Below are 48184 nucleotides of genomic sequence, written 5' to 3'. Positions count from 1 at the left end.
GCCACGAACCGCATTGTGGGGCGCGTCACAGCTTCACAGATTGCTTCGGCATCAATGGCGTCAGACTTGCCGCGTTTCCGGATGCGCCGCAGAGGCGTGGAGCTGAAACTGCATCTTGGCGATCCGCCTTCTGAGATCGATCAGACACTTGTCCGCAACATCATCAAGGCGCGCCGGTGGTTGGCGATGATTGTAGCGGGCAGAACGTTTTCTGAGATTGCTGAAGAAGAGGGTACGTCCAAACGCCGCGTTCAGGATGTGGTTGATCTCGCAATGCTGGCGCCTGACATTCTGGATGCCATCGTTGCAGGCGAGCAACCTGACGGCCTGACCACGGATCACTTGATCAAGTCCGGCTTCCCAGCGATCTGGCCAGAACAGCGCCAGCAGTTCGCTGCGCTCTGATCGACAGACTTTCCAAACACACCAAACTCGTACCGTCGGAATCGCGAACTGAGACTGCGGCCGGAAATCGGCTATTGTTGCGCTCACCTTCGCGTCTCAACCGAAATCTTCAAAAATTAAGACTCTGAAAACACACCACAATCTGCGCCTAATTATTCAGTGTGTGATTTAATGGAAAATCATGGCTGAGCAAGTCGGACAATAATCTAAGGCACACAGTCTGCCAACTGGTCTCAGATTGAATATTGGGCTGCCAAGCCGGATACATCAATTTACATCAATGCGTGTCAAACTCGTACCGTGGAAAGTTCAAACAGAGACTAACGGCTATTTCAGGCCAGATCTGAGCATGAATCGCAGTCTCTGTTCCAGATCTGCAAAACTAACCGGCGGAATAGTCGCGCGAATACTGAGAGATCATTTTTTAGTTTTAATTACAAGGGCTTGCTGGCTGGGGTGGTAGGATTCGAACCTACGATACACGGTACCAAAAACCGCTGCCTTACCACTTGGCTACACCCCAACGGTGAGCGGCTGTCTACGATTGTTGCTGGCGGGGTTCAAGAGGTTTTTGGGCAAAAAATTAGCCCTGAGAAAAAATAACTTTGTAGCAGGTATCATCGCGTTTCCAGCAAAACGGCTCCGCTGCGATGACCGGCTTGGACAAGGTCGTGGGCTTTTGCGCAGTCTCCCAGCGGTAGGATGTCCTGAATGGGGCAATTCAAGGCGTCATCCGTGAGTGCTGTGTGCAACCGCTTGATCGCTGCGGCGCGGTGTTGGTGGGGCAGAAGGTAGATCAGAACGAACTCCAGCGTGACCGCTTTGAACATCAATGGATAGAAGGGCAGTGTTGGGGTCATATCTTTGGCCGAACCGAAGGCATTGATGCGGCCGTTTTCGGAAATGACGGCTATGTTGGTTTCAACGTTCTGGCCGAACTCGACATCGACGATGCAATCTATCAGCTGGCCGTTGTTTGCATCAAGGATGTGTTCAGCCAGATCGGCGTCGGCATAGTCGATCACCGTGTCGGCGCCTGCTGCTTTCACCCTGTCAAAATCGCGAGGGTTTGCGGTGCTGATGACCTTGGCGCCACCCCATTTTGCCAGTTGAACGGCTAGGTAGCCCACGGTTCCTGCACCACCGTGTATCAGCACGGCTTGGTCTGAGATTTCTCCGCCCGAGAACACCGCATGGCTGGCGGTCAGCCCGGGGATACCCAACACAGCGCCGGTTTGAAACGAGACAGAATCGGGCAGTGGCACCGCCTGATCTGCGGGCAGGGTGATCTGAGTGGCCGCTGTCCCAAAGGGGCGCTGCCACTGGCCGTTCCAGACCCAGACCCGCTGGCCAATGCGCGCGGTGGGCACGCCGTCCCCGACCGCGGAAATGACACCAGCCCCGTCGCTATGGGGCACGATCTTAGGAAAGGGCGGTTTGGTCACGCCCGGTCTGGCCCCGGCGCGGGCCTTGATGTCGGACGGGTTCACCCCGGAATAAGCCAGATCGACTGTGACATCTCCGGGCTGCGGTACCTCGGACGGCAGGTCTTCAAGCATAAGCACGTCTGCGGCTGGTCCGAAGGCGGAGTAGGTAATGGCTTTCACGGTGATTCCTCTGACTTTGGGGGTAGCTTAGCCGCACCGGATTAGAGTTCCAGAGGATTTCCCCAGATGAGTGCCTGCCTAAACCAGTTGGAAACAGCCCGGCTATTCCCGGATCTCTGCCGGATCAACGCCCCACAGGTTCGACTTCAGCGTCCAGCCGCGATAGCCGCCTGCCGAGATTCGGCACCAGTCCAGCGAACAGCTGCCAAGGCGCGCGACCACCCCGGTTTCGAAATGGGCGTTGATCGGGGCGCTGGGGTCGGGCCGGGCATATATGGGCAACATTTCGGATTCGATTAGCACCGTGCGTACCCCAGACAGCAGCGCATAGTGAACCCAGCCACCTGCACCATCGCGGTCCTGAACCTTGCGCCAGTTGCCATATTCTGCGGTGATTTGCAGGGGCATCCCGCGTCGTTTGAAGACCCAGTCAATGCGGTGGGTCAGCGACGGACCCCGGCGTACATTGCCTTCGGCTGCTTTCATCGAGACATAGCGCGGCAGGGGCAGGTTCGTCACCCTGCCGCGATTGTCCTCTGCGGCGGCCACAATGGGGCCGAGCGCTACGAGGAACGCGGCTAGGATCGCCAAACAACGGCGTTTCACCGGTAGAGGACCACTCACTGACTGCCTGCTCTTGTGCCTGTTGATCTGCTTTCGAAAAAAGGTCGACTCAATGCGTTACGGGTTCTTGTGCCCCGCCTTATCCTGAGCCACGATGCCACGGAGCGCGCGCGATTGCAAAGCAGTGGGAGGGCCGAAGTGTCAAGAGAACGTCTGAGTGTTGTTGTAACGCGACGGTTGCCTGAGGCGGTCGAGACCCGGCTGAGTGAGTTGTTCGATGTCCGTTTGCGCGATGACGATACGCCCATGACCCGGGATGATCTTGTGGCAGCCGTGAAAGAAGCGGATGTGTTAGTGCCGACCGTAACCGACACGATCGATGGCGGCGTGTTGGGGCAGGCGGGGGATCAGCTGCGCCTGATTGCGAATTATGGTGCGGGTGTCGACAATATTGATGTGGCGACTGCGCGTCAGCGCGGCATCCTGGTATCGAACACGCCAGGTGTTCTGACCGATGACACGGCAGACATGACGATGGCCCTTATTCTGGCGGTCACACGGCGCATTCCCGAAGGTTTGGGTGTGATGCAGCAAGGGGATTGGACCGGCTGGGCGCCAACGGCCCTTCTGGGCGGTCGGATCGGTGGTCGGCGTCTGGGTATCCTGGGCATGGGCCGGATCGGGCAGGCGGTTGCACGCCGCGCCAGTGCCTTTGGGATGCAGGTGCATTATCACAATCGCCGCCGCCTACGGCCCGAGACCGAACAGGCGCTGGAGGCGACGTATTGGGAAAGCCTGGACCAGATGGTGGCGCGGATGGATGTGATCTCGGTCAACTGCCCGTCGACCCCGTCAACCTTTCACCTGATGAACGCACGGCGGTTGAAGCTGATGAAACCCTCGGCCGTGATCGTGAATACCTCTCGTGGTGAAGTGGTCGATGAAAACGCCCTGACCCGTATGATCCGCGCGGGCGAGATCGCTGGGGCCGGGCTGGATGTCTATGAGAACGGTACCGATGTGAACCCGCGCTTACGGCAATTGCCGAATGTCGTTTTGCTGCCGCATATGGGTTCGGCCACACTGGAAGGACGGATTGAGATGGGCGAAAAGGTCATCGTCAACATCAAGACGTTTGAAGACGGGCACCGCCCGCCAGATCAGGTTGTTCCCGCGATGCTATGAGGTTTTGGAGGTAGACCAGTGACCGAGATTAATACTGCCGGTTGCAGCTGTGCCGCTGTACGGGTCACTACCATGGGCCCGCCGCTTCGGGTTGGTCTATGTCACTGCCTTGACTGCCGAAAGCATCATGGCGCTTTGTTCTATGCTGCCGCCATTTTCCTTCGGGAAAACGTGAAAATCAGCGGAGAAACCCGCAGCTATGAAGGGCGTTACTTTTGCCCGGTCTGTGGTTCTCCTGTGTTCGCCAGAACAGATGACGAGGTCGAAGTGCACCTGGGCAGTTTTGATGAGATTGATCGATTTGAACCAAGCTATGAATGTTGGGTCAACCGCCGCGAAAGTTGGTTGCCAGCGTTGGATGGCTTGGAGCAGTACGAACGGGATCGGGTCTGGATTGATGGGAGCTGATGCGGCGGAACTCTGCCATTGGTGCGTGCGACCTCAACCTTTAGTTGCGGCTTGCTGATCGCACGTACAGTGTTGAAAGAAATAGTGGAATTGGAGGATAAGATGCGTTTCAAACGAGTTTCAGGTTTCGTCGTTTCAGCGTTTGCATTTGCTGCGCCCGTTTTTGCGCAGGAAACGGCGGATGCGGTTGCACCCGAGGGCGCGACCGATGGGCAGGTTCAGGCCCTGACCGAGGAAGTCATCGCAGCCGTCGAGGCGAAATTGGCTGGCGTTCCGGTACAGTCCAAGAACTGGATGGTTGCTGCGGCCAATCCACTGGCGGTCGAGGCCGGGGCTAAGGTTCTGCGCGCCGGAGGATCAGCCGCGGATGCCATGGTTGCGGTGCAGGTTGTTCTGGGACTGGTCGAGCCGCAATCATCCGGTCTGGGCGGCGGGGCCTTCTTGGTCTGGTACGATGCGGCCTCGGGTCAGATGACCACTTTGGACGGGCGCGAAACTGCGCCGCTGGCAGCAACGCCAACACTGTTTCAGGATGAAAACGGTGAGCCTCTCAAATTCTTTGATGCAGTTGTCGGCGGGTTGTCTGTAGGCACACCTGGAACGCCCGCGTTGCTGGAAGAGGCGCATCGCCGCTGGGGGCGGTCATCCTGGCCCGGGCTGTTTACCGATGGCATCCGATTGGCGGACGAAGGGTTTCTGGTCTCCCCACGCTTGGCCGCGCTGGTTGCCAACGACGCCGAGCGTTTGTCGCGCTTCCCTGCAACGGCGGAGTATTTCCTTCCGGGTGGTGAACCGTTGCAGCAAGGTCATCGGCTGATGAATCCCGACTATGCCGAAACGCTGCGGGTGCTGGCCGCTGACGGGGCTGCAGGGTTCTATGGCGGTGATATTGCGGCAGGGATTGTGAACACGGTTCGAACTGCCCCGGGGAATCCGGGTGTTTTGTCAGGCACCGATCTGGCGCTCTATCAAGTGATCGAGCGTGAACCCGTTTGCGCCACATATCGCTCTTACGAGGTGTGTGGCATGGGGCCGCCATCCTCTGGCGCTCTGACCGTTGGGCAAATCCTGGGCATGCTGGACAGCTATGATCTGGCGGCGATGGGGCCGGACAGCGTTGAAGCCTGGCGGCTGATCGGCGAAGCCTCGCGCCTCGCCTTTGCGGATCGGGGTCGGTACATGGCCGACAGCGATTTTGTCCCGATGCCAACCGAAGGTCTGGTTGATCCAGCCTATCTGGCTGAACGCGCCGATCTGCTGAATGCCGATAGTGCGTTGATCGAGGTTGCTCCGGGGAACCCGGCGTTTGATCATGCGTCGAACTGGGCGGATGATGTTTCGCTGGAATTGCCCTCGACCTCGCATATCTCGATTGTGGATAGCTATGGCAATGTTCTGTCGATGACCACGACCATCGAAAACGGCTTTGGCTCGCGCTTGATGACCAACGGTTTCCTGCTCAATAACGAACTGACGGATTTCTCGTTCAGAACCCATACCAACGGTGTTCCCATCGCTAACCGGTTAGAGCCCGGCAAGCGTCCGCGCTCATCTATGAGCCCCACCATCGTGATGCAGGATGGTGCTCCGGTTCTGGCAATCGGATCACCAGGCGGCAGTCGGATCATCGGCTATGTGGCCAAGTCGATTATCGCCTGGGCGGATTGGGGAATGGATGTGCAACAGGCTGTGTCTCTGCCACATCTGGTCAACCGGTTTGGCACGTATGATGTTGAGTTGGGCACCGCAGCCGAGGGCTATGTGGACGCACTGACAACGCTGGGGTTTGAGGTGAACCCACGTGATCTGACCTCGGGGCTGCATGCCATTGAGATATCAGAGCAACTGAACGGTGGTGCGGATCCACGGCGCGAAGGGATTGCGCTGGGCGAATAAGCTCGGGGCTTGTACGGATCATTCGGGCCTTCTAGTCATAGCTAGAAGGCCCGAATGCCTTTTGACGAACAGGGGTTGGATATGGTGCAGGCGAGTGCTTTGCCACGCAACGAAGCTGGCATTGAAACCGCAGTTGGAGTTCTGAAACAACGATTTGGCGACCGGTTGCAAACCGGGGCCGCGATCCGCGAACAGCATGGTCACACCACGACCTGGATTGCCAACCAAAGCCCGGATGCGGTCGTCTTTCCCACCTCGACGGCCGAAGTGTCCGAAATTGTCACTATTTGCGCGACGCATAAAGTGCCCGTGATCCCCTTCGGCACCGGCACCTCGCTGGAAGGTCACGTGAATGCGCCTGCAGGAGGGGTTTGCGTCGACCTGATGCAGATGAACAAGGTGTTTGCCGTCAACGCTGGTGATCTGGATTGCGTTGTTCAGCCGGGCGTAACCCGTGAAGACCTGAATACGCATCTGCGTGATCAGGGCCTGTTTTTCCCAATAGATCCGGGGGCCAATGCCTCGCTTGGCGGTATGGCCGCAACACGCGCCTCAGGCACCAATGCGGTGCGCTATGGCACGATGCGGGACAATGTGCTGAGCCTTGAGGCGGTCATGCCCGATGGGCAGGTGATCCGAACCGGCAATCGCGCCAAAAAATCATCCGCAGGCTACGATCTGGCCCGATTGCTGATCGGCGCGGAAGGGACGTTGGGCATCATCACCGAACTCACCCTGCGTCTCCACGGCATCCCCGAGGCGATCAGCTCGGCCCGCTGTTCCTTTCCAAGCGTTGATGCCGCCTGCCAGGCCGTAATGATGACCATCCAATACGGCATCCCGGTTGCGCGGATCGAACTGCTGGACGAGATGTCCGTGCGCGCAGCCAATGCCTATTCCGGCCTGAACCTGCCTGAAACACCCCTGCTGTTGCTCGAATTCCATGGCTCAGAAAACGGGACTGCCGAACAGGCGGCGACCTTCGGGGACATCGCAGGCGAATTTGGAGGCGTGGACTTTGCGGCAACGTCCACCACCGAAGAACGCAACAAGCTATGGCAAGCGCGGCATGATATGTACTGGGCCTGCTTGCAATTGCGCCCTGGTGCACAAGGCATATCAACAGATGTGTGTGTTCCAATCTCTCGGCTGGCCGAAGCGGTTGGCGCAGCACAGGACAAGGCGGCAGAACTTGGTCTGATCGCCCCGATTGTTGGCCATGTTGGGGATGGGAACTTCCACACCCTTCCTCTGATCGACATGGACAATCAGACTGAAGTTGCCAATGCCGATCAATTTGTCAGCTGGCTGAACGATCTGGCGATTTCGATGGACGGCACCTGCACCGGCGAACACGGGATCGGGCAGGGCAAACGTTCCTATCTGGTCAAGGAACTTGGGGCTGCAACGCAGTATATGACGGCGATCAAAGCTGCGCTGGATCCAGACGACATCATGAACCCCGGAAAGATTGTTCCGGGCAGGTTAGTGCAGTGACGCCCGGTTGGTGACTCAGCCGCAGCGGCTGATGGCCGTTTTTCGACCTTGAATTGATCTGCGGGTCGTTTTTTTCTTATCACCGGTCGGATGAATGTCGCGCTGTCCCCCTGAACTGCGCCATATGGTGTCAACTGAATTCAAGGGGAGACGCCCGGTTATGAAAACCCAAGTCAAAGCACTGGTTGTTGGCGGCGGCGCCGTTGGGACCTCGATTGCCTATCACCTGGCCAAGGCGGGCTGGGACGATGTGATGTTGATTGAACGGGATGAGCTGACCTCCGGCTCGACTTGGCACGCGGCTGGCCTGCTGCCTCTGTTCAACATGTCCTACGCGACGACCCACATCCACAAATACTCGGTTGATTTCTACAAGACGCTTGAAGAAGAAACCGGCCTGAACGCAGGCTTCGCGGTGGTCGGCAATCTGCGCATGGCACAGACGCAGGAGCGTATGGATGAATACATGCTCTATGCATCCACGGCTGAAACCTGTGATGTCGCCTATGAATGGTTGACCCCCGAACAGATCAAAGAACGCTGGCCGCTGATCGAGACCAATGACCTAAAAGGTGCGATTTACCACACCGAAGACGGCTACATTAACCCTGCTGACGTCACTCAGGCGATGGCCAAAGGGGCCCGTCAGCGCGGCGTGGACATCGTGCGCAAGATGCAGGCCGACGCCTTCCACTGGAACGGCACCCACTGGGAAGTCACGTGCACCAAAATGGTTGAGAAGGGCGGTAACCTCATTCCTTCGGACGGGCAGGTGGTTATCACCGCTGAGCATGTCGTGACCGCATCGGGCAACCACGCGCAACGCACCGCCAAGATGCTGGGCATCAAGATGCCCGCGATCCCGGTCGAGCATACCTTCATCGTCATGGACAAAGACCCCGAACTGGTCAAATGGCGTGAAGCGGGCAACCCGGAGCACCCCGTTGTCCGTGACGCCGACAATGAATCCTACGCGCGCGAAGAACGCGGCGGCTGGATTCTGGGTATCTACGAACATGGCGCGCCTGCGCAGTTTGAACACGGCGTTCCGGACAGCTTCCGAGCCGATCTGTTCCCGCTGGATCTGGACCGGATCGCGGATCAGTACATGGCAATGGCGGAACGCGTGCCGTCCTGCGCCGAGTCCGGTCTGAAAGACGATTTCAACGGCCCGATCTGCTACACACCTGATGGCAACCCGCTGGTCGGTCCCGCTCCGGGCCTGCGCAATATGTGGCTAGCCGAGGGTTTCTCGTTCGGCATCACCGCAGCAGGCGGCACTGGTTATTATCTGGCGCAAATGATGGTCGATGGCGAAGCTGAGATCGACATGGCCTCGCTGGACCCCAAACGCTACAGCAGCAACTGGATGACCACCGAGTTCGCGGCTCGCAAGAACGAAGAGTGTTATGAGCACGTCTACATCCTGCACCACCCCGATGAAGAGCGTGAAGCTTGCCGTCCCCTGCGGACTGTTCCGGTTTATGATCGCCAGAAGGCCCGCGGTGCTCAGTTCGGCTGGGTGAATGGCTGGGAACGTCCGAACTATTTTGGCCCGCTGGATGTACCGGACAACTTCGACAAGGAAAACCGCTCGTTCCGTCGCGGTGGTTGGTGGCAATACGCTGTCGAAGAAGCCAAGGCGATCCGCGAAGGCGTGGGCCTGATCGATGCGTCGGCCTTCACCAAGCATGTCGTCAAAGGCCCCGGTGCCACCCAGTTCCTGGATTGGTTTACCTGCAATAAACTGCCCAAGGTCGGTCGTATCAACCTGACCTACGCACTGACCTCGCACGGCACCACCCGCACCGAATACACCATCGTCCGCAATGGTGAGAACAACTACTACATCGTTTCGGCCGGTGCCTGGACCGAGTACGACGCCGACTATCTGCGCAAGGCGGCCGAGGACAAGATGGAGGAGTTCGGTTACATCGAGATCCAAGACGTGACCACCCAGTGGGGCGTCTTCGCCATCGCCGGGCCCAAGTCTCGTGACGTTCTGAAAGAGGTCATCAAAGACGCCGATCCGGAAACCGCTCTGTCCAACAAGCGCTTCCCCTGGCTGTCGGCCCGTCAGATCGAACTGGGCATGTGCCCGGTTAACGCGATCCGCGTGGCCTATACCGGTGAGTTGGGTTGGGAACTGCACCACCCAATTGAGATGCAGAACTACCTGTTCGACCTGCTGGAAAAAGCCGGTGAGAAGTACGGTATGAAGCTGGTTGGCGCCCGCGCCCAAAACTGGCTGCGGCAGGAGAAATCCTATCGTGCGTTTGGTACCGAACTGGGCCGCGATGCAACCCCGCTGGAAGCTGATCTGCCGCGCTTTGTCGACCTGTCGAAAGACTTCTACGGCAAGGCCAAGTTGGAAGAGACCGGTGTGCGCGTGAAATGCTGCACCCTGCTGATCGACGGACCGGACGATGCCGATCCGTGGGGCCGCGAGGCGCTGTACACACCGGAAGGTGAGCGTGTGGGTCGTCTGACCTCGGGTGGCTACTCGGTCGCCTTCGAGAAATCTATCGGTATGGGCTATGTGAAGCCTGATCTGGCGGTCGAAGGTACCAAGCTGCAGGTCAAAATTCAGGACAAGCTTTGGGATGCGGTCGTCACCTGCGACAGCCCCTATGACCCGAAGAACGAAACCATCCGCAAGGACGGCTGAGCGGACGCAGAAAAATGGGTCGCCTTTAGCGCCCCATGCCTCCGGCGGAGGTATTTTCAAACAGAAGAAGCGGGGGGTAGGGCCAAGATCCAGCCCCCCTTTGTTTTTCTCAGGGGGGCCTTCTCCTGTTGCGGTCATCGGCGCCTCCGCCTGTACCGCAGAGCGAGCTTCACCGATCGGGGTTAACGATCCGTTACTTCTTCTGTTCAAAAATACCTCCGCCGGAGGCAAGCCTGCATCAGCAGGTTTTCAAAGTGATCAGCTAGATCACTTGGCCAGTGCCCGAGAGATGAAAGCAAGGTTGTTGGCCGGCATCTGTGTCACTTCAATAAGGTCCAGGCCATTCGCTGCAAACAAGCGCTTGATATCGGAATCATTTTTATACCCAACCTCGGGATCCTGCTGAATAAGCGCGTCGTGAAACCGCAGGTCGCCATCACTTGTCAAAACCCCATCCCGCATGAAAGGGCCGTAGAGAATAAATCTGCCCCCTGATGAAAGCGTCTTGGCTGTCTCTGAGACAAGCGTGACGGTTTCTTCCCAACTGATCAGATGTAGAAGGTTGATCAAAACGATCAGGTCTTTGGGCTCAACTTGCTCATGCCATCCAAAGGCGGCGGCGTCCAAATATAGGGCGGGCTGAATGTTCGGGTGATCGGTTGCATAAGCATCTATACTCTTACGCCGATCCGCGTCGATCTCTGTCGGCTGCCAAGACAGCTGGGGAAGCTCCTGCGCAAAAGCGCAAATATGTTGGCCGGTCCCGCTGGCGATTTCCATGGCCTGCCCCTGAGACGGTGCCCAATGCGCAATCAAGCGACACAGGACCGCCGCATTTCGGCTGGCAGCGGGTGCAACCAGTTTGCCATCGGCAGAAGGCTCGGCGACGCTGGCATTGAGGGGCGGTATACGTTTGCTCATTCGCGCAGCCGACCCGGTGTTAGCATGTCGATTACCGTCGGCGCCAACACGGGTCGGTTTCCGACAACCAGATCGGTAACAAGCTGAGACGCGCCAGGTGCGCTTTGGAAGCCATATCCGCCTTGGCCGGCACACCAGATGAAAGACCGATCTTGCGGATCAGGACCCAAGACCAAAGTTCCATCCGGTGAAAAACTACGCAGACCGGCCCAGTTTGTTTCAACCCGCGTTACGGGTTCGCTGACCATCTCTTCATAGCGGGCCAAGCCTTCGGCCAGCACCATATCGTCGGCATAGGCATCATGCGGGGCAACCAGGTCGGCATCCGCCGGAGACACAAGCAACTTCCCCGCATCCGGTTTGGCATACCAGGTCTCGCCTGCGCCAATCATCATTGGCCAGGCTGAAACATCATGCCCGCCCGGCGCCGGTATACGCGCCATTGACCGGCGGCGAGGTTGCAGGCCGATTGATTCCATTCCCGCCAGCAATGCGATCTCATCCGCCCAGGCGCCGGCTGCGTTGATCACGTGCCGTGCTTCAAATACATCTTGCGCTTCGACCTGCCAGTTGATGGTTTTGGCAATGGCGGTCACCCGGGATTTGGTGTGAACGCGGCCGCCATTCTTGCGAATGGTGCGAGCAAAATCCTGCAGGAGGCGGTCAGTGTCGATGTCAAAGGCGTCGTGGCTGATCCCGGCATAGGCCAGACGTTTTGGATGCAGGATCGGGATCAGGCTGCGCGCATGCTCAACCGATATCTCTTGCATATCCAGGCTGTTGAGGTCTGCCTTGAACATATCGTGCTGATCAGTGCCTGCGACCAGCATCAAGCCGCGTTTTTGCAGATAGCCGCCTTCCTTTAGAAACTGACTGCCTGCCTGGTTTAACGCGACCACGGATGGAGGGCCGTAGTTTTCCTCGAACAAAGCTGCGGATCGACCCGAGGCGTGATAGCCCAGCCCATCTTCGGCTTCGAGCACGGTAACCGACCCGTGCGCGGACAGCCTTGCACCCGCGCTCAGCCCGGCGATCCCGCCGCCGATGACAAGGAAATCGATCATTCTTTGCTTCCTGACAAAGGTGGGGCAATTGCGGGCTTGGGGGAATTCATGGGCGCTCCTTAAGTTCCAACGCGTCTCGTTGTCAGTTCCATTGACTATAAGCAGCCTTGAATTTGTGCTTCAACCCGGTCAAAGAAGTATCAAAATGAAAAGGAGGGCACAGTGACTGCAGCGGATCTTCATCCAATGGCCACAGGACATATCCCCCGATATGTCGTCGCAGCTGACGGGAGCGATTATCTGTTCTCAGCCATGGTCGTGTTCTTTGTGATTATCGTGGTTCTGATTGGTGTGGGGTATCTGACTCTGCATTCGGTTCCGGAAAAAATGGCGCATGAAAACAACCACCCTCAGTTCCAGTTGGTGGGAATTTTGGCGCTGCTTGCCCTTTTCACACATAATGGATTGTTCTGGATTGCGGCCATATTGGTCGCAGGGTTCCAGTTCCCGGATTTTGCAACGCCGATGAAGAATATCGCGGATGCCATTCGATCTTTGGGGCGGTCACCGGTGCCGGACGTTGTGCCCGAGGCAGTGCAATCCGAAACACCCGTCGCAGAACCCACAGAAACGCAGGAGCAGTAGGCAATGATCGAAACAATGCTCTGCGCGCTGATCACGGTGCTGCCTGACTACCTGTTCCGCCGCTTTGTGCAAGGCAAACGCATTGGGCATGAAATCACCCTTTTCACCATGTGGTATGAACTGCGCTGGGGTTTGACCACTTGCGCGATTCTGGCCCTGACGGTGATTACCACGCTATTCTACTTTCATCCGGCCAGTTCCAGTGCCGCTTCCTACTTCCGGACGGTTACCATTCTGCCGCAACTCGGCGGTCGTGTGGCCGAAGTCTATGTGCGCAACAACGAACAGGTGACTGCGGGTCAGCCGATATTCCGGATTGAGGATTTCACACAGCAAGCGCAGGTTCAGTCGGCGCATGCTCAGGTGGCTCAGGTGCAGGCCTCGTTGAAAGTGGCCGAAACCGATCTGGCCGAAGCCGATGCAGGTATCGCCGGGGCCCGCGCGGCGCTGGCGCAATCGCTGGAAGACCTTGAGCGCAACACCACGCTGCGCGACCAGGGCTCTAGCGCGGTTCGATTGGCCGAGATTGAGCGGCTGGAAAACCTTGTAGCCGAACGCGAAGCACAGGTGACGGCTGCGGAATCTAAACGGGCAGCGGTTGTTCAACAAATCGAAGAACTGATCCCGGCCCAGTTGGCCAGCGCAAATGCGCAGCTGGATGCTGCGATGACTGAACTGGATAAGACAGTGATCAACGCCGGTGTCACCGGACGGGTCGAACAGTTTGGGTTGCAGGTGGGGGACTATGTCAGCCCTCTTTTGCGGCCTGCCGGTATTCTGGTGCCGTCGAATTCAGGGCATGACCGGTTTCAGGCAGCATTCAACCAGCTTTCCGCACAGGTTATCAAACCCGGCATGATCGGAGAGCTGGGATGCATGACCAAACCCTTTACCGTGATTCCCATGGTTGTGGTCGAGGTTCAGGATGTCATCCCATCTGGTCAGATCAGACCGTCGGACGAGCTGCGCGATGTGCAAAACAACAAGGTTCCGGGATCCATGTTAGTCTATATGGAGCCGCTTTACAAAGGCATGGCCGACGACATTCCGCCGGGCAGCAACTGTCTGGCGAATGTCTACACGGACAATCATGAGCGGCTTGAGCATGAGGATCTTGGGTTCTGGGAAGGCGCTTTTTTGCATGTCGTCGATACGATTGGTGTGGTGCATGCGGCCGGGCTTCGCTTGCGATTGATCCTGATGCCGGTCAATACTCTGGTTCTGACTGGGCACTAAGCCTGATCCGGCCCCGGTCGTTGCTCCGGGGCTGGCTCGCCTTTGATGCGATGGGCGAACCGATTTGACGGCTGATATGCGCGACGTAAAAAATCTGTCCGTCAAACTTCCACTTCGCGCTTGACGCGCCCAGACGCATGTCCTAACCAGCGAAAACCACGAGCGGGTATAGCTTAATGGTAAAGCCCCTGCCTTCCAAGCAGGCTATGTCGGTTCGATTCCGTCTACCCGCTCCAGTTGTTTCCCTTATGATTTCTGCGTCAAATGGCCCTGAGCGGCTGGCATTTTGGACGCATGCGCTTGACCCCGGATGCCACTGCCGCCAAGAAGCAGATACCCAGAATTGTTTCAGGAAACACAGGCCCGACATGGCAAGACAGACTGCGACCGGTCAGACACCATCATCACCTCCCGGGGCCAGTGAAGAGCGTGCCACCTCGAAAAAGCTTAGCGTTCTGAGGGCGCTTTGGCCCTTTATGCGCCCTTACGGCGCGCTGATGTTTGGTGCAACGCTTGCATTATGTCTGACCGCAGGGATGACGCTCACCTTGCCGTTGGCCGTGCGCCGCGTGGTCGACAATTTCCGCATACAAGATGGGGAACTGCTGGATTGGTACTTTCTTGCGGCGCTGGGCATCGCTGGTGTTTTGGCGGTAGGCACGGGCATTCGGTATGCGCTGGTCACGCGGCTGGGCGAACGCGTGGTGGCCGATATTCGCAAAGCCGTGTTTGACCGGGTCATCGGCATGAGCCCTGCGTTTTATGAACGTATTTTGACTGGCGAAGTGCTCAGCCGGATCACGACGGACACGACCCTGATCCAATCGGTTTTGGGTTCATCCGTTTCGATCGCGCTGCGCAATATGTTGATGTTTGTGGGTGGTTTAGCGCTGATGCTGCTGACGTCTGCCAAGCTGACGGCGCTTGTCCTGTTGTTGATCCCTGTGGTGATCGTGCCGATCCTGGTGCTGGGCCGTCGCTTGCGCGCGATCAGCCGTGAAAATCAGGACTGGATCGCAGCGTCCTCTGGCAATGCGGGTGAGGCACTAGGCGCGGTGCAAACGGTTCAGGCCTTTACCCATGAACGGGCAAGCCGAGAGCAGTTTGGGGAGATGACGGAAACCTCCTACATCGTTTCACTGCGCCGCATTCAAACCCGTGCGATCCTGACCGTGATTGTCATTTTTCTGGTCTTCTCTGGCATCGTAGGCGTGCTTTGGATGGGGGCCAATGATGTCCGCAACGGGGTGATGACCGAAGGGGTGTTGATCCAGTTCGTGATCTATTCGGTGATCATGGCAGGATCTGTTGCCGCGCTGTCCGAAATCTGGAGCGAGCTGCAACGCGCCGCCGGCGCAACCGAGCGGCTGGTTGAGTTGCTTAATGCAGAAGATACGGTCCTCGATCCTGCGCAGGCCAAAGTGCTGTTACAACCGGTTCGTGGTGAAATTCGGTTTCAGGATGTCACTTTCCGCTATCCTGCGCGGCCCGATGTGGTGGCGCTGGACAGCTTGTCCCTGCAGGTGAACCCCGGCGAAACCGTTGCCTTTGTTGGCCCCTCCGGGGCTGGCAAGACAACCGTCATTCAGATGATCCAGCGGTTCTATGATCCGAATTCCGGGCGTGTCCTGCTGGACGGGGAAGACCTGACTGATCTGGATCGGACGGATTTCCGCCGCCACATTGCCCTAGTCCCGCAGGATCCGGTGATCTTTGCCGCCTCAGCGCGCGAGAACATCCGGTTCGGCCGCCTTGATGCCTCGGACGCCGAGGTCGAAGCAGCCGCGCGCGCCGCCGCTGCGCATGAGTTCATTGCTGCACTGCCCGAAGGCTATGACAGTTTTGTAGGCGAGCGTGGCGTGATGCTGTCGGGGGGGCAAAAACAACGTATTGCCATCGCGCGGGCCATTCTGCGGGATGCGCCGGTGTTGCTGCTGGACGAGGCGACCTCGGCCCTGGATGCGGAAAGCGAACGGGCGGTGCAGGGGGCGGTTGACCAGATGCGTGCGGGCCGGACGACCCTGATTGTGGCGCATCGTCTGGCTACAGTGAAGAAGGCAGACCGGATTGTCGTGATGGACGCGGGCCGCATTGTTGCGCAGGGCACGCATGACGATCTGGTGGCGCAAGATGGGCTATATGCCCGCTTGGCGCGTCTGCAATTCACTGATGGGCTTGCCGCAGAATAGGGTGACGCAGGGGCAGATCAGTTTCCGCCGCAGCGTCATTCTACATTTTCAACTTTTCCGTCGCTAAGCCCTTGCTTGTGTCAGCAGGGTTGTGATCCCATCTATGTGAGGATCAAAACCACGTGTGACACGTGGGAGAATACAAGACGGGGAGGAGCCACATGGCCTTTGTAGGGCGTGAAGACAAACTGCGTATCGAACAGGAAATGGCGTGGGAGGATCGTGATCTGCCGGTCACCTTCCATCAACTGTTGTCTCGGACAGCCGAGAAGTTCCCCAATCACAACGCGATCAGTTTCCAATTGTTTTCCGGTCCGACAGACAAGGCCGAAACGCTGACATGGTCTGATCTGCTGGGGCAGGTCAATCAGGCGGCGAACCTGTTCCGCTCGCTTGGCGTGGGCGAAAACGACGTGGTCGCCTATGTGTTGCCCAACTGTAACGAGACTTTGGTCACCATGATGGGCGGTGCGGTTGCAGGGATCGTAAATCCGATCAACCCACTGTTGGAGCCCGAACAGATCGCCGCGATCTTGCGGGAAACCGAAGCCAAGGTTGTGGTGACACTGCGTTCCTTCCCAAAGACGGATGTGGCGCAAAAGGTGGAAGAGGCTGTGCGCCATGCGCCCAAGGTTCATACGATCCTTGAGATTGACCTGAACCGCTATCTGACCCCTCCGAAATCATGGATTGTTCCGCTGCTGCGTCCAAAAATGGGCGACAAGGAAAAGCTGGCCCATGCGGATTACAAGAATTTCAATAAGGAGCTGGCGAAACAGCCCAAGACGCTGAGTTTTGCAGACAGCACCGAAGATCGCGTCGCGTGCTATTTTCACACTGGCGGCACGACCGGAATGCCGAAAGTCGCGCAGCATAAGTATTCGGGCCTCATCTATAACGGCTGGCTAGGGCATACGCTGCTGTTTGATGAAAATGACGTCATCATGTGCCCGCTGCCGATGTTCCACGTCTTCGCGGTGCATGTGATCATGATGGCGGCGGTCTCATCCGGGGCGCATGTGATCTTCCCGACGCCGCAAGGGTATCGTGGAGATGGTGTTTTCGACAATTTCTGGAAGCTTATCGAACGCTGGAAAGTCAGTTTCATCATCACCGTGCCCACGGCGATTTCTGCGAAAATGCAGCGCCCGGTGGATGCGGATATCTCCAGCGTCAAAACCGCCTTTTCGGGGTCAGCGCCGCTGCCGGTTGAATTGTTCCGCCGTTTCGAAGAAGCAACGGGTGTGACCATCGTCGAAGGCTATGGACTGACCGAAGCGACCTGCCTGGTCTCGTGCAATCCGGTTGATGGTGAGAAAAAGATCGGCTCCATCGGCATCCCTTTCCCATACACGGATGTCAAAATCCTGATGGATGGACCAGATGGCCCCAAGGAATGCGCCGCTGATGAAATCGGAGAGATCTGCATCTCGAACCCGGGTGTCTTTCCGGGCAACACCTATACAGAGGCCGACAAGAACGAAAACCTGTATCACTTCGAAAAATATTTGCGCACGGGTGATCTGGGCCGTTTTGACGAAGACGGGTATCTGTGGATCACCGGCCGCGCGAAGGATTTGATAATTCGCGGCGGACACAACATCGACCCGGCTGAAATCGAAGAAGCCCTGCTGGGGCATGAGGCCGTGGCCTTTGCCGGAGCCATCGGGCAGCCAGATGCTCATTCGGGCGAATTGCCCTGCGCCTTCGTCGAACTGGTCGATGGCGCGTCGGTCACCGAGGAGGCATTGCTGGAGTTCTGCAAGGTCCACGTGCACGAACGTGCCGCACAGCCCAAACATATGACCATCCTTTCGGAACTGCCCAAAACTGCGGTTGGCAAAGTCTTCAAGCCGGACCTGCGCAAAAACGCGATCACGCGGGTCTACAATGGTGCGTTGGAAGAGGCTGGAGTGGCCGCTCGGGTCGTTTCGGTCATTGATGACAAGAAACGCGGCCTTGTTGCACAGCTTGACGCGAACGGCTCATCAGAAGACGATGTCAGCAAGGTGCTGGGATCATTCACCCGGCCATGGGAGTGGGCTGCCTGACCGGGAGGTAATATGGATTATGAACGTCTGATCGATGAAGAAACATGGGCGTTCATAAGACGCACGGCAGAAAGCTATCCCGACAACGCGGTTGATCTGTCGATCGAGGATCAACGCAAGGTCTATGATGCGATGTGTCAGACCTTTCGCCAGCCGCGCCCGAATGGAGTTGAAACTCAGGACCGGTCCGCCAATGGCGTGCCGGTCCGCGTTTATACAGCGGGCGATCCGACCCGCGTGGTCATCTATTTTCATGGCGGTGGCTTTGTCGTCGGCGGGCTGGACAGCCATGATGATGTCTGCGCCGAAATCTGCGTCCAAACCGGGTATCGCGTTGTTTCAGTGGACTACCGGCTATGCCCGGAATATGTGCACCCTGCGCAGTTTCAGGACAGTGTGGCGGCGGTCGAGTGGGCGGTTGCCGAATTCGGCGTTCCCATTGTGTTGGCTGGTGACAGTGCCGGTGGCAATCTGGCTGCGGCGGTTGCCCATCATATGAGAGGCCGACCAGCTGAAGTGTTGGGGCAGGTTCTGATCTATCCGGGCTTGGGTGGGGACAGCTCTGCCGGATCCTATTTGGAGCACGCGCAGGCGCCGCTGCTGACCCGCGATGAGATATTGTTCTACGAAAAGGTGCGATGCGGTGGGGCCGCGCCCAAAGTCGATCCAACCTTTGCGCCGCTTCAAGACACCGATTTCTCGGACCTGCCTCCGACGGTTGTGATCACTGCCGATTGCGATCCGTTGCGCGATGATGGGTCTACCTATTGCAAGCTGATTGCTCAGGCAGGCGGTCACGCCCATTGGATCAACGAAGCGGGTTTGGTGCACGGCTATCTGCGCGCCCGCAACAGCGTGAAACGGGCGGCTGACAGTTTCGAACGTATCTCCGTGGCCATCGAAGCATTGGGGCAGAGTATTTGGCCCTATGGTTAGGCCGTGATCACTTCAGGAATGGCTCACCCTTCATTGTGTCCGCAATCGGTGCGCCCATCCGGGTCAGGATTGTGGGGGCCAGTTGCAACTGGTCAATCACCGCATCGGCCTGCGGGCCGTCGGCATCGCCGAAGTAATACAGGGCCGTTTCCTGCTGCAAAGCGCCCCGCCCACCGTGGTGGCCGCGTTCATCCTGTCCGTGATCGGCTGTGACGATGACCTCATATCCCAACTGTCGCCAACGGGGGATGAATGGGGCCAGCATTTCATCGGCGACAAAACAGGCATGGTCCATCTCCTGGCAATCGTGAAAAAACCGATGGCCCATACTGTCCAGGGTGCAGGTATGCAGGATGCCGTAATCCAGACCAAAGCGCAGGCACAAGTTTGTCAGGGTGGCAAACAGATCAACGTCCGAAGGCGTCATTTGGTTGTCCTTGCCATAGCCCGTCATCGTGTGGAACCGGCCGTGGTTGATGGTTTTGCTGTCCGGTTCATCGTACTCCACGTCGCGGACATAGTCGAACGGGTGCCGGTTGAAGAACTGAGACCAGTAGCTGTGTGTAACCGCCCCGGTGACACCACCAGCCTCGCGCACCTGACTGAACACATCTTTGTGGCTGAGGCGGAACACATTCCCATTGCCGGTGCACCCATGCTCCTGCGGCGTGACGCCCGTATGGATTGATGCATAGCAACTGGCCGAGATTGATGGCAGCACAGCCTGCAGTTTCCAAACGCGCGCCTCTCCGCTATCCACCCAACCTTCGAGATTGCCGAACAGGCGGCGGAAATTGCGCCAGGGGACGCCGTCCAGAATGATCAAAAGAAGTTTGCGGTCCATCAGCCTACCTATCTGATTTTGTGTTGCGCCGACCTTAGAGGAATCGTTGTTTCAGGGCCGTTCATTCGCGCCCCAAATATCAAGATCCCGACACCTGTTGTGAACCAAGGCGCCGGGATTTGGAAACTTCATCGAACTGTCACAACGTGATCAGTGCCCCGCGCTCTCCATCTTGCGATGGGCTACGACCTCTTCCAGCCAGCCAAGATGCATCTCTGGCACCGAACTGAGCAGCAGATCGGTATAGTCATCGAAGGGTGGGCTCAGCACTTGGCTTTTTGGTCCGTAGCGCACAACACGGCCCTGATACATCACCGCGATACTGTCGCTGATCGCACGGACCGTTGCCAGATCGTGGGTGATGAACAGATAGGCCACATCCTCGATTTTCTGCAAATCCAATAGCAGCTTGAGGATGCCGTCTGCGACCAGCGGGTCCAGCGCCGAGGTGACCTCATCACAGATGATCATCTTGGGCTTTGCCGCCAGCGAGCGCGCGATACACACACGCTGTTTCTGACCGCCCGACAGTTCAGCCGGGTAGCGGTCGATGAACTTCTCGCCCAGCTCGATCTCATCCAGCAGCTCAACCACGCGCTTGCGCTTTTCCGCACCGCGCATGTTGAAGTAGAACTCCAGCGGGCGACCAATGATAGTGCCAACGGTCTGGCGTGGGTTCATTGCCACGTCAGCCATCTGGTAGATCATCTGCAACTCGCGCAGGTCCTCACGCATGCGGCCTTTGAGGTCCGCAGACAGTTTGCGCCCGTTGAACGTGATCTCACCATCGCGCGGCGGCAGCAGCCCAGTGATCACACGGGCCAGCGTCGATTTACCCGAACCGGATTCACCCACAACCGCCAGTGTCTGCCCTGGATGAAGCTCGACATTGACGTTGTGCAGCACATCGAAATTCAGCCCCTTGTAGCGTGCGGTGATCCCGTCGACGCTGAGTACCGGTTCCGATGTCGGCTGTTTCTCTTCGTGCTCGATGGACCGGACCGAGACCAGGGCCTTGGTATAGTCCTCTTGCGGGTTGTTGATGATCTGATCGGTGGTGCCATATTCGACCGTATTGCCCATGCGCAAAACCATGATGTCGTCGCTCACCTGCGCCACAACGGCTAGGTCATGCGTGATGTAAAGCGCAGCAACACCGGTATCTGCGATGGCTTCCTTGATGGCCATCAGGACGTCGATCTGAGTTGTCACGTCCAGCGCCGTGGTCGGTTCATCAAACACCACCAGATCAGGTTCGGGACACAGCGCCAGCGCGGTCATGCAGCGTTGGAGCTGACCACCCGACACTTGGTGCGGGTAGCGTTCTCCGATGTTGTCCGGATCGGGCAGCCCCAATTTGGCAAACAGTTCGCGCGCACGGGCCTCGGCCTCTTTGCGGCTGAACTTCTTGTGCTCAACAGCTGCCTCGACAACCTGATCCATGATCTTCTTGGCCGGGTTAAAGGACGCGGCGGCGGATTGCGAGACATAGCTGACCTCGCCACCCCGCAGATTGCGAATATCGCCCAGAGCGGACTGCATGATATCGCGCCCGTTGACCCAGACCTCACCGCCGGTGATCTTCACACCGCCCCGGCCATAGGCCATTGAGGCCAGACCGATGGTGGATTTACCGGCCCCGGATTCGCCGATCAGCCCCAGCACCTTGCCGCGTTCAAGGTCAAAGCTGACCCCGTGCACGATTTCGATGTCATGGGGCTTTTCGCCCGGCGGATAGACGGTCGCGCCGATCTTGAGGTCGCGGACCTTGAGAAGGGTATCACTCATCCCCGGCCTCCTTTCAGCGATGTGGTGCGGTTCAGGACCCAGTCAGCAACAAGGTTGACCGAGATGGCGAGGGTCGCGATGGCAACTGCCGGATAAAGTGCCGCGCCGATACCATAGACGATGCCGTCCTTGTTTTCCTTCACGATGCCGCCCCAATCCGCCAGAGGCGGCTGCACGCCCAAGCCCAGGAATGATAGGGTCGAGATAAACAGAACCATGAAGATGAACCGCAGGCCGAATTCGGCCACCAACGGTGACAAGGCGTTGGGCAGGATTTCCCGGAAGATAACCCAGCCACGGCCTTCGCCACGCAGTTTGGCGGCCTCGACATAGTCCATCACGTTGATGTCCACGGCGACGGATCGGGACAGGCGATACGGGCGCGTCGCGTCCAGCAGACCCATTACCAGGATCAGGATCGGTACAGTCACCGGAACGATTGCCAGGATAACCAGCGCAAGGATCAGCGTCGGGATCGACATGACCAGATCAACCGCTCGGCTGAGCACCTGATCGGCCCACCCACCCAGCACAGCCGCCAAAAGGCCCAGAGAGGTCCCGGTGACAAAGCTGAGGATGGTGGCCGCCGCTGCGATAAAGATCGTCGTGCGTCCGCCATAGATCATGCGGGTCAGCAGATCGCGCCCGATATTGTCGGTGCCCAGCAGATGCTCGGCGCTGGACGGCTCCCATACGTCGCCAACCACTTCGGCCATGCCATAGGGGGCGATCAGCGGGGCTGCAAAGGCGATGAAAAAGTACATCCCGGTGAAGAACAGACCGATCATTGCCGAAATAGGAATATTCTTCATCATTTCGGATGCCTCAGTCTTGGGTTGGCCAGGATTGACACAATGTCCGCCACCATGTTCAGCCCGATATAGACGGCGGCAAAGACCACGCCGCAGGCCAGAACAACCGGTACGTCACGCTTGGTCACCGAATCCACCAGGTATTGACCCATGCCGGGATAGACAAACACCACTTCGACTACGACAACGCCGACGACCAGATAGGCGAGGTTCAGCATCACAACGTTGACGATGGGTGAGATTGCATTCGGAAAGGCATGGCGTGCGATAACCTGAAAACTCGAAAGACCTTTCAACTCGGCCGTCTCAATATATGCGGATTGCATTAGGTTCAGGATTGCCGCGCGGGTCATCCGCATCATCTGTGCCAGCACGACCAGTGTCAGGACAAAGGCGGGCAGCGCGATTGCGTTCAGTTTCTCTCCGAACGACATGGAATCGTTGATCATGGCCAGAGATGAGAACCAGCCCAGCTTCACGGACACGAAATAGATCACCACATAGCCGATCAGGAATTCCGGAATCGAAACCGTTGTCAGCGTGATGGCAGAGATCAGCTTGTCCGGCCAGCGATTGCGGTAACGCACGGCCAGCAGACCCAGAAAGATAGCAAGAGGTACGGAGACGATGGCGGCCGCACAGGCCAGAAACAAGGTATTGCCCAACCGTTTGCCGATGCTTTCAGCAATGTCGAGCTTGTTGGTCAGGGACTGACCGAGATCACCCTGCACAATACCACCCAGCCATTCGGCATAGCGGGTCAGGGCTGGGCGGTTCAGGCCCATTTCTTCGCGCAGATTCTCCAGCGCTTCGGGAGTTGCGGATTGTCCAAGGACCGCTTGTGCCGCGTCCCCAGGAAGAGCTTCGGTGAGGCCGAAAATCAGAGCCGATGCACCGAAGAGAAGCAGGAGTCCCAGCGCGAGGCGCTGGGAAACCAGTTTGATGATAGGATGCATGATCCGTGGCCCGAGTTACGCGAACCACATCTTGCGGGATACCTGACCATTCATCAGTTCGCCGTTTGGATCGGCCTCCCAACCAGCCAGAACATTGCTCGAGGCATCGACAAAGTTGTTGAACATGGGGCAGATCAGACCACCCTGATCACGCACCATCTGGCCCATTTGACTGTAGATGCCTTTCCGTTTTTCCGGATCCAGTTCAGCCCGGGCTGCAAACAGCATGTCGTCGAACGCCGGCACTTTGAATCGGGTGTCGTTCCAGTCGGCGGTCGACAAATACGCGGTCGCATACATCTGATCCTGGACCGGACGGCCACCCCAATATGAGGCACAGAAAGGCTGGACGTTCCAGACCTCGGACCAGTAACCATCGTTTGGCTCGCGCTTGATTTCCAGCGGAATACCGGCCTGTGCGGCGGTTTGCTGGAACAGGGCAGCAGCGTCCACAGCACCCGGGAAGGCACCATCGGCGACACGCAGTATGATGGGTGAGCCATCATGCCCTGACTTCTTGTAATGCTCAGCCGCTTTTTCAAGGCTGAATTCGCGCTGGGCGATCGCTTCATCAAACAGCGGATAGGCTGCGTTGACAGGCATGTCGTTCCCGACCGAGCCATAGCCGCGCAGTACTTTATCTACCAGTTCCTGGCGGTTGATTGCGTATTTCAATGCAGTACGCAGCTCGTTTTCATCGAACGGCGCCGTGTCACAATGCATGATGAATACATAGTGTCCACGACCGGGCGTCGCCTGAACCGTTAAGTTGGGCGCGCGCCCCAGCAAGTCGGCGACTTTCGGTTCGATCCGGTTGGCGAGTTGCACCTGACCACTTTGCAATGCTGCAGTACGGGCTGTAGCGTCGTTGATTACAACATTTTCCACGCTGTCGAAATAGCCATCGTCATTCCAGTAATTGGCAAATTTTGTGAACAAGTGACGCACACCGGGCTCATCAACTTCTACCTGATATGGGCCGGTACCGATGCCTGCTGCAGGGTTGTCCATGCCGCCATCGGGTTGGACGATCAGGTGATAATCCGCCATTAGATACGGCAGATCGGCGTTTGGTTCGGTTAGCGTAACCTGGAAGTTTTCGCCGTCGGCCTTCATAGACTCAATGCCCCGCATGACGCCAAGAGCCCCGGACTGCGAGTCTTCGTTCGAGTGGCGTTCCATGGTCTTTAGCACGTCGTCGCTGGTCATGGTTTTGCCGTTGTGGAACTCGACACCCTGACGCAGTTTGAAGGTCCAAACCTTGGCATCAGCGCTGCCTTCTACGCTTTCGGCCAGACGAGGCTCGATTGTGCCGTCAGGAGCAACCTCAACAAGCGTGTCGCCAAAATGACGGCCATTCATATAGGGAACCGAGCTTGCATAAGTAGCAGGATCAAGCGAGTTCGTGGATTCACCACCCTGAAGGCCGAGTTTCAGATCCCCACCTTTCTTCGGGCTGGCGGCACGCGCAGCATCTGCGAACATCGTGCTGGCAACAGCGGCCGACACGCCCAGAGCGGCAGCTTTGCCCATGAATTCACGGCGCGTGAGTTTTCCCGCGGTGACCTGGCCTGCCATATGGGTTAGTTGTTCTTTCATCTGTAATCTCTCCCAGTTGAGTGAATATTGCCCTTCAAGGGCTTGTTATTGACGCATGAGTCAACGTTGGCGCATTTGGGGCAGCCCGACAAGTTCAAAAATCTCACTTGGGCGTGTGAGGTCCGGCGCGTTGTTTCTTTGGTTTTGGCCATTCGAACACGTATCATCCGTGCCGTTCGGCTTAGCTGAACCAAGGATGACGCATGAAATACATAAGTTAGCATGAGAAACGCCAAATCAGTCGCGGATTGCGACAATAAGGTCCATTACATTTGTGCCGGTTGGTCCTGTCACCAATAGGGCGTCGGCCTGTTCCAGGTAGGTGCCACTATCTGCTGAGGTCAGGGCGTCTTGGGCGCGATCTGTCCAGGTCGCTCCGGTCACCACACCGCCTGCCGCGTTGGTTGGACCATCGGTACCGTCTGTTCCGCCCACAACAACAGTCAGCCCATCCAGCCCGGCGATTTCTTTGGCCAGCGCAAGGGCAAGGGCCTGATTGCGCCCCCCCCGACCGGGGGATTCTGGCAAAACAACAGTAGGCTCACCACCGAACACCATTGCACCGCTTTCCATACCGCGAAGTTTCGAACCCACATGGGCCGCAATGGTCAGATAATCATCATGCAGAGCTTCCTCATTTGCGAGCAACCGTAAGCCTGCTGATTGTGCGGCCTTCGCCGCAGCAGCCCGGGCATGAGCGTTTGAGGCGATGATGCGGATGGTTGCGTCGAACTCATAGGCCGGGGGCAGGGCGCCGATGCCTGACCCGATCACATTCAAATCGTCGCCGGGCACATCCGAAATCGCCAGCACTGTGGCCTTCGCGCCGTTGAAGTGAGACAGCAGCCCACCCCCTTTGACCCGCGACAATTTCCGCCGTTCAGCGTTCATCGCCACGATATCCAACCCTTGAGCCAGCAGTTGGCGGTTCAGAGCGGCAAGGTCTTCAAGTGATTTTCCCGGCACCAGATCTTCAGCCAGCGACGACGCGCCCCCCGACACCAGAAGCAATAGATGAGAACCGGGTTTCATCGCCTCAACCGCTTCGCGCAAGGCGCGGCCACCGTTCAGGCTGCGTTGATCCGGCACAGGATGCGAGGCTTCGATCACCTCGACATCTACTGGCAGATCGCGCCCATGATCATCTTTGGTGACGACAAGTGTCGGCACGCCGCCAAACTGGTCCAATGCCGCACGCGCCATTGCAGCGGCGGGTTTGCCAACGGCAAGGATGCGATCTGGTCGCGCGATACCGGGCAGGGCAGTCTTGGTGGCTGTGAAGCCATCAACCGCTGCGACACCTGACTTCCAAAACTCGATTGCTTGTTCAGTGCGCATCATCAGTTTTCCATCCAGATCGTAACCGGGCCGTCATTGACCAGTTCTACCGCCATATCCGCGCCAAACTGCCCGGTCTCGACGGCAACGCCGTGCGACGACAGGTATCGGGCGAAGGCAAGATACAGTCGCTCACCATCCTCGGGTGGGGCGGCGTTGGCAAAGCCCGGGCGATTGCCGCGCGATGTATCGGCGGCCAGCGTGAACTGACTAACCACCAAAGCGGACCCACCAGTATCAAGGATCGAGCGGTTCATTTTGCCCGCCTCATCCCTAAAGATACGCAGCTTGGCGATCTTTGCTGCCAACTTTTCCGCATGATCTTGGGTATCGCCCTGCATGGCGCAGACCAGAATCATCAGCCCCGGACCGGATTGTCCGACAACCGCACCGCCCACTGAGACGCGGGCCCGTGAAATGCGTTGTAGAAGCGCGCGCAAAGCGTCCTCCCCCGTTTTTCAGTGGGTTTAACCGCGCCAATCGACAATGTCACTCAAAGCTGCACGATCAGTCCGAAAACTGTTGGCCGGGTGGTCTGTGTCGGAATATCCGAATGAGAGCGCACACAGGATCAGGCGATCTTCGGGGATATCGAAATAGCGATGCAGGAACGGCGCGTAAGCGGCAACGGCTGCCTGAGGAATACTAGCAATTCCAAGCGCTTCGGCTGCCAGCGTGAAAGCAGTGACAAACCCGCCGCAATCCATTGCGCCATAGGAGCCAAGCTCGGCCGGGCTGGACAGGATCGCGCAATGGGGTGCGCCGAACAGCGAATAGTTTTCCATCATTTGACGGACGGATCCTTCCCGGTCGCCACGTTCGACGCCAACCGCCTCATAAAGAGCCCAACCGCAGGCGCGGCGACGATCCTGATAAGGGCCTGAATACGAGGCCGGGAAGGGAAGATCGGGGGCGGGCGATCCTGTCGCGACCTCGTTTTGCAAGGCATGCCGGAAGCGGTCTGTCTCCTCACCGCGCGTGATCACCAAATGCCAGGGCTGCGCATTGCACCAGCTGGGCACGCGTAAGGCGCTGGCTACGATCTGCTCTATGTGCTCCGTAGGGACTGGGTTCGGGCGAAAGGCCCGGCAGGAATGTCGCTGCTCGAGCAAATTATTCAAAGCGGACAATGTCATAAACGTGTTCTCCCTGCAGAGTTGCGGCCGAAGATGACTGCAGCCCTGAGAAGGCGCAAGGGGGATCCTACTGCTGACCCGTTGCCACCAGATACCCAACACCAGCCGCGACGATCAGGCCCAAACCAACGGCAATCGCAATCTTGACCGCAGACCAGGGCCGTTCGCCCTGTACCCGTCCGGTGCGCCCGTTGACGACAAAACGATAGGTTTCACCCCGGTATTTATAGGCGGCCATCCAGACCGGCAGCAGGATATGCTTGAAAGTCACATCCCTGACATCAGTGTCAACCGAATGGATACGCTGGCGGTCACCGCCGATGTCAAAACGCACATCCCGTTCGATCACCCGCGACATATGTTGGCGCGCTTCGGCGTACCCATCTCGCAATTCAACCGTGTAGGCCTCGGCCCGGAATCCGGCCAGATATTCGGGTTGATACGGCTCCAGGGCGGGTAGGTCCCAGGGCTCTAACGCATCGGTGTAGGTCTTGGGTAGGGAATGAGACGCCAGCACCAGAACATCGTCAAAGAACCGCGCAACCCGCCCGGATTTCGGAGTCCAGCGGACCTTTGGCACCTGTTGCTGAACCCGTTTTCCATCGCGCATAACAGTGCGGGTTTCATAATAGACCACGCCCCGTTCACCGCGATAGTTGGACTTAGTATCCGCATCGAAGGTCCAGTAGGGCACATAAATACCCTGCATCTTGCGTCCTTTGCGGGCGTATTCCTGTAACCCGTTCGGCGCAAACCACAGCTTGCCCAGCCAATCATTCATGGCCTTCTGGGCGGTACGTTCATCCAACGCAAAGGGGAGCACACCCTTTGGTTTAATATGGCGGTTCACTCCGGTATCCGTGACCACGGGTGTCGCGCAGAACGGGCACTCGGCGGCATGGGTGTTCGGATCAAACTCGACCTGAGCAGCGCAGTTGGAACAGGTCAGAACCCGCGTTTCTTCGATCTCGCTGTCCGGCAGCCGATCCGCAATCGCGGCGTCAAAGTCCAGCTCACGCAGGCTTGCGCCGCCCCACGGCCCCGAGCCAATCGGCTCGGAATGCCCGCAGTGATCACAGGTTAACGTGCCATCGCCCGGACTGAACCGATAATCCGCGCCACATTGGGCGCAGGGGAAGCGGTGTTCTTCGGTCATTCGTTCGTCTCAACAACGGAATGGGTACCTGGCCCGATCTGCCAGCGCACTACAAGAGCAATGAGTATGCAGGCTAAGATAAATAGTCCTGAGTTCTGCGCTAAAATCCACCATCCATAGGATGTCAGGATACCGTCAACGGATTGAACCGATCCGATGCCCCCGCGTGTAGAATCGAAATTCGGGTTCTTTGATTGGAGCCATCCCAGAAACCGTCCGACCGAGATGCTCAAGGTCACTAGGCCAAAGCCGATACATGTGCCCCACTTGGCCGCACGCATATAGCTAATGCGCCGACGCATCACCGCGCGCAAAGCGGGGGACACAAAAAGCCATGCCACGAGGAAGGCGAACGGGACACCAAGTAGAACAAACAACATCAACCAAGATTTCAGCGATGCGTCGAAACCATTTGTGCGGACAGTCAAACCAAATGGCAGACAAATAACAATGATCCATCCAAGAAATGCACTCAGATTGACTGCTCGTCGTATATCTCGTTGTGAGTATGGGGCTGGTTCAGCTTCAACCACCATAGTTTATGCGCCCGGTGGAGGTGGCGGCAAAATGGTAAACAACTGCGCCAGTTCCTGAACCTCTCCGGCTTTCTTCCAGCCGTCCTGCCCGGCGGTCCAGACATGAGTGTCGCGCGTCAACTCGCCTTCGGCGGCCATGCGTCCCATCTTGGCCTTGGAAAACGGCCCGCTTGTCTGACCATCCAATGCAATATGCCACACATGCTCAACCGGGGGTGGGGGTGGCGGGGCCATCTGTGCCGCCGGTTGTGGGGCAGCGGGGGCGGACGATCCCCACGGGCCGCTCGGCTGGCCCGCTGCCATGTTTGCCATTTGCTGCGCCATAGCCATACCCATGCCCATGCCAAGACCAGCGCCCATGCCGCCGCCCTGACCGGGATTATGGGCCGCTGCCGTCATAGCCTCGGCTGCCGAATACTGGGTGAATTTACCCAGATCACCAGCCAACCCCATCGAGGTCCGCTTGTCCAACGCGGCTTCAACGGCAGGCGGCAGAGAGATGTTCTCAATGTAGAACTCAGGCATTTCCAACCCGTAGCTGTCCAGCACCGGAGACACTTCAGCCGCGATCAGCTTGCCCAGATCGGCGGTATTGGCGGCCATGTCCAGCACCGGTATGCCCGATCCTGCGATCACACGGCTGAATTCCTGCACGATGATGTTGCGGATCTGAAAGCTGATTTCATCCATGGTGAATTCACCATCGGTGCCGACGATCTCGACCAGAAACTTCGCCGGGTCCTTAACCCGCACCGTATAGGTGCCATAAGCCCGGATGCGCGTTGGCCCAAACTCGGGGTCGCGCAGCATGATCGGGTTTTTCGTACCCCACTTCAGGTCGTTGAACCGCGTTGTGTTGACGAAATAGACCTCGGACTTGAACGGAGATTGAAAGCCGTGATCCCAATGCTGAAGCGTTGTCAGGATCGGCATGTTGTTGGTTTCAAGCATGTAAAGGCCCGGCGTGAACACATCGGCCAATTGCCCCTCGTGCACAAACACGGCCGCTTGTCCTTCGCGCACGGTCAGCTTGGCACCGTATTTAATCTCGTGCCCCTCACGCTCGAACCGCCAGACCATCGTGTCGCGGGTGTCATCCACCCAATGGATGACATCAATGAACTCTCCGGTCAGAAAATCGAAAATTCCCATTTGGGGTCTCCTGTCTTTTTGGGGGTCAGAGCGGCTGACCCATCAGTTCACGCGCAATGATCCGCACCACGGGGCGGGCCTGATCGACCGACACACCGGGCTTGAGGCGCGGATCGTAAAGCATTTGCAGCAGTTTCTCATCATGACTTGTCAGCAGTGCGAATTCGTCATCGTCATTAAAGATCGACGGGCGCGCGGCGGGGCTGTCATTTGACAGGCCCAGACCTTGCGCAATCTCTTCATGGATACAACTGAGTCGCACCAGATCGGGCAGCTCGGACCGTATCAGGGTAACCGCCCGCACATATTTGTTCGGCGATGACGTATTCGCCGAAGCAAAGACGAAACAATCGAAATTCGAACGCGGGTTCGCCACCAGATCAAGCGAGGCTTGACTGATATTCGGGATCAATTGCCTGAGGCGTGACACCACATAGGCGCTGTCATCCTTGCCCGCGAAGAATACGTGGAAATTGGGCTTGCGGGTGACGATCGAAATCGAATGCCCGGTGAGCCGCGCCAGTCGCGCCGAATAAGATTGCACGTCTGCGGCATCTTTCTGGCGTGTGGCTGGCAGGATCGACGGTCCAAACTCGGTCTGGATGCGAACGGGGCCAACCCAACGGCTGAGCTGCCCGTCGGTCTGGCGCGATCCGATTGAAATACTGTGGTTTGGGTATTCGCTGTAGAATGCGATCGCCTCGAAGTTACGTTCCAGATCCCCTGCATCATACGGCGTATCGGGGCCACCCCCATCAGTTCGCAACAAGCCGCGTGCCAACAAGTCGCGCTCGATACGTTCATAGAAACGCGCAAGATCCTGACTGGCGGCAGACGGCGGAACATAGGCATTGGCTGCCGGCGGCGGGGGCACTGGGCGTGGTTCCGGCGCGGCCGAGGGCGCAAGAGTCTCTTCACACCCGACCAGTGCCAGCAGCGCAGCGACCCCGAGGCCCAGCTTCATATGGCTCAAAGGCCGCACTCCTGCCTGCCTTATCCTGGAACGGCCGTTCCGGCGTTGTCGCCGGTTCCATCGCGCCGGGCTTTGGCAGCAGCGAGCGTGTCGCGCAGTTCGGCTTCCATCTTTTTAAGCTCTTCCTCGGCTGCCGCGCGCTTGGCTTTGCCTTCATCGGCAATAGCAAGGCTTTCATTGATCGTTCCGATCAGATCGGCATTGGCCTGTTTGACGGCCTCGATATCAAAGACACCACGCTCCATCTCTTGGCGGATCATCTTGTTGCTTTCGCGCAGATTGGCGGCGTTTGCGGTCAGAAGTTCGTTGGTCAGATCATTGGCGTCCCGTACAGCAGCTGCAGCTTCGGCGCTGCGTTGAATGGTGACGGCCTGTGCCAACTGGGTTTCCCAGAGGGGGACGGTGTTCACCAAGGTCGAGTTGATCTTGGTGACCAGCGATTTGTCGTTCTCCTGAACCAAGCGGATCGATGGCAGCGACTGCATTGTCACCTGTCGGGTCAGTTTCAGGTCATGTACCCGGCGTTCAAGATCGTCCCGCGCGGCGCGCAGATCACGAAGTTCCTGTGCCTTCATCACCTGTTCTTCCTCGGGCGCGGCCTGAACCTCGGCTTCCTTTTCAGGAATGTCTTGACTATCAAGTTCGGTCAGCTTTTCTTCGCCCGCAGCGATGTAAAGCGCCAGTTCATCATAGAAATTCAGCGTCTTTTCATACAGCAGGTCCAGTGATTTGATGTCTTTGAGCAGCGTATGTTCGTGGCCCAGCAGATTGTCCGTAATGCGGTCGATCTGGCTTTGAACCTCTTCGTATTGTGCGGTGAATTTGGCAAAAGGCGCGGCCTTGCCCAGCAGTTTTTCCCACCAGCTGCGTTCGCGTCGAACATCAAGCTCGCTGACCGAGAAGCCCCGGATTGTGGTCACGATGTTGCGCAGGCTGTCCCCGGCGGGGCCCACATCCTTGTTGCGCACATCGGCCAGCATGGCCTGGCTGATTTCCTGCAACTCGGCCTGTGCGGATGATCCGAAGGACACGATCGAGTTGGTGTCATCCATATCGATTTCGCCCATGCGTCTGCGAATCTCAGCGCCGACCGGTTCGTCGGCCTCTTCCAGCGAAACAAGCTCGGTCTTTGGTTCCGGCAGGGCCACGGCTGTGACTTCCTGTACCAGGGTTTCGGCCTCGACCGCCTTGCTCTTGATCTCTTCGGACATGGGGATGTTCCTCGCTTACTGTGTGGCCGGTCAGTCCAACCGGACGCCTTCGCGCTGCAGCCTGTCGCGCAACACGTCAATTTCGACCGTCAGATCACTGCGGTCATCCAATAGCATTTTGCGCGTGCGCGCGGCGAAATTCTGTTCCAGATCATCCAGCAGAGCCGAATAGTCGGCCAGGGCCTGTCCGTCCCGCGTGCGGGCATAGACATCGGCAAACTTCACAGTCGCGTCGCGGGCACCTTGTAGATACACGGTCAGGTATTTGCGGGCACCAGCCAGATCGCGCGGGTCTGCTTCGACCGTGCGGAACAGATCGCGGGCGGTGTCCTGAAACCGTTCGACGCGGGCCTCGATCCGGCGATCACCGGCGCGTTTGATCGCATCGGTCATCTGGGTCAGGTGCTTTTCGGCATCATCAACCACGCGGGCCACGCGGTCTTGCTGAAATGTGTCGATGCCTTCCATGCCTTTGTTCTTCAGCGGATCAAAGCCAAAGGAGACTGAATGCAATACAGTGGCCGCCGTGCCGAATAACACGGGTGCCAGCAGGCTGGCATGGCCAACGGCCTCGGCATCCAGATACTCGCTCCGATAAGCAGCCAGCGCGGTGCCAAGACCGGTCAGTATGCTGGCAAAGATCTTGCGCGGAAAGGCGGGCCGGCGGGCGGTTTTGCGTGCGTTATAGGCGGCTTCAGCCCGCAGTCCTTCACGCAGGAAAAAAGCAGCAGCGGTCAACATACCGGCCGCCACAAGACCCATGGTCATGCCAATTGCACCGTCATTCAGCGACAAAAAGACCAATGGGATTGCGGGAATGAACAGAACGTTGGCACGCGCACCCGCAGGTTCGACACGCGCGCCATCAAATTGGCCGCGCGGCGGTGGAGCATCTGGTTCAGACCCGCCCTGCGGGCTATATTTGCCACCAAACCGTTTGGCCATGGCTACAGCCCTCCCAGCAGCCCGGTGCAGACGCCGAACAACAGCACCAGCAGGGCCGCATAGGCCAGTTTTTGCACTCCGCTCCCGGACATTCAGCCCCCCAAATCGCAGCGTTCCCGGAAAATCTAGGGGATACGCAGGCTTGGCGCTAGGGGGAAGGTTGCTAAACCCGCATCACTTGCGGGGTTTCTTGCCGATTGCAGGCCGTTTGCGTTGCGGGCGAGCAGCGCGTTTGGCGGTGCCCTCGGGTTTAGCACCCCCATCCAGCCCCAGTTGGTCACGCATAACACGGCGGCGGACCTCTTCAACCTGGCCGGGTTTCAGGTCACCCAGCTGAAAGGGGCCATAAGAGACGCGGAGCAGGCGGTTTACAGTGAAACCGATATCCTCGATTGCGCGGCGAATCTCTCGGTTCTTGCCTTCGCGCAGACCGATGGTCAGCCAGGCATTCGCACCTTGCTGGCGATCCAGCGACACGGTCATGGGCTGGAACCGCTCTCCGTCGATCACAAGCCCCTTGCGTAGGGGGGCAAAATCTTCTTCCTTGGGGCGTCCGTTGACCCGCACGCGGTATTTGCGCAGCCACCCGGTTGAAGGCAGTTCCAGCTTGCGCTTGATGCCGCCGTCATTGGTCAGCAGCAGCAGGCCTTCCGAGTTCAGGTCCAGTCGCCCAACGGACATCACACGCGGCATATCCTCGGGCAGTTCATCAAAGATCGTCGCGCGGCCTTTTTCGTCCTTCGTCGTTGTCACCAGGCCGGTCGGCTTGTGATAGAGCCACAGGCGGGAAGGTTCGGGTTCAGAAACCGGTTTGCCGTCGACAATAATCTTGTCTTTGGCGGTCACATTCAGGGCGGGACTGTCGATCACCTTGCCATTGACCGCAACGCGGCCTGCTTCGATCATGCGTTCAGCCTCGCGCCGCGAGGCGACGCCTGCACGGGCCAGCACTTTGGCGATCCGGTCGCCGGGAGGGGGGGTATTTTTCATGGTCCGGCCATACCTCATCGCGTTCGCTTGCGAAAGGCAGGTTTCTGAGGCAGTCAGGGGCATGGTGTTCAAATCACATATGGACATGGCGCTGGACGAGGCGCGCGCAGCCGCCGAACGGGGCGAGGTTCCGGTTGGGGCCGTCATCGTCTCGCTTGATGGCCAGGTTGTTGCGAGGGCAGGCAACCGAACGCGAGAGTTGAACGACCCGACTGCCCATGCCGAAATACTGGCCTTGCGCGCAGCCTGCGCCGAATCTGGGTCAGAACGGCTGTCAGGGCATGATCTTTATGTCACGCTGGAACCCTGCGCCATGTGTGCTGCCGCATTGGCCGCGGCCCGTATCCGGCGCATTTATTATGGCGCGTCCGATCCGAAATCAGGTGGCGTTGCCCACGGTGCGCGCATATTTTCGCATCCGCAGGCCCATCACCAGCCCGAAATCTATGACGGCATCGCCGCTGAAGAGGCTGCCGAATTGCTGAGAAGCTTCTTCGCGGCTCAACGCGGCTAAGGCTTCACCACCATCTCGCGCGGGATATCAGCCAGTGATTGCCCGCCATTTGGGGTCACGACAAAACTTTCGGTAATCGCCAAACCCCAATCTGGTGTCCATAGACCTGGCATCAAGTGAAACGTCATGTTTTCCTTCAGTTCCGTTGTATCGCCGGGTCGTAGACTCATGGTGCGTTCGCCCCAATCCGGCGGATAGCTGAGCCCGATGGGATAGCCGGTGCGGTTGCCCTTCTCATATCCGGCACGGGCAAAGCTGTCATAGACACAGGCGGCGATTTCCTCGCATGTGGCACCGGGGCGTGCGGCGGACAAAGTGGTATCGATTGCGGTCAGAACCGCCGCTTCGGCCCTGCGAATATCGTCTGGCGGGTTACCCAGAAACAGGCTACGGCTGGCCGGGCAATGGTAACGGCGATAGCAGCCAGAGATTTCGAAATAGGTTGCCTCGCCACGTGCCAAAGGCCTGTCGTTCCAGGTGATATGCGAGGCCGAGGCTTCGCGACCCGACGGCGCAATTGGCACAATCGCGGGGTAGTCCCCAGCCAAACCGGGCAGCCCGGCAATGCCTGCCGCTTGAACTTCGGCAACCAGTTGGTGTTTGGGTAGACCTTCGCGAAACGCCGCGCGTAGTACTTCGTGCATATGCGCCGTCAACTGACCTGCCTTGCGCATCATCGAGATTTCGGCGTCACTTTTGACCGCGCGCTGCCAGTTCACAAGGCTGGTGGCGTCGATCAGTTCGCCAAAGGCGCGTTCAAGAATGCAGTGGCTGGCGGCCGAGTAGTAGTAGTTGTCCATCTCAACCCCCAGCCCGGTGGTCCACCCCCGTTCGCGCAGCGCTAGAACAAGCGCGTCGACTGGATGGTGTTCGGGATGCTGCACATGTTCTTCGGGCCAGTCCAACAGATCAGCCGGGTCCAGCCATGTGGTCTGGGCTGCCCCCGCCTTGTCCTGTGTGCGTCCCCACCAAAGGGGCGCACCTTTTGCAGGCAGAACCACCATTTGGGGCACATAAAAGCTCCACCCGTCATAGCCAGTCAGCCAAGCCATGTTCGATGGATCAGTGATCAGCAAGGTCTCAATCCCGCGCTGCGCCATCGCTGCGCGGGTCTTGGTCAAACGGTCCGCATATTCCTGCGCGCTGAAATCTGAGGCCGGCATCAGAGAACGATCGCCTGCATAACCTCGGGTTCGATCACATCGACCCCGGGCAACCCGTCCACAAGCACTTGCGCGGATTGTTCCAGGATCGGGAAGGTCTTGTAGTGGCAGGGGATCACCGTCTTGAAGTTGAAATACCGCTTGGCGGCGTAAGCGGTCGCCTTCATGTCCATTGTAAAATGCCCTCCTGCCGACATGATACCGATATCGGGTTTGTAGTAATCGCCCATCCAGTCCATGTCCGCCATGATGTCTGTATCGCCCGAAACATAAAGCATGTGTCCTTCAGCGGCGATCATAAAGCCAACCTCGCTGCCGCCGGTCCGCAGGCCGTCAGGCGTGGAGAACGTGGAACTGTGCGAGGCGGGAACCATGGTGACCTTTACCCCGTTCAGGTTGACGGTTCCGCCTTTGTTGAACCCGATGGTTTCGATCCCTTCGGCTTCGGCCCAATAGCCCATCAAATCATACTGGCCGACCACCGGGGCGTTCAGGTGTTTGGCCAGGGGCAACACGTCCGCCACATGGTCGAAATGCGTGTGGGTCAGCAGGATATGCGTCGCCCCGTCCAGAGCGGCATCGTGTTGATCCTCAGCCAAGATCGGGTTGCCCGTTAGCCAAGGATCGATCAGCAGCACCTGACCGCCGATTTCGATGCGAAAACTACCATGTCCCAACCAAATGATGTTCATGCTAAAATCCTCCAATGATGCCTATTGGCATCAGCCTAGCATCCGCTATGTAAAATTCTATGGATTGGATGCAGGAAATCGACAGCTATTGTGAAAGACTGTCAGCCGCTTATTGGGCCGAGCCGATCAATGCGATCACCAATGCGGCCTTTCTGATCTCGGCCTTTATCATGTGGCGGCGGGTGCGCGGCCAGGACATGCCGCTTGCTATGGGGCTGATTCTGGTGCTTGGGGTTATCGGGGTCGGCAGCTATTTGTTTCATACCCATGCGCAGGTCTGGGCGGCCGTTGCCGATGTCACGCCGATCCTGCTGTTCATCTTGATCTATATCTTTGCCGTAAACAAAAACATTTGGCACATGCCATGGGGATATGCGCTGGGCGGGACCATTCTGTTTGTCCCCTACGCAGCGGCGACGATCCCTGTGTTCCGGTGGGTGCCCGGTCTTGGCAGTTCTGCAGCTTATGCGCCGGTGCCCATGTTGATCCTGATCTACGCGTATCTTTTGCGCGACCGGCAACCACAGTTTGCCAGAGATATGACAATTGGCGCATGCATTCTGATCCTATCGATTACGTTCCGCTCTTTGGATCAGCCGGTCTGTTCACAATTCCCGACAGGTACGCATTTTATGTGGCATATCCTGAACGCCACCATGCTCGGCTGGATGATTGAGGCCTATCGCAGGGTTTTGATCCGCATGCGAGCGGGCGCCATCAAATACCCTGCGCTTTGATAACGGCTGCAATGCGCTGACCGATGATCCGGCTGGATTTGCGCGATGGGTGAATCAGGTCAAATGAGAAATATGAGGCATCGCCGGGCTGCGCCACATCCTGGGATGAGACGAAAGTGATGCCCTCATCCCGCTGCGCCAGTTTGGCAATACGAGCCTCAAACTCATCCCCTTCGGCTTTGCAATGTTCGATCGGGGTGATCAAATTGGGGCTGCGCAGGTAACCGACATAAACCACGCGGGTGCCGGTCGCCCGAATCTGGCGCAGGAACTGCGGGATTTGACCATGCTGACCATCAGCAGAGATCATGTTATCCAGCACCCCATCACAGCGTGTGCATCCGCACCCCAGCATCAGGTCGTTACCGCCGCCATTTACAACAGCCCAGGACCAGTCCCCTTCGACATATTGTGCCTGAACTCCGGATTCAGGTTCGCCATCCGGGTCAAATTGTGTTTGCAGCCAAGCCGCAGACACCGTGCGGTCAACGACCGGGGCACCAATCGTTTCTTCGATAACATCGGGGATTGATGAGCCCGAGGGAGAGTTCCACGCCATCAGCGAATCGCCGACGGCGATGATTTTGGCGTCAGGTTTGCTGGCAGGCATTTCCTGGCATCCGACCAAAGAAAACAGGACGCCGATGACAAGACACAGATTTCTGGACATTTCTGACCCGGAGTTTGAATTTCGCCAGGGACTATTGGGCCCCCATTTGGTTAACGCACCATTAATCAGACTAGAAACATCGAAATGCCCGTATCAAACCTGAAAAGCGGCGGCCAGATGCTCGGGCAGGTCAAACTCAACTAAAACCCGGGCGCGCCCTTCGGGTGACATTTTGCGCGCGGTCTTTTCGACAATGCTCTGGATTTTGTCCGGGGAGTGCTTGCCTGCGAATGGCTGGAAGTACCATTTTAGAAAGACAAAGCATATCACATCTTCCAGTGCCTGCACTTCGGCATCGCGTTTGATGCCCTGCTTGCGCAACATGCGGCCTGCGGCGTCAACCTCTGCTTCGCCGTACCCGCCTTGGGTCATCAGAGCCATCACCACATCCGCATGGTGTGCACCTTGCGCCTTGCGCCAGGCCAGATATCCGGCGCGACCCTCTGGATATTCGCTTCGGGCCAGTTTCCAGCGTTCGATATGCTGACCGCGCGCTGCAATCTGAAGCGCGTCCGAGGCGTCAGGAAACAGCCGCTCCATCTCGGCACTCATGCGTTTGCCATACAGCAAAGCTTCGGGCTGGCCATCTTTGATATTGGGATCATGTGCATTGGCCGCGTCAATGGCATCCAGAACCGCTTGTTTGCGCGCGCTCATGTTTTACTCCGTTGGCTTTTGCGGATCTTGGCGATCCACACCGTGTTGATAAGCCACCGTAGCGAGATGCCACAATATATGCAGCACCCAATTCTGTCATGGCCGGGTCAGATGAGGGGGGAATTCTGACCCGGCAGAGGGGCAGGTGATCTGCTTACTTGCCCGGTTTGACCTGATCTTGAGTGACCGGCTCGGTGATAGGGGTGGGGAAGGTCAGATCACGAGTCAGGTTCAGTGAACTGATGCCCATCGCCATGGCCGGTGCGGCCAGAAGAGAGGCGGACAACGTAACGGCAGTGATGAGGCTTTTCATGTTCTGTCTCCAGGTTTGTGTCGTTTCACAAAGGATAAAATGAACAGTACAGTTTAGTATTTCAAGGCGCGAAGTGAACTAACTAGTTTACTTTTGTGCATACCGGCTATTCACCAGCGAATGGGTGGTGAAATCTGGCACCGCAAACTTGTTTCATACATGTGCCACTGGCCTTGCGACTGCGGCGACAGACAGGTAAATGCCCCCCTAACGCATATGAGGTTTTCCGATGTCGATTGACCAAAGCACCGCCGCCAAGGTGGCGAAACTGGCCCGTATCAAGGTCGAGGATGACGCGCTGCCTGCGCTGGCATCCGAGTTCAACACCATCCTTGGGTTCATCGAACAACTGAACGAAGTGGATGTCGAAGGCGTCGAGCCGATGGTTTCGGTCGAGCCGATGCGCCTGAAACGTCGTGAGGATGTGGTCACCGATGGAAACCAGCAGGACAAGGTTCTGGCCAACGCGCCTGATGCCCGTGAAGGGTTCTTCGCAGTCCCCAAAGTGGTGGAGTAAGTCATGAGCGATCTGAACAAACTGGGCCTTGCCGATGCCCGTGACGCGCTGCGCAAGGGTGATGTGACCTCGGTGGAGCTGACCGAATCCTGCCTAAAGGCCATTGATGAGGCTGGTGCGCTGAACGCCTTTGTCCACAAAACCCCCGAGATCGCGCTGGAACGCGCCAAGGCGGCGGATGAGCGGATCAAGGGCGGCGACGCACCAGCCATGTGTGGCTTGCCGATTGGTATTAAGGACCTGTTCTGCACCAAAGGCGTGCCCTCGCAGGCGGCCTCAAGAATTCTGGACGGGTTCAAGCCGGAATACGAATCCACCGTATCGCAGCAACTGGCCGACGCCGGAGCCGTGATGCTGGGCAAGCTGAACATGGATGAATTCGCCATGGGCTCATCCAACGAAACGTCCATTTACGGCAATGCAGTCAGCCCCTGGCGGCGCGGCAACGACGACGCGCAGTTGACACCGGGGGGGTCATCCGGTGGCTCGGCGTCCGCCGTTTCTGCGGACCTGTGTTTGGCCGCAACCGGCACAGATACCGGCGGCTCGATCCGCCAGCCCGCCGCCTTTGTTGGCATCACAGGTATCAAACCGACCTATGGGCGCTGCTCGCGCTGGGGCGTCGTTGCGTTTGCGTCCTCTCTGGATCAGGCCGGACCGATGACCAAGAATGTGCGCGATGCGGCGATCATGCTTGAGGCGATGTGCGGCCACGACCCGAAGGATTCGACCAGCGCTGAGCTGGCCGTTCCAAATTTCGAGGCCATGCTGACCGGCGACATCAAAGGCAGGAAGATCGGCATCCCGAAAGAATACCGCATGGAGGGTATGCCCGCCGAAATCGAAAAGCTGTGGGCCGACGGTGCGGCGATGCTGAAAGATGCAGGAGCCGAGATCGTCGACATCTCGCTACCTCACACCAAATACGCGCTGCCTGCCTATTATGTGATTGCCCCGGCCGAGGCGTCCTCGAACCTCGCCCGTTACGATGGTGTCCGCTATGGCCGCCGCGCGCAGCTGGCACAGGGCGACGGCATCACCGAAATGTACGAAAAAACCCGCGCCGAAGGCTTCGGCCCCGAGGTTCAGCGCCGCGTGATGATCGGAACCTATGTTCTGTCGGCTGGCTTCTACGACGCCTATTACAACCGCGCCCGCAAGGTCCGTACCCTGATCAAGAAAGACTTCGAGGATGTGTTCGCCGCAGGCATCGACGCAATCCTGACCCCGGCCACCCCATCCGCCTCCTTCGGTCTGGGCGAGATGACCGAGGCCGATCCTGTTCAAATGTACTTGAACGACGTCTTTACCGTGACCGTGAACCTTGCCGGTCTGCCAGGCATCTCAGTGCCCGCAGGGCTTGACAAACAAGGGCTTCCGCTGGGGCTGCAATTGATCGGCCGGCCTTGGGATGAAGGCGACCTGCTCAACACCGCCTATGCGCTGGAAAACGCCGCCGGGTTTGTGGCAAAGCCCGCGAAATGGTGGTAAGTCTCGGGCTGTCTGATCACAAGTAACGGAGCGGTTGAATGCGTGTTTTTGCTTTGGTTCCTGTCATCGCCCTTATCGCGGGTTGCGATACGGTCGCGCCGGTGCAGGGAACGGGATTTAACACGCCAGCCTATCAGGCCCAGCGTGAGGCGCAGTTGGCCGGGCAGGGGGCTGTCGGCAACCCGTTGCTTGCCCCGGCCGATGTCTCACAACAGCCCTTAGGCGCTCCGGGTTCGGCTTTACCGCAATCGGCCGCTACGGGCGCAAATGCGGATATCGCCAATCAGGCCGCCGCTGCGCTGGCCACCACCTCTGGCCAGGCAACACAGCTCGCCCCGACACCCGGCAATCCGGCGATCTCAGATGAGCAGGATTTTGCAGCCGTCTCGGGCCGTCGCAGCATTGAATCTGACGCCGCGCGGATTGAGCAAAACCGCGAGACCTATGAGGTCGTTGCACCAACCGCAGTGCCCGAACGCGGCGCAGATGGCCAACCCAATATCGTGCAATACGCGCTCAGCACTACGAACCCTGTTGGAACCCAGCTATACAGCCGGGCGGGCTTTAACCTGCAAGCCAAGGCGCAACGCAATTGCGCCGGGTTCCCGTCGGCAGATCAGGCACAGATCGAATTCCTGACCAGTGGTGGCCCACAGCGCGACCGCAAGGGGCTGGACCCGGATGGGGATGGCTTTGCCTGCAACTGGGATCCCAGCCCGTTCCGCAGTGCCGTCAGCAACTGATTCACAAACGCCGATCTGGCACCCGTCGCCGAATTTCGGTGCCCGCCGGGATGGGTTGAACCCAACTCTGATCGTCTTGCACTATACTGCGATGGACAGCGCAGAAGCTGCGCTGGACCGGCTCTGTGACCCCAGCACCGAAGTCTCGGCGCATTACCTGATCGGTAATGACGGGGCGCTTTGGCAACTGGTACGCGAAGAAGAACGCGCGTGGCATGCCGGGGCAGGAGAGTGGCACGGGCAAGATGACATCAATTCGCGGTCTATCGGGATTGAACTGGATAACACCGGCTCACACCCGTTTTCCAACCCTCAGATGAGTGCGCTGGAAAGCCTGATGAAGGGCATCCTGACCCGTTGGCCGATCCGGCCTGAGGGAGTCATTGGCCATTCTGACATGGCCCCGGGCCGAAAAATTGACCCTGGCCCCCGGTTCGATTGGCTGCGACTGGAACGGCAATATCTTGCGGCGCGAGGTGGGCGTGATCCGGGACCCGCAGATGCGCCTGCCGAGATCTTCCGAGATCTGGCGCGCGGTGCCGGTTTCACTGCAGATGTTGACGACGAAACCCTCCTCGCTGCCATTCGCCTCAGGTATAGACCCTGGGGAAAAGGCCCGCTTTGCCCCGCAGATTTCACGCCGCTTGGTCATGCCGCGCTCTGGACCTGATCCACTCTTCATCTGGCCAAAAATATCCCGGGGATGAATTGGCTGCAGGCCAAGAAGGGGCTGGCCCCTTCACTGCCCTTCCACCCTTGACGCCGCTGGGCCCACGGCCTACCCAGCCCAAGCGCGGAGGGCCGGATGGCCGCTGGGGTCGCAAGGCCCGAGAGGAAAGTCCGGACTCCACAAGACAACGGTGCCGGGTAACGCCCGGGCGGGGCAACCCGACGGAAAGCGCCACAGAAATCAGACCGCCTGCGGCTTCGGTCAAAGGTAAGGGTGAAACGGTGGGGTAAGAGCCCACCGCGCCCCTGGCAACAGGGGCGGCACGGCAAGCCCCACCGGGAGCAATGCCAAATAGGGTCCCCGCGCGGGCCGGTCGGCGCAAGCCGATACCGCCGCTAAGCACGTCTTGGCCCAGAGGGACCGGGTTGGCAGCTTGAGCCGTGCAGCAATGCGCGGCCTAGAGGAATGGTCATCGAAGGGGGCAACCCCGGAACAAGATCCGGCTTACAGGCCCTCCGCGCGTATCTCGAATTACCCGACAGCTAAGTAGCGATCCGCCCACAGCCACACAGCCAGTATTTTTGGAACCCGTCTGCTGCTATCCTGTCGCACATAGATTTTGTGAACCCGGGAGGAGCGGTATGAGTTTCCTAAAAACACTGGCATCTGTAGCGGTTGGTTTTGCGGCGGCAAAGGGCATGGAAAAATACAAGGAAATGGGCGGCATGGCCGGCCTGCAAAATATGATGCAAGGCACTGGCGGTGGTTTTGGCATGGATCAGCTTGGCAAAATGGCCGAGCAGTTTGGCATGCCGGGCGGCGCATCGGGGCTGCAGGACATGATTGGCAAGATGGGCCTTGGTGGCGGTGCGGCCGGGGCTGCGGGCTTAGGCGGTTTGCTCAACGCGATGCAGGGCGCAGCTAAAACCAGCGGCCAGCAAACTGCCACTATGATGGAAACAGTGCTCAGCGGCACGCCGGCCGGGGCTGCGATGGAGGAGCAGGCCAAACTAATGCTGCGCGCCATGATCCAGGCCGCCAAAGCAGACGGAGAGCTTGACGAGCAGGAGAAGCAAACAATCATCGGCGAATTGGGTGATGACATCAGCGACGAGGAACGCGCCTTTGTCCTTGACCAGATGGAAGCGCCGATTGATGTCATGGGACTTGCTGCAGATGTGGGGGCGCCACTCAAGGCTCAGATCTACGCGACCTCTTTGGCCGCGATTCGTTTGGATAACGAACGTGAGGCATCCTACCTGCTTCAATTGGCAACCGCATTGGGCCTGTCAGATGCAGAACGGGATCAAATTCACACCTATATGGGCGCACCGACCTTGCCTCGTTAGGTCAGCAACGAAACCTGCGCATTGCAGGTGTGATTGGTCTTGACATGGGCGGTGCACAGCGTAAAAGCGCACGCTCATAGGAATTCAACCGAAGGGCCCTGCCTTTTCGGACGCAGGAGATAACCATGGCGAAGCCGACGACAATCAAGATCCGTCTGAACTCGACCGCGGGCACGGGCCACTTCTACGTGACCAAGAAAAACGCGCGCACCATGACCGAGAAAATGACCGTGCGTAAATACGACCCGGTCGCTCGCAAGCATGTCGAGTACAAGGAAGGCAAGATCAAGTAATCTGCCGTTCTATTAAGACTTTCGGGAAAGGCTCTGCATTGGCAGAGCCTTTTTTTCTTGCCCGGTGACGAGCAATACTGCGATCCGGTCGGTCAACGGGCCGTTGCAGCGACGCATCAGGCTTGGGGCCAATCGTTTTGCCTGCGGCTTGCTTTTTACCAAACCCTGCAAGTACGGTTCAGCAAACCGCCACAAAATGTTGAGCGCCATGAAAAAAATCTTGTTATCCACAACCGTCGTTCTGGCCCTTGCGGCCTGCGAAGATCCCTTTAACCGCCAAGGTGTTGGGTTTACTGGAATCGATGGTGAGCCCCGCACCATCTCTGACGTTCCCGGTGCGGTCGCCTTTGTCCCGCCTGCGACGAATGTTCCGGCTGAGCTGGCCGAACTGCCAACCATCGCTGTGATCAGCGATCAGGTTGACCCCATCAAAAAGGCGCGGGTGGCCATCGACAATGCGGGGACGAATCCCGGTAACGCGGTGCAATTGTCCGGCAGCGATACCGATCTTTTCCTCAGCACGGTTGATGTGAACGGCACCGTCTATGGTGTTCTACGTACCCGCAATAGCGCGACACGGGTGGACAATTCGATCGGTGCAGTCTTTGGCAACGAGACTGAACGCTTCACAGGCTGCCTGGCCGCCGGTGATGTTTTCGGCAAAGGATCGTCTAGCCGCAGTTCTGGATTCGCCGTTCCACTGAACTGCAGCTAACACAGCTCATAATCTGCTATCCCAAACCCCCGCTACTTTGCGGGGGTTTTATTTTGGGAAGCGGGCTTTGGACAAAAGAAAAGGGCCGGTCATATGACCGGCCCATCTGTATGTGTTTTTCTGCGGAGCTCTATTCCTGTTGTCCCATGAACATCAGCAGGAACTGGAACATGTTCAGGAACGAGATATACAGGCTCAGCGCCCCATCAAAGGCGGCTTTGTCCAGCCATTCCTGATCACCATGTGCAGCATGTGCGACATAAGTGTTCTTGATGTCCTGCGTGTAGAACGCGGTCAGACCAGCGAAGATCAGGATGCCGATGGCCGAGATTGCCAGCATCATCACACCCGATTGCAGGAACATATTGATGACCATTGCCACGATCAGGCCGATCACACCCATCATCAGGAAGGTGCCCATGCCGCTGAGGTTCCGCTTGGTGGTGTAGCCATAGAGGCTGAGACCTGCAAACGCGATCGCGGTAACCAAGAAGGTCTGGGTGATCGAATAGGGTGTATAGATCATGAAGATCGAGCTCATCGATACGCCCATCACGGCTGCAAAGATGAAGAAGCCCAGCTGAACTGCCGCAGCAGAACCCCGACGCATAAGGGCGCCCCAGCCAAAGAACAGGAAGGCCAGCGGTGCAAACATGACCACCCATTTCAGCGGTGACAGGAACAGAGTTCCGCCCAGGCTGGTCAGGTAACGGTCAGCGCCGATTTGTGCCACAGCATTTGATGGGTCGCTGGTAACCGCAAGCCCGGCAATCGCCCAGGCGGCCAATGCCGTGATCAGCATGCCCACGGACATTGTTCCGTAGACTTTGTTCATGTGGGCGCGCAGGCCCTGATCAATCTCGGCGGCGCGCGCGCCGGATACCGTCCGGACCGTGTCGAATTGTGCCATCAAAGGGTCTCCCTTAAGCTCGTGTTACTACGCCCCGACTAAGCGGGGCGGTTTCCCATCAAATATCGGCAACTAGGGGCTGTATTTCAAGAGTTTCCGGCGGAAAACCGACTAAAACACGCAACAAAAAAGGCGATAGGCAACCCAGTGTCACCTATCGCCTTAAAAACATGAGCATGCGAGTCATCTTTTCCAGTAGTTCGGGGCATCCCAAAAGTAGCGGCGCGCTTCTTCCATGGCTTCTTCACGTGTAATCCCGATGTCTTGCAGCGCGGCATTGTCCAGCTTAGCAAGCCTGCGGCGCTGACGCGTTACGGCAAACATGTTCCAGATCAGCGATGTCAGAGGGCGAGTGGTGGTATGACAGGTTTGTTTGAGCGCAATTTGGGTCATATCCATTGTCCTTTCTGTGTTTCTCGATGGTTTTCGTGAAATCAATCAACTTCCTTGATGAATATGGCAAAACATGTCATATTATAAAAACGAATATTTTTGATGAGATGCATAAGGGATCGTGAAGATGCGAAATCTGGACATTACCACCCTGCGTTCGTTCATGGCGGTTGCGGATCAGGGCGGCGTTACCCGCGCAGCTGGTTTTTTGCATCTGACCCAATCTGCGGTTTCGATGCAGCTGAAGCGGCTGGAGGAACTGCTGGATCTTGAATTGCTGGATCGCAGTGGGCGCACGATCGCGCTTACTGCCTCGGGCGAACAGTTACTGACCTATGCGCGTCGCATGATCGCGCTGAATGACGAGGTGATCTCGAAACTGACCGATCAGGCGTTCGAGGGTGAAGTGGTGCTGGGCGTGCCGCACGACATTGTCTACCCAGCTATTCCGCGTGTTCTACAGCGGTTCAACACCGACTTCCCGCGTGTTCGGGTGCAACTGGTGTCGTCCTATTCCTTACAGTTAAAGGATATGCTCAAGCGCGGCGAATGTGACGTGATCCTGACGACCGAGCCCACACCCGTTGATGGGTCCGAGACGATTGCAGAATTGCCGCTGCGCTGGATCGGCGCGCAGGGCGGCTCTGCCTGGCGAAAGCGTCCGCTGCCTTTGGCGCTGGGTCGCCGCTGCTTGTTCCGTCCGCAAGTGATCGCGGCGCTGGACGCGGCAGGCATCCCGTGGGAATTGTCGGTGGAAACCGAGAATGACCGAACCATCGAAGCCACCGTCAGCGCCGATTTGGCCGTTCACGCAATGCTCGACGGGACCGAGGCTGCACATCTGGAACAGATCGAGTCGGGTGGCGTACTTCCGGAACTGCCTGCTCATATGATCAACCTCTATGGCGGCAATGAAGGGCGTGACCCGGTTGTCGACGCTCTGGCGCATCTGGTCCGTCAGAATTTCCGCCTGCTGGGGGGCAGCCCGCTGCGCGCGGTCGCCGGGTAGGGGCGCTCAGATTGTGATCACGATCTTGCCGGTGGATTTGCGCTCTTTCAGCAGTTGCATTCCATGGGCAACCTCGGACAAGGGCAAGATGTGGCTGATATGAGGCTTGATCTTGCCTTCGCCGTGCCAGCGAAACAGCGTGTTGAAACTGTCCCTTACGATCTCGGGTCGGAAGGCCAGATAACCGCCAATATAGAAACCAATCACTGTCAGGTTCTTGACCAGAAGATGATTGGCGGGAATTTGCGGAACATCGCCGCCAGCAAATCCGATGGGTAGCAAACGCCCTTCGGGGTTCGTAGCCCGAAAGGCCGCTTTGAATACGTCGCCGCCAATTGCGTCATAGACGACATCCGCGCCACCCAGCGCTTTGACCGCGTCCCGTAGATCTTCTGAGGCGTCGATGAGGTGATCTGCACCCGCAGCTTTGGCAACGGCCAGTTTCTCGGTCCCGCGAGCCTGCGCGATCACGGTCGCCCCCATCAGCTTGCCGATCTCGACCGCCGTCAGACCAACCCCACCGGCCGCGCCGGTAACCAGTAAGGTTTCACCCGGCTGCAACCTGGCGCGATGATCCAGTGCGAGATGGCTGGTTCCATACGCGATCTGTATCGCCGCCGCCTCTTCGAAGTTGATCGTTTCAGGCAATGATATCACCCGTGCAGCATCGAAAACCCCGAATTCAGCCAGCCCGTCTTGA

General features: G+C 58.0%; 48 protein-coding genes, 2 tRNA genes, 1 other RNA gene and 1 pseudogene (1 of these 52 running past the window's edge). 23 read left to right on the top strand and 29 right to left on the bottom strand.

From position 1 onward, the window contains the following. Positions 1-405: pseudogene (locus AC2FGE_RS12620) on the top strand (hypothetical protein); the annotation flags it as partial. A 448-nt stretch (positions 406-853) separates the two neighbouring features. On the opposite strand, the gene AC2FGE_RS12615 reads toward AC2FGE_RS12620, so the two are convergent. From AC2FGE_RS12615 to AC2FGE_RS12605, 3 genes are all read right to left on the bottom strand, one after another. Further along, a tRNA-Gln gene (locus AC2FGE_RS12615) sits at positions 854-928 on the bottom strand. 94 nt (positions 929-1022) lie between these two features. Next, positions 1023-2012 (bottom strand): NADPH:quinone reductase, encoded by a 990-nt coding sequence (locus tag AC2FGE_RS12610; RefSeq protein WP_496819553.1) that lies wholly within the window; start codon positions 2010-2012, stop codon positions 1023-1025. Between the two features lie 102 nt (positions 2013-2114). Beyond that, on the bottom strand, positions 2115-2618 hold the full coding sequence (locus AC2FGE_RS12605) for an SH3 domain-containing protein (RefSeq protein WP_496819552.1): 504 nt from the start codon (positions 2616-2618) through the stop codon (positions 2115-2117). Between the two features lie 156 nt (positions 2619-2774). Between AC2FGE_RS12605 and AC2FGE_RS12600 the strand changes: the two genes are divergently transcribed. From AC2FGE_RS12600 to AC2FGE_RS12580, 5 genes are all read left to right on the top strand, one after another. Continuing rightward, positions 2775-3761 carry a 2-hydroxyacid dehydrogenase gene (locus AC2FGE_RS12600; protein WP_496819551.1) on the top strand — a complete coding sequence of 329 codons (987 nt, stop codon included), beginning with the start codon at positions 2775-2777 and terminating at the stop codon, positions 3759-3761. Positions 3762-3779: 18 nt separating this feature from the next. Next, a complete protein-coding gene (locus AC2FGE_RS12595; protein ID WP_496819550.1) occupies positions 3780-4169 on the top strand; it encodes a GFA family protein in 390 nt (129 codons plus the stop codon). Between the two features lie 102 nt (positions 4170-4271). Next, positions 4272-6065 carry a gamma-glutamyltransferase gene (gene ggt, locus AC2FGE_RS12590; protein ID WP_496819549.1) on the top strand — a complete coding sequence of 598 codons (1794 nt, stop codon included), beginning with the start codon at positions 4272-4274 and terminating at the stop codon, positions 6063-6065. An 81-nt stretch (positions 6066-6146) separates the two neighbouring features. Next, positions 6147-7562 carry an FAD-binding oxidoreductase gene (locus AC2FGE_RS12585; protein ID WP_496819563.1) on the top strand — a complete coding sequence of 472 codons (1416 nt, stop codon included), beginning with the start codon at positions 6147-6149 and terminating at the stop codon, positions 7560-7562. Positions 7563-7722: 160 nt separating this feature from the next. Further along, a complete protein-coding gene (locus AC2FGE_RS12580; RefSeq protein WP_496819548.1) occupies positions 7723-10230 on the top strand; it encodes a GcvT family protein in 2508 nt (835 codons plus the stop codon). Positions 10231-10497: 267 nt separating this feature from the next. Here AC2FGE_RS12580 and AC2FGE_RS12575 read toward each other — a convergent pair whose 3' ends face one another. Then, positions 10498-11151, bottom strand: coding sequence for a DUF938 domain-containing protein (locus tag AC2FGE_RS12575; RefSeq protein ID WP_496819547.1), 654 nt, complete (start codon positions 11149-11151; stop codon positions 10498-10500). Beyond that, on the bottom strand, positions 11148-12215 hold the full coding sequence (locus AC2FGE_RS12570; protein WP_496819546.1) for an NAD(P)/FAD-dependent oxidoreductase: 1068 nt from the start codon (positions 12213-12215) through the stop codon (positions 11148-11150). The genes AC2FGE_RS12575 and AC2FGE_RS12570 overlap by 4 nt, the downstream gene beginning before the upstream one ends. A 162-nt stretch (positions 12216-12377) precedes the next feature. Here AC2FGE_RS12570 and AC2FGE_RS12565 point away from each other — a divergent pair, with 162 nt between their 5' ends. From AC2FGE_RS12565 to AC2FGE_RS12540, 6 genes are all read left to right on the top strand, one after another. After that, positions 12378-12800 carry a hypothetical protein gene (locus tag AC2FGE_RS12565; protein WP_496819545.1) on the top strand — a complete coding sequence of 141 codons (423 nt, stop codon included), beginning with the start codon at positions 12378-12380 and terminating at the stop codon, positions 12798-12800. Between the two features lie 3 nt (positions 12801-12803). Beyond that, on the top strand, positions 12804-14036 hold the full coding sequence (locus AC2FGE_RS12560; protein WP_496819544.1) for an HlyD family secretion protein: 1233 nt from the start codon (positions 12804-12806) through the stop codon (positions 14034-14036). Positions 14037-14198: 162 nt separating this feature from the next. Then, a tRNA-Gly gene (locus AC2FGE_RS12555) sits at positions 14199-14272 on the top strand. Between the two features lie 132 nt (positions 14273-14404). Then, the gene (locus AC2FGE_RS12550; RefSeq protein ID WP_496819543.1) at positions 14405-16225 is read left to right on the top strand and encodes an ABC transporter transmembrane domain-containing protein; all 1821 of its coding nucleotides are present in this window, start codon (positions 14405-14407) and stop codon (positions 16223-16225) included. 161 nt (positions 16226-16386) lie between these two features. Continuing rightward, on the top strand, positions 16387-18276 hold the full coding sequence (locus AC2FGE_RS12545; RefSeq protein WP_496819542.1) for an acyl-CoA synthetase: 1890 nt from the start codon (positions 16387-16389) through the stop codon (positions 18274-18276). Between the two features lie 12 nt (positions 18277-18288). Then, positions 18289-19212, top strand: a complete 924-nt coding sequence (locus AC2FGE_RS12540; RefSeq protein ID WP_496819541.1) for an alpha/beta hydrolase — start codon at positions 18289-18291, stop codon at positions 19210-19212. Between the two features lie 7 nt (positions 19213-19219). On the opposite strand, the gene AC2FGE_RS12535 is transcribed toward AC2FGE_RS12540, so the two are convergent. The 15 genes from AC2FGE_RS12535 to AC2FGE_RS12465 form a co-directional block, all read right to left on the bottom strand. Beyond that, a complete protein-coding gene (locus AC2FGE_RS12535) occupies positions 19220-20056 on the bottom strand; it encodes an alkaline phosphatase family protein (RefSeq protein ID WP_496819540.1) in 837 nt (278 codons plus the stop codon). 150 nt (positions 20057-20206) lie between these two features. Next, positions 20207-21844, bottom strand: a complete 1638-nt coding sequence (locus tag AC2FGE_RS12530) for an ABC transporter ATP-binding protein (protein ID WP_496819539.1) — start codon at positions 21842-21844, stop codon at positions 20207-20209. Beyond that, positions 21841-22656: an ABC transporter permease gene (locus AC2FGE_RS12525; RefSeq protein ID WP_496819538.1), complete on the bottom strand. Its 816-nt coding sequence runs from the start codon at positions 22654-22656 to the stop codon at positions 21841-21843. Before AC2FGE_RS12525 ends, AC2FGE_RS12530 begins: the two co-directional genes overlap by 4 nt. Then, positions 22656-23612 carry an ABC transporter permease gene (locus AC2FGE_RS12520; RefSeq protein WP_496819537.1) on the bottom strand — a complete coding sequence of 319 codons (957 nt, stop codon included), beginning with the start codon at positions 23610-23612 and terminating at the stop codon, positions 22656-22658. The genes AC2FGE_RS12525 and AC2FGE_RS12520 overlap by 1 nt, the downstream gene beginning before the upstream one ends. A 15-nt stretch (positions 23613-23627) precedes the next feature. Next, positions 23628-25211, bottom strand: a complete 1584-nt coding sequence (locus tag AC2FGE_RS12515; protein WP_496819536.1) for an ABC transporter substrate-binding protein — start codon at positions 25209-25211, stop codon at positions 23628-23630. A gap of 237 nt (positions 25212-25448) precedes the next feature. Further along, a complete protein-coding gene (locus AC2FGE_RS12510) occupies positions 25449-26552 on the bottom strand; it encodes a DUF4147 domain-containing protein (RefSeq protein WP_496819535.1) in 1104 nt (367 codons plus the stop codon). Further along, complete coding sequence (dtd, locus tag AC2FGE_RS12505; RefSeq protein WP_496819534.1) at positions 26552-26989, bottom strand: D-aminoacyl-tRNA deacylase; 438 nt, start codon at positions 26987-26989, stop codon at positions 26552-26554. The genes AC2FGE_RS12510 and dtd overlap by 1 nt, the downstream gene beginning before the upstream one ends. 27 nt (positions 26990-27016) lie before the next feature. After that, entirely contained in the window at positions 27017-27685 is a 669-nt protein-coding gene (locus AC2FGE_RS12500) for a nitroreductase (protein WP_496819533.1), read from the bottom strand. 67 nt (positions 27686-27752) lie between these two features. Beyond that, entirely contained in the window at positions 27753-28841 is a 1089-nt protein-coding gene (locus AC2FGE_RS12495; RefSeq protein WP_496819532.1) for a TFIIB-type zinc finger domain-containing protein, read from the bottom strand. Further along, positions 28838-29377: a hypothetical protein gene (locus AC2FGE_RS12490; protein ID WP_496819531.1), complete on the bottom strand. Its 540-nt coding sequence runs from the start codon at positions 29375-29377 to the stop codon at positions 28838-28840. The genes AC2FGE_RS12495 and AC2FGE_RS12490 overlap by 4 nt, the downstream gene beginning before the upstream one ends. A 3-nt stretch (positions 29378-29380) precedes the next feature. Next, on the bottom strand, positions 29381-30529 hold the full coding sequence (locus AC2FGE_RS12485; RefSeq protein WP_496819530.1) for an SPFH domain-containing protein: 1149 nt from the start codon (positions 30527-30529) through the stop codon (positions 29381-29383). A 25-nt stretch (positions 30530-30554) separates the two neighbouring features. Continuing rightward, positions 30555-31493 carry a DUF2927 domain-containing protein gene (locus AC2FGE_RS12480; RefSeq protein ID WP_496819562.1) on the bottom strand — a complete coding sequence of 313 codons (939 nt, stop codon included), beginning with the start codon at positions 31491-31493 and terminating at the stop codon, positions 30555-30557. 29 nt (positions 31494-31522) lie between these two features. Beyond that, positions 31523-32713 carry a toxic anion resistance protein gene (locus AC2FGE_RS12475; RefSeq protein WP_496819529.1) on the bottom strand — a complete coding sequence of 397 codons (1191 nt, stop codon included), beginning with the start codon at positions 32711-32713 and terminating at the stop codon, positions 31523-31525. 30 nt (positions 32714-32743) lie between these two features. Continuing rightward, positions 32744-33658 (bottom strand): 5-bromo-4-chloroindolyl phosphate hydrolysis family protein, encoded by a 915-nt coding sequence (locus tag AC2FGE_RS12470; RefSeq protein WP_496819528.1) that lies wholly within the window; start codon positions 33656-33658, stop codon positions 32744-32746. Positions 33659-33832: 174 nt separating this feature from the next. After that, a complete protein-coding gene (locus tag AC2FGE_RS12465; RefSeq protein WP_496819527.1) occupies positions 33833-34648 on the bottom strand; it encodes a pseudouridine synthase in 816 nt (271 codons plus the stop codon). 61 nt (positions 34649-34709) lie between these two features. On the opposite strand from AC2FGE_RS12465, the gene AC2FGE_RS12460 reads away from it, so the two are divergent. After that, entirely contained in the window at positions 34710-35162 is a 453-nt protein-coding gene (locus tag AC2FGE_RS12460) for a nucleoside deaminase (protein ID WP_496819526.1), read from the top strand. Here AC2FGE_RS12460 and AC2FGE_RS12455 read toward each other — a convergent pair. After that, on the bottom strand, positions 35159-36325 hold the full coding sequence (locus tag AC2FGE_RS12455; protein WP_496819525.1) for a M24 family metallopeptidase: 1167 nt from the start codon (positions 36323-36325) through the stop codon (positions 35159-35161). The two genes, AC2FGE_RS12460 and AC2FGE_RS12455, sit on opposite strands and share 4 nt — an antisense overlap. Further along, on the bottom strand, positions 36325-37017 hold the full coding sequence (locus AC2FGE_RS12450) for a metal-dependent hydrolase (RefSeq protein WP_496819524.1): 693 nt from the start codon (positions 37015-37017) through the stop codon (positions 36325-36327). Before AC2FGE_RS12450 ends, AC2FGE_RS12455 begins: the two co-directional genes overlap by 1 nt. Positions 37018-37076: 59 nt before the next feature. Between AC2FGE_RS12450 and AC2FGE_RS12445 the strand changes: the two genes are divergently transcribed. Beyond that, positions 37077-37754 (top strand): ceramidase domain-containing protein, encoded by a 678-nt coding sequence (locus tag AC2FGE_RS12445; protein WP_496819523.1) that lies wholly within the window; start codon positions 37077-37079, stop codon positions 37752-37754. Here the strand turns inward: AC2FGE_RS12445 and AC2FGE_RS12440 are convergent. The 3 genes from AC2FGE_RS12440 to AC2FGE_RS12430 all read right to left on the bottom strand — a co-directional run bounded on the left by AC2FGE_RS12440 (position 37735) and on the right by AC2FGE_RS12430 (position 39394). Continuing rightward, the gene (locus tag AC2FGE_RS12440; protein ID WP_496819522.1) at positions 37735-38364 is read right to left on the bottom strand and encodes an SGNH/GDSL hydrolase family protein; all 630 of its coding nucleotides are present in this window, start codon (positions 38362-38364) and stop codon (positions 37735-37737) included. The genes AC2FGE_RS12445 and AC2FGE_RS12440 overlap by 20 nt on opposite strands. 153 nt (positions 38365-38517) lie before the next feature. Continuing rightward, positions 38518-39081, bottom strand: coding sequence for a DUF4202 domain-containing protein (locus tag AC2FGE_RS12435; RefSeq protein ID WP_496819521.1), 564 nt, complete (start codon positions 39079-39081; stop codon positions 38518-38520). 154 nt (positions 39082-39235) lie between these two features. Next, positions 39236-39394 carry a hypothetical protein gene (locus tag AC2FGE_RS12430; RefSeq protein ID WP_170531829.1) on the bottom strand — a complete coding sequence of 53 codons (159 nt, stop codon included), beginning with the start codon at positions 39392-39394 and terminating at the stop codon, positions 39236-39238. A 229-nt stretch (positions 39395-39623) separates the two neighbouring features. Here AC2FGE_RS12430 and gatC point away from each other — a divergent pair, with 229 nt between their 5' ends. The 7 genes from gatC to rpmG all read left to right on the top strand — a co-directional run bounded on the left by gatC (position 39624) and on the right by rpmG (position 44457). After that, complete coding sequence (gene gatC, locus AC2FGE_RS12425; RefSeq protein ID WP_170325838.1) at positions 39624-39911, top strand: Asp-tRNA(Asn)/Glu-tRNA(Gln) amidotransferase subunit GatC; 288 nt, start codon at positions 39624-39626, stop codon at positions 39909-39911. Between the two features lie 3 nt (positions 39912-39914). Beyond that, on the top strand, positions 39915-41402 hold the full coding sequence (gene gatA, locus AC2FGE_RS12420; protein WP_496819520.1) for an Asp-tRNA(Asn)/Glu-tRNA(Gln) amidotransferase subunit GatA: 1488 nt from the start codon (positions 39915-39917) through the stop codon (positions 41400-41402). 38 nt (positions 41403-41440) lie between these two features. Then, positions 41441-42145, top strand: a complete 705-nt coding sequence (locus AC2FGE_RS12415; protein WP_496819519.1) for a hypothetical protein — start codon at positions 41441-41443, stop codon at positions 42143-42145. Then, positions 42129-42815, top strand: a complete 687-nt coding sequence (locus AC2FGE_RS12410) for an N-acetylmuramoyl-L-alanine amidase (protein WP_496819518.1) — start codon at positions 42129-42131, stop codon at positions 42813-42815. Before AC2FGE_RS12415 ends, AC2FGE_RS12410 begins: the two co-directional genes overlap by 17 nt. A gap of 123 nt (positions 42816-42938) precedes the next feature. After that, positions 42939-43338, top strand: an RNA gene (rnpB, locus tag AC2FGE_RS12405) — RNase P RNA component class A. A gap of 118 nt (positions 43339-43456) precedes the next feature. Next, entirely contained in the window at positions 43457-44164 is a 708-nt protein-coding gene (locus tag AC2FGE_RS12400; protein ID WP_496819517.1) for a DUF533 domain-containing protein, read from the top strand. A 125-nt stretch (positions 44165-44289) separates the two neighbouring features. Further along, on the top strand, positions 44290-44457 hold the full coding sequence (rpmG, locus tag AC2FGE_RS12395; protein ID WP_005630270.1) for a 50S ribosomal protein L33: 168 nt from the start codon (positions 44290-44292) through the stop codon (positions 44455-44457). Positions 44458-44469: 12 nt separating this feature from the next. On the opposite strand, the gene AC2FGE_RS12390 is transcribed toward rpmG, so the two are convergent. Continuing rightward, positions 44470-44667, bottom strand: coding sequence for a hypothetical protein (locus AC2FGE_RS12390; protein ID WP_496819516.1), 198 nt, complete (start codon positions 44665-44667; stop codon positions 44470-44472). On the opposite strand from AC2FGE_RS12390, the gene AC2FGE_RS12385 reads away from it, so the two are divergent. Continuing rightward, entirely contained in the window at positions 44666-45172 is a 507-nt protein-coding gene (locus tag AC2FGE_RS12385; RefSeq protein ID WP_496819515.1) for a hypothetical protein, read from the top strand. The genes AC2FGE_RS12390 and AC2FGE_RS12385 overlap by 2 nt on opposite strands. A 130-nt stretch (positions 45173-45302) precedes the next feature. Here the strand turns inward: AC2FGE_RS12385 and AC2FGE_RS12380 are convergent, their stop codons facing one another. Both AC2FGE_RS12380 and AC2FGE_RS12375 read right to left on the bottom strand, forming a co-directional pair. Continuing rightward, complete coding sequence (locus tag AC2FGE_RS12380; protein WP_496819514.1) at positions 45303-46082, bottom strand: Bax inhibitor-1/YccA family protein; 780 nt, start codon at positions 46080-46082, stop codon at positions 45303-45305. Positions 46083-46265: 183 nt separating this feature from the next. After that, positions 46266-46475, bottom strand: coding sequence for a DUF1127 domain-containing protein (locus AC2FGE_RS12375; RefSeq protein WP_496819513.1), 210 nt, complete (start codon positions 46473-46475; stop codon positions 46266-46268). A gap of 127 nt (positions 46476-46602) precedes the next feature. On the opposite strand from AC2FGE_RS12375, the gene AC2FGE_RS12370 reads away from it, so the two are divergent. Continuing rightward, positions 46603-47484, top strand: coding sequence for a LysR family transcriptional regulator (locus AC2FGE_RS12370; RefSeq protein ID WP_496819512.1), 882 nt, complete (start codon positions 46603-46605; stop codon positions 47482-47484). 6 nt (positions 47485-47490) lie between these two features. On the opposite strand, the gene AC2FGE_RS12365 is transcribed toward AC2FGE_RS12370, so the two are convergent. After that, positions 47491-48184, bottom strand: partial view of an NADPH:quinone oxidoreductase family protein gene (locus AC2FGE_RS12365; protein ID WP_496819511.1) — the 3' portion only. The gene runs 263 nt beyond the window's last position; 694 of the gene's 957 nt are visible here — the last part of the coding sequence; its start codon lies beyond the right edge, outside the window; its stop codon occupies positions 47491-47493.

It is taken from the genome of Ruegeria sp. YTSA075 (genome assembly GCF_059610245.1).
The sequence above is the reverse complement of the archived record's forward strand: the minus strand, read 5'-3'. Positions and strand labels throughout refer to the sequence as shown.

What these genes read in the sequence shown, in the direction of transcription:
- ggt (WP_496819549.1), top strand. Translation starts at nt 4,272, where the DNA reads ATGCGTTTCAAACGAGTTTCAGGTTTCGTCGTTTCAGCGTTTGCATTT.
- AC2FGE_RS12585 (WP_496819563.1), top strand. Translation starts at nt 6,147, where the DNA reads ATGGTGCAGGCGAGTGCTTTGCCACGCAACGAAGCTGGCATTGAAACC.
- AC2FGE_RS12580 (WP_496819548.1), top strand. Translation starts at nt 7,723, where the DNA reads ATGAAAACCCAAGTCAAAGCACTGGTTGTTGGCGGCGGCGCCGTTGGG.
- AC2FGE_RS12575 (WP_496819547.1), bottom strand. Translation starts at nt 11,151, where the DNA reads ATGAGCAAACGTATACCGCCCCTCAATGCCAGCGTCGCCGAGCCTTCT.
- AC2FGE_RS12570 (WP_496819546.1), bottom strand. Translation starts at nt 12,215, where the DNA reads ATGATCGATTTCCTTGTCATCGGCGGCGGGATCGCCGGGCTGAGCGCG.
- AC2FGE_RS12560 (WP_496819544.1), top strand. Translation starts at nt 12,804, where the DNA reads ATGATCGAAACAATGCTCTGCGCGCTGATCACGGTGCTGCCTGACTAC.
- AC2FGE_RS12550 (WP_496819543.1), top strand. Translation starts at nt 14,405, where the DNA reads ATGGCAAGACAGACTGCGACCGGTCAGACACCATCATCACCTCCCGGG.
- AC2FGE_RS12545 (WP_496819542.1), top strand. Translation starts at nt 16,387, where the DNA reads ATGGCCTTTGTAGGGCGTGAAGACAAACTGCGTATCGAACAGGAAATG.
- AC2FGE_RS12540 (WP_496819541.1), top strand. Translation starts at nt 18,289, where the DNA reads ATGGATTATGAACGTCTGATCGATGAAGAAACATGGGCGTTCATAAGA.
- AC2FGE_RS12535 (WP_496819540.1), bottom strand. Translation starts at nt 20,056, where the DNA reads ATGGACCGCAAACTTCTTTTGATCATTCTGGACGGCGTCCCCTGGCGC.
- AC2FGE_RS12530 (WP_496819539.1), bottom strand. Translation starts at nt 21,844, where the DNA reads ATGAGTGATACCCTTCTCAAGGTCCGCGACCTCAAGATCGGCGCGACC.
- AC2FGE_RS12525 (WP_496819538.1), bottom strand. Translation starts at nt 22,656, where the DNA reads ATGAAGAATATTCCTATTTCGGCAATGATCGGTCTGTTCTTCACCGGG.
- AC2FGE_RS12520 (WP_496819537.1), bottom strand. Translation starts at nt 23,612, where the DNA reads ATGCATCCTATCATCAAACTGGTTTCCCAGCGCCTCGCGCTGGGACTC.
- AC2FGE_RS12515 (WP_496819536.1), bottom strand. Translation starts at nt 25,211, where the DNA reads ATGAAAGAACAACTAACCCATATGGCAGGCCAGGTCACCGCGGGAAAA.
- AC2FGE_RS12510 (WP_496819535.1), bottom strand. Translation starts at nt 26,552, where the DNA reads ATGATGCGCACTGAACAAGCAATCGAGTTTTGGAAGTCAGGTGTCGCA.
- AC2FGE_RS12500 (WP_496819533.1), bottom strand. Translation starts at nt 27,685, where the DNA reads ATGACATTGTCCGCTTTGAATAATTTGCTCGAGCAGCGACATTCCTGC.
- AC2FGE_RS12495 (WP_496819532.1), bottom strand. Translation starts at nt 28,841, where the DNA reads ATGACCGAAGAACACCGCTTCCCCTGCGCCCAATGTGGCGCGGATTAT.
- AC2FGE_RS12490 (WP_496819531.1), bottom strand. Translation starts at nt 29,377, where the DNA reads ATGGTGGTTGAAGCTGAACCAGCCCCATACTCACAACGAGATATACGA.
- AC2FGE_RS12485 (WP_496819530.1), bottom strand. Translation starts at nt 30,529, where the DNA reads ATGGGAATTTTCGATTTTCTGACCGGAGAGTTCATTGATGTCATCCAT.
- AC2FGE_RS12480 (WP_496819562.1), bottom strand. Translation starts at nt 31,493, where the DNA reads ATGAAGCTGGGCCTCGGGGTCGCTGCGCTGCTGGCACTGGTCGGGTGT.
- AC2FGE_RS12475 (WP_496819529.1), bottom strand. Translation starts at nt 32,713, where the DNA reads ATGTCCGAAGAGATCAAGAGCAAGGCGGTCGAGGCCGAAACCCTGGTA.
- AC2FGE_RS12470 (WP_496819528.1), bottom strand. Translation starts at nt 33,658, where the DNA reads ATGGCCAAACGGTTTGGTGGCAAATATAGCCCGCAGGGCGGGTCTGAA.
- AC2FGE_RS12465 (WP_496819527.1), bottom strand. Translation starts at nt 34,648, where the DNA reads ATGAAAAATACCCCCCCTCCCGGCGACCGGATCGCCAAAGTGCTGGCC.
- AC2FGE_RS12460 (WP_496819526.1), top strand. Translation starts at nt 34,710, where the DNA reads ATGGTGTTCAAATCACATATGGACATGGCGCTGGACGAGGCGCGCGCA.
- AC2FGE_RS12455 (WP_496819525.1), bottom strand. Translation starts at nt 36,325, where the DNA reads ATGCCGGCCTCAGATTTCAGCGCGCAGGAATATGCGGACCGTTTGACC.
- AC2FGE_RS12450 (WP_496819524.1), bottom strand. Translation starts at nt 37,017, where the DNA reads ATGAACATCATTTGGTTGGGACATGGTAGTTTTCGCATCGAAATCGGC.
- AC2FGE_RS12445 (WP_496819523.1), top strand. Translation starts at nt 37,077, where the DNA reads ATGGATTGGATGCAGGAAATCGACAGCTATTGTGAAAGACTGTCAGCC.
- AC2FGE_RS12440 (WP_496819522.1), bottom strand. Translation starts at nt 38,364, where the DNA reads ATGCCTGCCAGCAAACCTGACGCCAAAATCATCGCCGTCGGCGATTCG.
- AC2FGE_RS12435 (WP_496819521.1), bottom strand. Translation starts at nt 39,081, where the DNA reads ATGAGCGCGCGCAAACAAGCGGTTCTGGATGCCATTGACGCGGCCAAT.
- AC2FGE_RS12430 (WP_170531829.1), bottom strand. Translation starts at nt 39,394, where the DNA reads ATGAAAAGCCTCATCACTGCCGTTACGTTGTCCGCCTCTCTTCTGGCC.
- gatC (WP_170325838.1), top strand. Translation starts at nt 39,624, where the DNA reads ATGTCGATTGACCAAAGCACCGCCGCCAAGGTGGCGAAACTGGCCCGT.
- gatA (WP_496819520.1), top strand. Translation starts at nt 39,915, where the DNA reads ATGAGCGATCTGAACAAACTGGGCCTTGCCGATGCCCGTGACGCGCTG.
- AC2FGE_RS12415 (WP_496819519.1), top strand. Translation starts at nt 41,441, where the DNA reads ATGCGTGTTTTTGCTTTGGTTCCTGTCATCGCCCTTATCGCGGGTTGC.
- AC2FGE_RS12400 (WP_496819517.1), top strand. Translation starts at nt 43,457, where the DNA reads ATGAGTTTCCTAAAAACACTGGCATCTGTAGCGGTTGGTTTTGCGGCG.
- rpmG (WP_005630270.1), top strand. Translation starts at nt 44,290, where the DNA reads ATGGCGAAGCCGACGACAATCAAGATCCGTCTGAACTCGACCGCGGGC.
- AC2FGE_RS12385 (WP_496819515.1), top strand. Translation starts at nt 44,666, where the DNA reads ATGAAAAAAATCTTGTTATCCACAACCGTCGTTCTGGCCCTTGCGGCC.
- AC2FGE_RS12390 (WP_496819516.1), bottom strand. Translation starts at nt 44,667, where the DNA reads ATGGCGCTCAACATTTTGTGGCGGTTTGCTGAACCGTACTTGCAGGGT.
- AC2FGE_RS12380 (WP_496819514.1), bottom strand. Translation starts at nt 46,082, where the DNA reads ATGGCACAATTCGACACGGTCCGGACGGTATCCGGCGCGCGCGCCGCC.
- AC2FGE_RS12375 (WP_496819513.1), bottom strand. Translation starts at nt 46,475, where the DNA reads ATGACCCAAATTGCGCTCAAACAAACCTGTCATACCACCACTCGCCCT.
- AC2FGE_RS12370 (WP_496819512.1), top strand. Translation starts at nt 46,603, where the DNA reads ATGCGAAATCTGGACATTACCACCCTGCGTTCGTTCATGGCGGTTGCG.